Origin of the sequence: Nocardia sp. MDA0666 (genome assembly GCF_003023875.1) — a bacterium.
GTDB lineage: Bacteria > Actinomycetota > Actinomycetes > Mycobacteriales > Mycobacteriaceae > Nocardia > Nocardia aobensis.
Map to the genome: position 1 here is coordinate 280,670 of NZ_PYHT01000005.1, position 57,671 is coordinate 338,340.

At 68.7% G+C, this 57,671-nt stretch carries 46 protein-coding genes (2 of these 46 running past the window's edge); 22 read left to right on the top strand and 24 right to left on the bottom strand.

Annotation, left to right across the window (positions count from 1 at the left end; translation table 11 throughout):
- The 3 genes from hisN to C8258_RS11305 all read left to right on the top strand — a co-directional run.
- Positions 1–108: the final stretch of a histidinol-phosphatase gene (gene hisN / locus C8258_RS11295; RefSeq protein WP_233225011.1), read on the top strand. It extends 678 nt beyond the left edge of the window; the window shows 108 of its 786 coding nt (coding positions 679–786); its start codon lies beyond the left edge, outside the window; the stop codon is at positions 106–108.
- Between the two features lie 354 nt (positions 109–462).
- Positions 463–1,848: an acyl-CoA dehydrogenase family protein gene (locus C8258_RS11300; protein WP_039780112.1), complete on the top strand. Its 1,386-nt coding sequence runs from the start codon at positions 463–465 to the stop codon at positions 1,846–1,848.
- A 46-nt stretch (positions 1,849–1,894) separates the two neighbouring features.
- Positions 1,895–3,133: an acyl-CoA dehydrogenase family protein gene (locus C8258_RS11305; RefSeq protein WP_036504265.1), complete on the top strand. Its 1,239-nt coding sequence runs from the start codon at positions 1,895–1,897 to the stop codon at positions 3,131–3,133.
- A 63-nt stretch (positions 3,134–3,196) separates the two neighbouring features.
- Here the strand turns inward: C8258_RS11305 and C8258_RS32575 are convergent, their stop codons facing one another.
- Entirely contained in the window at positions 3,197–5,260 is a 2,064-nt protein-coding gene (locus tag C8258_RS32575; protein ID WP_158271246.1) for a hypothetical protein, read from the bottom strand.
- 2,415 nt (positions 5,261–7,675) lie between these two features.
- Here C8258_RS32575 and C8258_RS32260 point away from each other — a divergent pair.
- Positions 7,676–8,326 (top strand): hypothetical protein, encoded by a 651-nt coding sequence (locus C8258_RS32260; protein WP_146161213.1) that lies wholly within the window; start codon positions 7,676–7,678, stop codon positions 8,324–8,326.
- 68 nt (positions 8,327–8,394) lie between these two features.
- Here C8258_RS32260 and C8258_RS32580 read toward each other — a convergent pair whose 3' ends face one another.
- Complete coding sequence (locus C8258_RS32580) at positions 8,395–10,245, bottom strand: hypothetical protein (RefSeq protein ID WP_158271247.1); 1,851 nt, start codon at positions 10,243–10,245, stop codon at positions 8,395–8,397.
- Here C8258_RS32580 and C8258_RS32585 point away from each other — a divergent pair.
- From C8258_RS32585 to C8258_RS11350, 4 genes are all read left to right on the top strand, one after another.
- The gene (locus C8258_RS32585) at positions 10,236–10,670 is read left to right on the top strand and encodes a YbaB/EbfC family nucleoid-associated protein (RefSeq protein ID WP_158271248.1); all 435 of its coding nucleotides are present in this window, start codon (positions 10,236–10,238) and stop codon (positions 10,668–10,670) included. The two genes, C8258_RS32580 and C8258_RS32585, sit on opposite strands and share 10 nt — an antisense overlap.
- Positions 10,671–10,813: 143 nt before the next feature.
- Positions 10,814–12,484: an acyl-CoA synthetase gene (locus C8258_RS11340; RefSeq protein WP_369974742.1), complete on the top strand. Its 1,671-nt coding sequence runs from the start codon at positions 10,814–10,816 to the stop codon at positions 12,482–12,484.
- Between the two features lie 144 nt (positions 12,485–12,628).
- Positions 12,629–14,287 carry an acyl-CoA synthetase gene (locus C8258_RS11345; protein WP_106955115.1) on the top strand — a complete coding sequence of 553 codons (1,659 nt, stop codon included), beginning with the start codon at positions 12,629–12,631 and terminating at the stop codon, positions 14,285–14,287.
- A gap of 127 nt (positions 14,288–14,414) precedes the next feature.
- Positions 14,415–14,993 (top strand): hypothetical protein, encoded by a 579-nt coding sequence (locus tag C8258_RS11350; protein WP_233225013.1) that lies wholly within the window; start codon positions 14,415–14,417, stop codon positions 14,991–14,993.
- An 81-nt stretch (positions 14,994–15,074) separates the two neighbouring features.
- Here the strand turns inward: C8258_RS11350 and C8258_RS32590 are convergent, their stop codons facing one another.
- Positions 15,075–15,233, bottom strand: a complete 159-nt coding sequence (locus C8258_RS32590; protein WP_158271249.1) for a hypothetical protein — start codon at positions 15,231–15,233, stop codon at positions 15,075–15,077.
- A gap of 210 nt (positions 15,234–15,443) precedes the next feature.
- Here C8258_RS32590 and C8258_RS11355 point away from each other — a divergent pair, with 210 nt between their 5' ends.
- The 4 genes from C8258_RS11355 to lhgO all read left to right on the top strand — a co-directional run bounded on the left by C8258_RS11355 (position 15,444) and on the right by lhgO (position 19,878).
- A complete protein-coding gene (locus C8258_RS11355; RefSeq protein ID WP_106955202.1) occupies positions 15,444–16,799 on the top strand; it encodes a PepSY domain-containing protein in 1,356 nt (451 codons plus the stop codon).
- Positions 16,800–17,084: 285 nt separating this feature from the next.
- Entirely contained in the window at positions 17,085–17,783 is a 699-nt protein-coding gene (locus tag C8258_RS11360) for a hypothetical protein (protein ID WP_106955116.1), read from the top strand.
- A gap of 135 nt (positions 17,784–17,918) precedes the next feature.
- On the top strand, positions 17,919–18,581 hold the full coding sequence (locus C8258_RS11365) for a YcnI family protein (RefSeq protein WP_106955117.1): 663 nt from the start codon (positions 17,919–17,921) through the stop codon (positions 18,579–18,581).
- Positions 18,582–18,675: 94 nt separating this feature from the next.
- Positions 18,676–19,878 (top strand): L-2-hydroxyglutarate oxidase, encoded by a 1,203-nt coding sequence (lhgO, locus tag C8258_RS11370; protein ID WP_106955203.1) that lies wholly within the window; start codon positions 18,676–18,678, stop codon positions 19,876–19,878.
- 10 nt (positions 19,879–19,888) lie between these two features.
- Here lhgO and C8258_RS11375 read toward each other — a convergent pair whose 3' ends face one another.
- Positions 19,889–20,152 (bottom strand): hypothetical protein, encoded by a 264-nt coding sequence (locus C8258_RS11375; protein ID WP_063012152.1) that lies wholly within the window; start codon positions 20,150–20,152, stop codon positions 19,889–19,891.
- A gap of 12 nt (positions 20,153–20,164) precedes the next feature.
- Positions 20,165–21,886 (bottom strand): sodium:solute symporter family protein, encoded by a 1,722-nt coding sequence (locus tag C8258_RS11380; protein ID WP_233225014.1) that lies wholly within the window; start codon positions 21,884–21,886, stop codon positions 20,165–20,167.
- Positions 21,887–22,086: 200 nt separating this feature from the next.
- Here C8258_RS11380 and C8258_RS11385 point away from each other — a divergent pair, with 200 nt between their 5' ends.
- Genes C8258_RS11385 through C8258_RS11395 form a run of 3 tightly spaced genes read left to right on the top strand, consistent with a single transcriptional unit; the run spans position 22,087 to position 24,772 of the window.
- Complete coding sequence (locus C8258_RS11385; RefSeq protein ID WP_106955118.1) at positions 22,087–22,635, top strand: pyruvoyl-dependent arginine decarboxylase; 549 nt, start codon at positions 22,087–22,089, stop codon at positions 22,633–22,635.
- Complete coding sequence (locus C8258_RS11390; RefSeq protein ID WP_233225015.1) at positions 22,632–23,231, top strand: hypothetical protein; 600 nt, start codon at positions 22,632–22,634, stop codon at positions 23,229–23,231. Before C8258_RS11385 ends, C8258_RS11390 begins: the two co-directional genes overlap by 4 nt.
- Positions 23,231–24,772, top strand: a complete 1,542-nt coding sequence (locus C8258_RS11395; RefSeq protein WP_106955119.1) for a GGDEF domain-containing protein — start codon at positions 23,231–23,233, stop codon at positions 24,770–24,772. Before C8258_RS11390 ends, C8258_RS11395 begins: the two co-directional genes overlap by 1 nt.
- A gap of 7 nt (positions 24,773–24,779) precedes the next feature.
- Here the strand turns inward: C8258_RS11395 and C8258_RS11400 are convergent, their stop codons facing one another.
- From C8258_RS11400 to C8258_RS33500, 3 genes are all read right to left on the bottom strand, one after another.
- Positions 24,780–25,676, bottom strand: coding sequence for a TIGR03619 family F420-dependent LLM class oxidoreductase (locus C8258_RS11400; RefSeq protein ID WP_106955120.1), 897 nt, complete (start codon positions 25,674–25,676; stop codon positions 24,780–24,782).
- Positions 25,677–25,692: 16 nt separating this feature from the next.
- Positions 25,693–26,070, bottom strand: coding sequence for a MerR family transcriptional regulator (locus tag C8258_RS11405; RefSeq protein WP_106955121.1), 378 nt, complete (start codon positions 26,068–26,070; stop codon positions 25,693–25,695).
- 112 nt (positions 26,071–26,182) lie between these two features.
- A complete protein-coding gene (locus tag C8258_RS33500; protein WP_106955122.1) occupies positions 26,183–26,953 on the bottom strand; it encodes a DUF6319 family protein in 771 nt (256 codons plus the stop codon).
- Positions 26,954–27,366: 413 nt separating this feature from the next.
- On the opposite strand from C8258_RS33500, the gene C8258_RS11415 reads away from it, so the two are divergent.
- The 3 genes from C8258_RS11415 to C8258_RS11425 all read left to right on the top strand — a co-directional run bounded on the left by C8258_RS11415 (position 27,367) and on the right by C8258_RS11425 (position 30,401).
- Positions 27,367–28,152 carry a maleylpyruvate isomerase N-terminal domain-containing protein gene (locus tag C8258_RS11415; RefSeq protein WP_158271250.1) on the top strand — a complete coding sequence of 262 codons (786 nt, stop codon included), beginning with the start codon at positions 27,367–27,369 and terminating at the stop codon, positions 28,150–28,152.
- A gap of 118 nt (positions 28,153–28,270) precedes the next feature.
- Positions 28,271–29,074, top strand: coding sequence for an SAM-dependent methyltransferase (locus C8258_RS11420; protein WP_106955124.1), 804 nt, complete (start codon positions 28,271–28,273; stop codon positions 29,072–29,074).
- A 31-nt stretch (positions 29,075–29,105) separates the two neighbouring features.
- Positions 29,106–30,401, top strand: a complete 1,296-nt coding sequence (locus C8258_RS11425; RefSeq protein WP_106955125.1) for a sensor domain-containing diguanylate cyclase — start codon at positions 29,106–29,108, stop codon at positions 30,399–30,401.
- On the opposite strand, the gene C8258_RS11430 is transcribed toward C8258_RS11425, so the two are convergent.
- Positions 30,395–30,835 carry a MerR family transcriptional regulator gene (locus C8258_RS11430; RefSeq protein ID WP_106955126.1) on the bottom strand — a complete coding sequence of 147 codons (441 nt, stop codon included), beginning with the start codon at positions 30,833–30,835 and terminating at the stop codon, positions 30,395–30,397. The two genes, C8258_RS11425 and C8258_RS11430, sit on opposite strands and share 7 nt — an antisense overlap.
- Before the next feature lie 156 nt (positions 30,836–30,991).
- Between C8258_RS11430 and C8258_RS11435 the strand changes: the two genes are divergently transcribed.
- Both C8258_RS11435 and C8258_RS11440 read left to right on the top strand, forming a co-directional pair.
- Entirely contained in the window at positions 30,992–31,891 is a 900-nt protein-coding gene (locus tag C8258_RS11435) for an MBL fold metallo-hydrolase (RefSeq protein ID WP_233225016.1), read from the top strand.
- A 117-nt stretch (positions 31,892–32,008) separates the two neighbouring features.
- Positions 32,009–33,082, top strand: coding sequence for an aminotransferase class V-fold PLP-dependent enzyme (locus C8258_RS11440; protein WP_106955128.1), 1,074 nt, complete (start codon positions 32,009–32,011; stop codon positions 33,080–33,082).
- A 12-nt stretch (positions 33,083–33,094) separates the two neighbouring features.
- Here C8258_RS11440 and C8258_RS11445 read toward each other — a convergent pair whose 3' ends face one another.
- The 5 genes from C8258_RS11445 to C8258_RS11465 all read right to left on the bottom strand — a co-directional run bounded on the left by C8258_RS11445 (position 33,095) and on the right by C8258_RS11465 (position 39,115).
- Positions 33,095–35,590: an AAA family ATPase gene (locus C8258_RS11445; protein WP_106955129.1), complete on the bottom strand. Its 2,496-nt coding sequence runs from the start codon at positions 35,588–35,590 to the stop codon at positions 33,095–33,097.
- Positions 35,587–36,960, bottom strand: coding sequence for an AAA family ATPase (locus C8258_RS11450; protein ID WP_106955130.1), 1,374 nt, complete (start codon positions 36,958–36,960; stop codon positions 35,587–35,589). Before C8258_RS11450 ends, C8258_RS11445 begins: the two co-directional genes overlap by 4 nt.
- Positions 36,961–37,024: 64 nt before the next feature.
- Positions 37,025–37,609 carry a dihydrofolate reductase family protein gene (locus C8258_RS11455; protein ID WP_036498827.1) on the bottom strand — a complete coding sequence of 195 codons (585 nt, stop codon included), beginning with the start codon at positions 37,607–37,609 and terminating at the stop codon, positions 37,025–37,027.
- Between the two features lie 120 nt (positions 37,610–37,729).
- The gene (locus C8258_RS11460; RefSeq protein ID WP_106955131.1) at positions 37,730–38,239 is read right to left on the bottom strand and encodes a hypothetical protein; all 510 of its coding nucleotides are present in this window, start codon (positions 38,237–38,239) and stop codon (positions 37,730–37,732) included.
- 141 nt (positions 38,240–38,380) lie between these two features.
- Positions 38,381–39,115 (bottom strand): MerR family transcriptional regulator, encoded by a 735-nt coding sequence (locus C8258_RS11465; RefSeq protein WP_036498832.1) that lies wholly within the window; start codon positions 39,113–39,115, stop codon positions 38,381–38,383.
- Between the two features lie 117 nt (positions 39,116–39,232).
- On the opposite strand from C8258_RS11465, the gene C8258_RS11470 reads away from it, so the two are divergent.
- Entirely contained in the window at positions 39,233–39,598 is a 366-nt protein-coding gene (locus tag C8258_RS11470) for a DUF1707 domain-containing protein (protein WP_036498834.1), read from the top strand.
- Between the two features lie 6 nt (positions 39,599–39,604).
- Here the strand turns inward: C8258_RS11470 and C8258_RS11475 are convergent, their stop codons facing one another.
- Positions 39,605–42,034: a serine/threonine-protein kinase gene (locus tag C8258_RS11475; protein ID WP_106955132.1), complete on the bottom strand. Its 2,430-nt coding sequence runs from the start codon at positions 42,032–42,034 to the stop codon at positions 39,605–39,607.
- Between the two features lie 127 nt (positions 42,035–42,161).
- Complete coding sequence (locus C8258_RS11480; protein ID WP_106955133.1) at positions 42,162–43,712, bottom strand: amino acid permease; 1,551 nt, start codon at positions 43,710–43,712, stop codon at positions 42,162–42,164.
- 183 nt (positions 43,713–43,895) lie between these two features.
- Between C8258_RS11480 and C8258_RS11485 the strand changes: the two genes are divergently transcribed.
- A complete protein-coding gene (locus C8258_RS11485) occupies positions 43,896–45,140 on the top strand; it encodes an SPFH domain-containing protein (protein ID WP_106955134.1) in 1,245 nt (414 codons plus the stop codon).
- A gap of 100 nt (positions 45,141–45,240) precedes the next feature.
- Here the strand turns inward: C8258_RS11485 and C8258_RS11490 are convergent, their stop codons facing one another.
- From C8258_RS11490 to C8258_RS11525, 8 genes are all read right to left on the bottom strand, one after another.
- Positions 45,241–50,157 (bottom strand): NAD-glutamate dehydrogenase, encoded by a 4,917-nt coding sequence (locus C8258_RS11490; protein WP_106955135.1) that lies wholly within the window; start codon positions 50,155–50,157, stop codon positions 45,241–45,243.
- Positions 50,158–50,277: 120 nt separating this feature from the next.
- Entirely contained in the window at positions 50,278–50,967 is a 690-nt protein-coding gene (locus tag C8258_RS11495) for a hypothetical protein (RefSeq protein WP_106955136.1), read from the bottom strand.
- 80 nt (positions 50,968–51,047) lie between these two features.
- Entirely contained in the window at positions 51,048–52,103 is a 1,056-nt protein-coding gene (locus tag C8258_RS11500; RefSeq protein WP_106955137.1) for a hypothetical protein, read from the bottom strand.
- Between the two features lie 75 nt (positions 52,104–52,178).
- Positions 52,179–52,514 (bottom strand): helix-turn-helix transcriptional regulator, encoded by a 336-nt coding sequence (locus tag C8258_RS11505; protein WP_223273873.1) that lies wholly within the window; start codon positions 52,512–52,514, stop codon positions 52,179–52,181.
- A 27-nt stretch (positions 52,515–52,541) separates the two neighbouring features.
- Positions 52,542–54,203, bottom strand: coding sequence for a type VII secretion protein EccE (eccE, locus tag C8258_RS11510; RefSeq protein ID WP_233225017.1), 1,662 nt, complete (start codon positions 54,201–54,203; stop codon positions 52,542–52,544).
- Positions 54,204–54,247: 44 nt separating this feature from the next.
- A complete protein-coding gene (gene mycP, locus C8258_RS11515; protein ID WP_036499273.1) occupies positions 54,248–55,606 on the bottom strand; it encodes a type VII secretion-associated serine protease mycosin in 1,359 nt (452 codons plus the stop codon).
- Positions 55,606–57,132, bottom strand: a complete 1,527-nt coding sequence (gene eccD / locus C8258_RS11520; protein ID WP_106955207.1) for a type VII secretion integral membrane protein EccD — start codon at positions 57,130–57,132, stop codon at positions 55,606–55,608. The genes mycP and eccD overlap by 1 nt, the downstream gene beginning before the upstream one ends.
- Positions 57,129–57,671, bottom strand: the 3' portion of a protein-coding gene (locus C8258_RS11525; RefSeq protein ID WP_084513361.1) for a MinD/ParA family protein. The gene runs 444 nt beyond the window's last position; only the last 543 of its 987 coding nucleotides appear in the window; its start codon lies off the right edge, out of view; it ends in the stop codon at positions 57,129–57,131. The genes eccD and C8258_RS11525 overlap by 4 nt, the downstream gene beginning before the upstream one ends.

A 57,671-nucleotide genomic window follows, 5' to 3' on the forward strand; every position in this document is an offset into this window, starting at 1 on the left:
GGCGGCCGCTTCACCGCGCTGGACGGAACCCCCGGCCCACATCACGGTAGCGCGGTCGCCACCAACGGGTTGCTGCACGACTCGGTACTCGCCGCGCTGCGCCCCTGAGGGCGGCGGCCAGCAGGTCTCGTCCTGCCGACCGCCACCCGGCGAGCGCACCTCTCGAACAACTTCCGGAATCCAACACCCGACGGAACCGAACGCCGCATTGCGCCGAAGACCGGCCGATGCGGCGTTCGGCGTTCGGCCGCGTTCGGCTCGTCCGCACCTGGGTACTCGGTGGCCGTCCTGGTCAATTGCCCTGCTTGTGCGGGGCGGTTGCCGAGGCGGCGATGGGATCGAGATCACGGCGATATGCGCAGCCTCTCGACTGCGTTCTTACTCTGGAGTAAGATAGACTTACTCGAAAGTAAGATCCTGGGACCGATCACCCGACACCCACACCCGAGAAGACTGGTGACTATGAGCACTCGAGACACCGCAACGGAGCGACGTCCGGATTCCGCCGTCGGCCTCAACCCGGTCAAGCGCGACTGGATGGGCGCGGCCATGCGGGTCATGACGACCATTACCGGTTCCGAACTGGCCGAGAAGTACAACCTGCGCAAGCCCATCGAACGGCTGACCTACGAGGGCACCAAGACCGGCTTCCGCACGCTCGGCGCCGCGACCCGCGCCTTCGGCAAGGTATCCGGTGGTGGCAAGCCGAAGCGCTTGCCCGCCAACGAGTCCCGCAGCAAGGACTACTTCGACCTCACCCCGACCGACGAACAGCAGATGATCGTCGAGACGGTGCGCGAATTCGCCGCGGAGATCCTGCGCCCGGCGGCCTACGAGGCCGACGGCGCGGCCCAGGCGCCCAAGGATCTGCTCGAGCGCGCCGCCGAACTGGGCATCACGCTGATCAACGTGCCCGAGGAACTCGAGGGTGCGGCCACCGAGCGTGGCGCCGTCACCAACTCGCTGGTCGCCGAGGCGCTGGCGCACGGCGATATGGGCCTGGCGCTGCCGATCCTGGCGCCGTCGGGGGTGGCCGTCGCGCTGTCGCAGTGGGGTTCGGACGCGCAGCAGCAGACCTACCTGGGCGCCTTCACGGGTGAGAACGTGCCGCAGGCCTCGGTCGTGATCAGCGAGCCGCGCGCGCTGTTCGATCCGTTCGCGCTGCAGACCAAGGCCACCCGCTCTCCCAGCGGCTACCGGATCAACGGTGTCAAGAGTCTGGTTCCGGCCGCCGCCGACGCCGAGCTGTTCATCGTCGGCGCCGAAATCGACGGCCGCCCCGCGCTTTTCATCGTCGAATCGGATACGCCGGGTGTGGTGATCGAGGCCGATCCGAGCATGGGCCTGCGCGCCGCCGGCCTCGGCCGGCTGATCCTGGACAACGTCGCGGTTCCGGCCGAGGCCATCCTGGGTGACGGCGACGCCGCGCAGCGCGCCGAGGAGTACGCCGACGCCGTGCGGCTGGCCCGCCTGGGCTGGGCATCGCTCGCGGTCGGCACCGGCCAGGCAGTGTTGGACTACGTCAAGCCGTACGTGAAGGAGCGCGAGGCGTTCGGCGAGCCGATCGCGAACCGGCAGGCGGTGGCGTTCATGGTCGCCAATATCGCCATCGAACTCGACGGCCTGCGGCTCGTGACTCTGCGGGGTGCGTCACGCGCGGAGCAGGGACTGTCCTTCTCCCGGGAGGCGGCGCTGGCCCGCAAGTTCGCCACCGACAAGGGCATGCAGATCGGCCTGGACGGCGTGCAGCTGCTCGGCGGTCACGGCTACACCAAGGAACACCCGGTCGAGCGCTGGTACCGCGATCTGCGGGCGATCGGCGTCGCCGAAGGTGTGGTCCTGATCTGATCCGGGTCTCCTCGACCCCCCGAACCGTATTGATGGAGACATTCCGATGATCAATCTCGAACTCCCCAAGAAGCTGCGGGCCAGCGCCAACCAGGCCCACCAGGTCGCCGCCGAGATCTTCCGCCCCATCTCGCGCAAATACGACCTGGCCGAGCACGAGTACCCGGTGGAGCTCGACACCATGGCCGCCATGGTGGAGGGCCTGGCCGACTCCGGCACCCAGGACATCTCCGGTGCCACCGGCGGCCGCAAGGCGAAGTCGGGCGACGAGGCCGGCGACAGCCACGCCACCGAACTGCTCGGCAACAGCAACGGCGGCAATATGTCGGCACTGCTCAACGCGCTCGAAACCTGCTGGGGCGACGTCGGTTTGATGCTGTCGATCCCCTATCAGGGGCTCGGCAACGCCGCCATCGCCGCGGTCGCCACCGACGAACAGCTCGAGCGCTTCGGCAAGGTGTGGGCGGCGATGGCCATCACCGAACCGTCCTTCGGTTCGGACTCCGCAGCCGTGTCGACCACCGCGGTGCTCGACGGCGACGAATGGGTTCTCAACGGCACCAAGATCTTCGTGACCGCCGGCTCCCGCGCCACCCACATCGTGGTGTGGGCCTCGGTCGACAAGTCCAAGGGCCGCGCGGCCATCAAGTCGTTCGTGGTGCCGCGAGATGCCAAGGGCCTCACCGTCGCTCGCCTCGAGCACAAGCTCGGCATCAAGGCCTCCGACACCGCCGAACTGCGTCTCGAGGACTGCCGCATTCCGGCCGACAACATCCTCGGCAGCCCGGAAGTCAACGTGGAGAAGGGTTTTGCGGGGGTCATGCAGACCTTCGACAACACCCGCCCGCTGGTGGCCGCCATGGCCATCGGTGTCGGCCGCGCCGCCCTCGAGGAACTGCGCACCATCCTCGAGGAGTCCGGCGTGGAGATCTCCTACGACATCCCCGCCAACAACCAGTCCGCCGCCGCCGCGGAATTCCTTCGCATGGAATCGGATTGGGAAGCCGCCTACCTGCTCGCTCTGCGCGCGGCGTGGATGGCCGACAACAAGAAGCCCAACTCCCTCGAAGCCTCCATGTCCAAGGCCAAGGCCGGCCGCATGGGCACCGACGTGACCTTGAAGGCCGTCGAACTCGCCGGTGCGGTGGGCTACTCCCAGCGCACCCTGCTGGAGAAGTGGAGCCGCGACTCGAAGATTCTGGACATCTTCGAGGGCACGCAGCAGATCCAGCAGCTGATCGTGGCGCGGCGCGTGCTGGAGCTGAGCAGTGCGCAGCTGAAGTAGGTTGCAGGACAACGGAAAACCGGTGTGGGTTCACGACCCACACCGGTTTTTTCGTGCGCACGGTCAGGTCTTGGTCGGCGGCGGGTTGGAGCTGTTCGCGGGGCCGGTGGTGGCGAGTCGCTGCCAGGGGTGTGAGCCGGGCGGGGATATGCCGAACTGCCAGCGATCTCCTGGGCGATAGTTCGCCGGGACGGCGGTGGGCTCGGCGACGGGATTCGAATCGGCGCTCGAATTCGCCGAATCAGCACCGGAATTCGCGGTCTCGCCCGAACCGGAGCTGTGCGCCGAGGCCGTGCCCGATCCCTGGCCGGAAGCCGAGGTATTGCCAGAGCCGGAACCCGAAGCGTCACCGGAACCGGAGGCCGAACCGTCACCGGAGCCGGAGCCCGAGGCATCGCCGGAACCCGAACCGTGGCCTGAGCCCGAACCCGAACCCGAACCGTCACCGGAACCGGAGCCCGAACCCGAGCCCTCACCGGAACCCGAACCGTGGCCTGACCCGGAACCCGAACCGTCACCGGAACCGGAGCCTGAACCCTCACCGGAGCCAGAGCCTGAACCCTCACCAGAGCCAGAGCCTGAACCCTCACCAGAGCCAGAGCCTGAACCCTCACCAGAGCCAGAGCCTGAACCCTCACCAGAGCCAGAACCTGAACCCTCACCAGAGCCCGAGCCCGAGCCCTCACCGGTGTCGGCGGCGGGTGCGGGGGCCGGCGCGGGTTGCGGCGCTTGCGCGACGGCGCCGTCGTCGTAGTAATACGGGTCCTCGCCGCTGTCGTCCGGTCCCGCACCGGATCCCATGGACATCATGGTGATGGCGGCCATCGCGGCACCCAGCAGGTTTCCCATACCGCCCATCGGATCGGCACTCATGCCGCCACCGCCGAAAACGCCGCTGCCGAGACCGGTCCCCGGGGACAGTTGGCTGGGATCTTGGGCGAGGCTGCCGGAACCATCGGAGGAGGAACCGTCGCCCGGGAGCGAACCGGGTGTGGTCGGCTGGGAACCCGGCGTGGTCGGATCCAGCGAAGTCGGGTCGTTCGACCACGCACCGTCGTTCGGTGCCGACCCCGACGAGGACGGGCCCAGCTGTGTCGGCGTCAGAGCAGAGGGCGAAGTCGGCGTATACGAGTAACCGGAGGGCGCGGTCGGCCTCAGCAGAGTCGGCTCGGTAGCCGTACTCGGAACGGTCGGGGTGATCGGCGCCGGAGACCCCGAACCGGATCCTGATCCCGAACCGGAGCCGCTGCCCGATCCATCGCCCGACCCCCCGTCGTCGCCCTGGTGCCCCCACGGCGACCAGTGGTTCGAGGCGAAATAGCCGACGGCACCGATGGCAGCGGCTCCCAGAAGAAGCTTCTTGCCCTTGCCCATCTTCTTCTTGTCGGGATCGTCGTCATCGTCGTCGGACTTCTTCTTGTTCTTGTCGTCCTTGTTGTCCTTGTCCTTGTCATCGGTGCCTTCGGACTTGTTCGCGCTTTCCGCGTCGCCGGAGTCCTTCTTGCCCGAGCCGTCCCCACCGTCCTTGCCCGAGCCGTCCCCACCGTCCTTCGCCGAACCATCGACATCGTCCTTGTGCCGTCCAGCCGCGTTGTAGCCGTTTTTGTCGTAGCCCTCCCGGTTGAACCCCGCCCGGTTGTATCCGTCCTTGTCGAAGCCGTTCGGGTCGTAGCCTTGGGCGTCGTACCCGTCCCGATGGGCGCCGGCTCGGTTGTATCCGTCTTTGTCGTAACCGCCCCGGTCGTACCCGTCCTTGTCGAAACCGCCCCGGTTGTAGCCGTTCTTGTCATACCCGTCCCGGCTGTACCCGCCACGGTCGAATCCGGCCCGGTCGTACCCGTTCGGGTCGTATCCGTTCTCGTCGTAGCCGTCTTTATGGGCACCGGAGCGGTCATACCCGTCTTTGTCGTACCCGCCTCGGCTGTAGCCGTCTTTGTCGTACCCCGCTCGGTTGTACCCGTCCTTGTTGTACCCCTCCCGGCTGTACCCGTCCCGATCGAATCCGTCCTTGTCGAAGCCGTTCTTGTCGTACCCGTCCTTGTCGTAGTCGCCCGGTTTGCCCGCCTCGCCATCACCCTTGCCCGAGCCGCCGGTATCAGCTCCGCCGGAGCTGTCGTCGCCCTTCACGGGAGCGCCGCTACCACCTGCGCCCTCCCCGTCACCATCCGGACGAGCCGCGGGGTCCTCAGGCGGTCGTCCCAATGGCGGCGATGTCGACCTCGGCGTGCCATCGGGATCCTGCTGAAGTGGCGGCTCATCCGCATTTCGTGGCCCGGGTGGAGCCGGGGTGGGCGGGCCCCCAGCTGCCTCACCCGAACCGGGCGAACCGTTGGCGGGATCGCCTGGCACCGGGCCCCCTCGCGGCTCGCCCGGGGTCTGCTCACCCGGCGGCCGCTGCGGCGCACCCGGCGGCTCCTCCAGGCTGATCTTGTATGCCTTCAGCCGCGTGTCGACATTTTTGACGAAATCGCCGAAGTCGCCGCCGCTCTGCCGGGTGACTCGCAGCGCGTCATTGATCGCGATGTGCACCCTGTTCTGAGGAACGCCCTCAGGAAAGTCGTATCCGGCCACCAAGCGAGCTACGTCGTCAGCGCTCGCGATCCCCGCCCGGCCGCTCCACACCTCTTGTAACAGCGGCACACCACCATCGGTCCCCGCCTTGGCCCTCGGAGACGAACCGTCCGCCCCGCCATTCGGCTTGTTGCCCTCGGGCCCCGCAGGATCTCTTCTGCCGACGCCGGCGTTCGGATCGTTCGGCTGATTGTCAGCGCCTCGCCTACCTGCCTGTGAGGAGCTCGCCTCACTGCCTGCCTCACCGGGCGCAACAGCTCTCTCGGGGTGCAGGGTTCCCTCTCTGTCGTACCCGGCCCTGTTGTATCCCCGCTCGTTGTACCCGTCCCTGCCGTATCCCTCCGCGTCATACCCGAGCCTGTTGAAGCCGTGGTCGTCGTAGCCGTCCTCTTTGCAGCCCCACTTGTCGTAACCGTTCTCGTCGTACCCGTTCCGGTCGTATCCCTGCTCGTCGTACCCGCGGCTGTTGTACCCGTCCTCGTCGTACGGGCCCCTGTTGGTGCCGGGGCCGGACGTGTCCTCGGACGCCCTCGGCACTGTCCCGGACTCCGCAGTTTCCCCCGCCCTGGCCTCACCAGGCGATGGAACCGCCTGGGACTCACCCGCCTGATTCCCGGGCACCTCCTGCACGGGCGGCGATCCACCCGACGACGAAGGCTCCGCAGGCTCTGCCGGCGGCGTAAACGGCGGTGCCTCAGGTGCTTTCGGAGACGAGGGGGTGCCGAGCCCATCACCCGAACCCTCGTTCGGTTCCGCTGCCTTCGCGGGCCCCGTCGATGGCTCTCCCTCCCCCGGGTTCCCCGCCCGCGAAGGCCCATCGGATTCACCCCACGGCGACGGCTCAGGCTCACCCCACGGCGACGGCTCAGGCTCACCCCACGGGGATGGTTCGGCCTCGCCCCACGGCGCCCCTTCGTCTGTTCTGTTCGAGGCAGGACCTGCCACAGGTTCACCCGCCACCGGACCTCCTGGCGGCTCGACCGGAGGTTGCGCACCTTCCGGCATGCCTGGTGCCTGACCTGCACCCGTCTCACCGCGCGCCGGGCCAGCAGGCGGCACCGACGGCGGCTGCTCCCCCGTTCGAGGACCGGCGGCGGTGGCACTGCCGCCGGTCCCACTGCCTCGCGACGCTGCCGGCGACCCACCCGGTGCTGCAGTCTCCGCAGCTCCCCGCGGCGGCGCGGCGGACGGTGCTTCGGCTCTTGATGGCGGCGGCTGCACACCCTGTTCCGACGGCGGCCTCAGCCCGTGACCGCCCGGATCAGGAAGCGACGCAGGCACACCAGCCGGATCCGCACTCCCCTGACCCATCGAAATCCGCAATGGCGACGCCGGCTCATTCCCCGGCGACGGAGCGTGGCCCTGTCCCGCATTCCCCTCGCCGAGTCCGGATCCCGTCGATGACGGCTCACTCGGCGGGCCCTCGGGCTTCCCTCTCGGGCCGCCCGCGTTGAATGCGTTGGGCCCCGATGGATTGTGGGGGTCCGCTGCGGCCACGAGACCGAATTGATCCCCGCGACGGCCGGACGGCGGGGCGATGGCGGAGTCGAGTGGCTGTAGCTCGCCTCGCGACGCGGGCGGGCGACTACTGAAGGGGCGGCCGGCCGGAGCTCCGCCCCCGGTGCTCGGTGCAGAAACCGACGGCGTTTCCGACAACCTCGACGCCCGAGCCCCACCTGCCGCGCGGCCGGCCGGAATAACCGAACCGACGAATCCGCCACCGAATCCCGCGACCGCTGCGTCGAAAAGCTCGTCCCCCGAAATTTTCCCGCCGCTGATCAACGCGTTGGCTCCGACGCCCACCACGCTGCCCACCAGACCGCCACCGACACCGACTATCAGGGTGGGCACAACTCTGCTGGCGGTCGCGCCGGCTCCGCCGGCGAATCGCTGAAACAATCGGCCCGCCCGTGGCGCGGCGTATATACCGAATGCCGCACCGGCGAGGCCGGTTACGCCGCCGAGCAGTGCTTGTTTACCGACACTGCCGAAGTCGATTTCGTCTCGGCGGTGATCGATGTATTTCTGCGACATCTGCGCGGCGAGATCGACACCGCCACCGAAGACCGCACCTATCCCGGCGATTTTCATGAAAGGAGCAGACAGCCTGGCTACCCGCGCCATGGGGATGAGAGCCCGCTTGGCCGCGGACTCGGCTCCTATTCGTTCCACCCAGGCCAGCAGCCGGTTCCGGGCAGCCACGATTATCGCTTCGCTGCGGGCCCGGTCCGCCGCGGCTTTCAGCGGGCCGCCGACGAAGATGTCCGTCGCCACCATCGCCACCATCGCGGCGAGGGTCCAGATTATTCTCCATTTCGTGTATTGATAATTTCCGCTGGCGGACGACGTGAAAGCGGCCAAATTTTGCCCGTATTCATGCGTATTGCTGATATCCGCGAGCATCGGGCGATTCCGGAGATCGCCTTTCTCGGATTCGGTCATGCCCGAGAGGGCCAGACTTTCCATAGCGGCGAGGCGGTCCAAACGGGGCCCCAGGTTCTTCCAGCGTTCCATGCAATCGGATATGCACTCCGACGTCGCGTATCCGATATCTTCGTCGAACTTGGGAAAGCTCTCGCCGGCGACCCCCTTGACCGCCCAGTCCGGAAGTTCGGGCGGTAACCGCAGGGTCACCGAATTCGTCCGTTCACGTTGACAGCCGCTCGCTGCCGGTCCCTACGCATGACGGGCTACACCTGATCAGGGGGAAAGGTCTTCGTGCTGTGACGTTTCGCGGTAGTCACGAGCAGCCGATGCAGGACGCGCGCAGGGGCAACAGCCTTTCCCGCTTCGAGCTGCACCTCGGCAAACGCGTCGGCCAGCGCCCTTCCCGGTTCGAATCTGCCGTGCGGGAAGCCGTATCCGCTCAACCGGCCGCGCCACCGCCGGTAATCGGTGACGACGACGCCGAGCGGGGTATCGAACCGGCTGTCGCCGCACTCCGAGAGGTACTCGGAAATCAATGTCCGTTGCGATATGGAATGGGCGCGAAGACCACCTGTCACATCGAGGGCATGACCGAGTTCCCGCACGATCATGGAATACAACGGCCGACCGGCGGAACCACGAGAAATACCGCCACGTTCGGTGTCCGCGGACACCTTCCGAGCGAGCGAGTCGGTATTTTTGGCAGTCGCCACGTTCAGAATCAGACGCTTCACCCTCGGGATGTTTTCGCCTTCGTCCGAACTGCGAACCCAGTCGAGCCGCGTGACGGCGTCACCACATTCGGCGATCGCGAATTCGGGCAGGTCGAGGTAGGGGTGGGCGGTGAGTACGTCGTCGAGGGCCTGCGCGATTTCGCGCAGCGTATCCAGAGCGATTCCGGGGGTGTCGAACCCGGTCACCTGGAGACCGTGGCGTCTCATGAGCGCCTCGGCGAGTTCCCGCCCTTCGTCCGACGACGCATGCCGTGCCTCGACCCGCTTGTCCTCGCGCCGAACACGTTTCGGAGTTCCCGGAGCGCCCTTCGCCGGGGCCTTCGGCGCCCCGGGCGTACTCGGCCGCCCTCCTCGCGTCGAGGGAGCCGAGACTTTGCGTGCCGGGTCCGGCCTCGGGCCGGCACCGTCCGAACGGCCCGACCAGGGTGTGTTCGACCGTTGCGATTCCGCGGAGCCCGGGCCGTCGACCTTCTTCGATGGTGCGGTTTCCGGAACCGCCCGCGACGACGGGTTTTTGGCGTCCGGTGGGGGAAGCACCCCCGACGCCGGTGGCGCGTTGCCCGCCGACGGCGCCGACGCACCTGTGAGGCCGCTGCCTCCGCCGGACGTCGCCGACGGAGAATCCGGCGCAGCGTCCGACGAAGCCGGCACCGGCTGATTCTGCACACTCCGGCCGGCTGGATCGGTCACCGAAACCGGCTCGGCCGCAGCACCTCCCGCCCGCTGGGCCGCCGATGACATGGGGGCTCGGGAAAGCGGAGCGGCGGAGTTCGGCGTACCGACCACACCCGGGGTCGCCGATTCAGGCCCACCGGTCGTGAATTTCCCTGCACCCGTGGGGGTTTCGCGATCATCCCCCGTACCCAGGATAGATGTCCTGCCGTCCAGGTCCGCTTCCTCGAAACGACCCGCGATGCCCGACAGCAGTTTCCCTTCCTCGGTCAGCGCTCCGAGTGTGCGATTCATGTTGTCGAGCAGGGTCCGGGAGTCGGGCTCGAACGTCTTCGCAAAGGTGTGGCCGGGTTCGTCGTCGCCCCAGAATTTGCCGACCCTCGCGAAGTGGTCGCGAAGCTCGTTGTAGATCTGGCGAGCCTCGCTCGCGATCGACTCGTACTCCTGGACGACAGCGCGGAGCCGAGCCTCGTCGATCGACAGCTCCTGCCCCACTTCGACCACCTCGCTCCTGTTGCCGACGCCGACGATTCTCCGTCCCTTCTCCCCGTTTCCCACATCTGGGAAAGCCGGCGGTGTGCTGCTTGGATGGACAGCACACTGTCGACACAGGCCCGTTCGGCACGGCGAACGGCGGAAACGGAGTGCAACCGCATGGGTGGGGCAAGCCGGCCGGAATCCGAGGGCGGGAGCCGGTAGTGGATCCACTGTCCGCCGCCGGCGACGATTTCCGATACCTGGCCCGCACGGAAGTCAATCAACTCCTGGACAATTACGAGGAGCAGATGGCGGGTCTGGCCGAGATTCGCCGGCGACTCGATTCCCTCCGGATCCAGGCACGTTCGACGGACGGCACGATCGAAGTGAGCGTCGACTCCGCCGGGGTGGTCACCGAGATAAAACTGGAGCCGGCGGCCATGCGGAACAAGCCGGAAGATCTCGCCCGGAAACTCACCGAAGTCATCCGTGAGGCCGCGATGCATGCCGAGAAACACACCGCCGAGGCCGTGGCCCCGGTGGCCGACATCGTCGACCCTCTACCCGACCTGCCCGAACTGCTCCCCGGCGCCCCCAGCCTGCGTAATCCGATTCCGCCCGAGGACGATCCGGAGGATGCCGCGCCGACTCGGTGACCCGCAGCGCGGATCCGAGTGCACGTTCCTCGGCTCCGCACGGTGTTCCACCCACAATCGAGGCCAAGCTGTTGACCGGAAGTGTGTACCAAGTCACACTTGCGGCTGCTACCGTCCCCAGCACGCGGTCGGGTCGTGTGGAGGTGGTTGACGTGGGCGTCGGTATCGGGTCGGTTCTGCACGGGGCTCAGCGCAAGGCGGTCGAGGTGACCGAGGCGGTGCGGGCGTTGAATGTGCTGCGGGAGCGCGGGTTCATCGATCCGCGCAATCTCGGGGAGACGGTGTTGTCGGCGAAGGAGGGGCGCCGGCTCGGGCCGCAGGCGACGATGGTGCGGCATGCCGCGCGGATGTGGCCGCAGCGGACGGCGCTGGTCGACGAGCACGGCAGTATGACCTTCCGCGAACTCGACGACAATTCCACGCGGCTGGCGCGCGGGCTGCAGTCGCTCGGCGTCGAACCGGGAACGGTGATCGGCATTCTCGCGCGCGATCATCGCGGACTGCTGCTGGCGATGGCGGCCGCCGGGAAGGCCGGTGCGCGGCTGGCGCTGATGAACACCGGCTTCGCGAAACCGCAGTTCGCGCAGGTCTGCGAACGCGAGCACGTGAAGGTGGTGCTGCACGACAGCGAATTCGTCGGCCTGCTCGACGCGCTGCCGCCGGAGCTGCCGCGGGTGATCACCTGGGTCGACGACGGTGCCGAATTGCCCACGGGCGCAATAACGATCGAGGAACTGATCGCCGCCCACCCGCCGAACGAGCTGCCGTTGCCGGCCAAGCCGGGCGGCTTCGTGATCCTCACCAGCGGCACCACCGGCCTGCCGAAAGGCGCTCCCCGGGAGGCGGTTTCGCCGATCTCCTCGGCCCAGATCGCGGATCGGATCCCGTTCCCGCCGCAGGGCACCATGCTCATCGTCTCGCCGATCTTCCACAGCACCGGCCAGGCCACCTGGCTGGTCGCCACCGCCCTCGGCGCGACGACGGTGATGATGCGACGCTTCGACGCCGAGCGCACCCTGGCCCTGATCGCCGAACACGATGTCGACCTGCTGGTCGCGGTGCCGACGATGCTGCATCGCATGGTCGAACTCGATCCGGCGGTGCGCGCGCGTTACGACCTGTCCTCGCTGAAGTCCATCGTGCTGGCCGGATCGGCGCTGTCTCCGGAACTGTCGGTGCGTGCCGCCGAGGCGTTCGGCCCGGTGCTCTACAACCTCTACGGCTCCACCGAATGCGCGGTGGCGACGGTGGCCCAGCCGGCGGATCTGGCCATCGCCCCCGGCACCGCCGGACGCGCACCCATCACCTGCGAAGTGGTGCTGTTCGACGAGAACGACCAGCGCGTCCACGGCCCGAATGTCAAGGGCCGCATCTTCATTCGCTCCGGTGCGCCGTTCGGCGGGTATACCGACGGACGGCACAAGCAGATCATCGACGGCTATATGTCCTCCGGCGACGTCGGTCACTTCGACGAACACGGACTGCTGTTCGTCGACGGCCGCGACGACGACATGATCGTCTCCGGCGGCGAGAACGTCTTCCCGCAGGAGGTCGAGAACCTGCTGCTGGAGCGGGCGGACATCTTCGACGCGGCGGTGGTCGGCGTGGACGACGTGGAATTCGGCAAGCGCCTGCGCGCCTTCGTCGTGCCCGAGCCGGGCGCCACCCTGGATCCGGACGAGATCAAGGCGTACGTGAAGGGCACGCTCGCCCGCTACAAAGTGCCGCGGGACGTGGTGTTCCTCGACGATCTGCCGCGCAACGCCACCGGCAAGCTGTTGCGCCGGGCCCTGGTGGAATACCAGATCACATAACCGGTCACCCGACCAGTTGCGCGGTACTGTCGGTTACAGAGACGCGAACCACATCTTCGCGCCCCTGCTTGCTAGGGTTAGCAGGCACTGGATCTCGATGTTGCGGTCCCGCCTGCCTGGCGGAATCCGCGGAAGGTTGTACCTATGTCAGCTGTCCTTCCGTCAGCAAGCACTGCCCTCCGAAAGGCCGGAGATCTGGCTCTGGGGGTCAACGTCATGCGCAAACGCGGGCTGTTCAGCCCGCTGCGACCGGATCATGCGGTCAGCTCGGCGCTCAACGTCACCAAGTTCGGACCCTTCGCGGGCGTGATCATGCACGCGGCGAAGACCAATCCGAAGTCCGCGGCGCTGCTGGACGAGCGGGGCGAGCTGACCTTCGCCGAGGTCAACGAACAGTCCAACCAGCTGGCGCGCGGCCTGGCGGCGCACGGCCTGCGCGAGGGTGATGTGGTGGCGCTGCTGGCGCGCGACCACCGCGGCATGGTGCTGAGCCTGGCCGCCACCGGCAAGCTGGGTGTGCGCGCGGTGTTGATGAACACCGGCTTCGCGAAGCCGCAGTTCGCCGACGTCGCCACGCGCGAGCAGGTGAAACTGGTGCTGCACGACAGCGAGTTCTTCGACCTGATGAGCGCCATCCCCGACGAGATCCCCCGCATCCTGACCTGGGTGGACGAGTCCGACAACGTCGATCCCGCGATCCCGACCGTGGATTCGCTGCGCGAGGGCCACTCCCCCGACGCGGTGGCCGCGCCGGCGAAGCCGGGCGGCATGGTCATTCTGACCTCCGGCACCACCGGGACCCCGAAGGGCGCGCCGCGCGACAAGGTCAGCCCGTTCATCTCCGCGCAGTTCCTGGATCGAATTCCGTTGCCGCGCAACGGTTCCATGGTCGTCGCGGCGCCGGTCTTCCACGCCACAGGACTGTCGCAGTTCACCCTCGGGCTCTCGCTGGGCAACCGGATGATCTTCCAGCAGCGGCGTTTCGATCCCGAGCAGACGCTCGCCAACATCGACAAGTACAAGGCGGAGTCGCTGGTGGTGGTGCCCACCATGCTGCAGCGCATGCTGGACCTGCCGCCCGAGACACTCGCCAAATACGACATGTCCTCGCTGCGAATGATCTTCGCCGCCGGCTCGGCGATCCCGCCGGACGTCGTGACGCGCAGCCTGGACTACTTCGGTGACGTGCTCTACAACGTGTACGGCTCCACCGAATGCGCGCTGATCACCGTGGCGAGCCCGGAGGATCTGCGCAAGTCGCCGAGCACCGCGGGCCGTCCGCCGCTCGGCATCCGGCTGGCGCTGTTCGACGAGAACCGCAAGCGCATCACCGAACCGAACGTCACCGGCACGATCTTCATCGAGAACGCGCATTCGTTCAAGGCCTACACCGACGGCCGCACCAAGGAAACCATCGACGGCATGATGTCCAGCGGCGACGTCGGGCACTTCGACGAGGACGGGCTGCTGTTCATCGACGGCCGCGACGACGACATGATCGTCTCCGGCGGCGAGAACGTCTTCCCGCAGGAGGTCGAGCACCTCATCGCCGACCGCGCCGACGTACAGGAGGCCGCGGTCGTCGGCGTCGACGACAAGCAGTTCGGAAAGCGCCTGCGCGCCTTCGTCGTTCCCGGTCCCGATTCCCAGCGCGACGCCCAGGAGATCAAGGACTACGTCAAGGCGAACCTGGCGCGCTACAAGGTGCCGCGCGAGGTGATCTTCCTCGATGAGCTGCCCCGCAACGCGACCGGCAAGCTGCTGCGCAAACCGCTGACCGAGATGGACGTCACCGGCGACTGAGTCGTCCGGCACGCATCGGCCCGGGAGTGCGACTCCCGGGCCGATGGCGTTTCCGCGGCGCTTCCACGCGGAATGAGTTCGACGTATCTGTGAGTTGGCTTCGAAGCGGTCGGCTATCATTCAGCTCGTGTTTTCCCCGTCCGGCCGGGTATCGGCCCGCGCCCAGGTGTCGACGCGTACGCGTCGGGCCGCGGTGGCGCGGTTGCGGGGCGCGTCGGCCGGATCCGTGTCGGGAGCCCTGTCGATCGCCGCGCACGGTTGGGCGGCGGGCGGGATGCCGGTGCAGTCCAGCACTCTGATGCTGCTGGTGGCCGCCTCCACGGCGGTCGGCGCGCTCGTCGCGGGGCTGGCACCGCTGCGGACCACCGCCGTCGGACTGGTCGCGGCGCTGTGGGGCGGACAGCTGATCGGCCATCTGGTGATGTCGGCCGATATGGCGCAGATGCACGATATGCCGCTGTGGACGCCGGCCATGCTGGGCGCCCACCTGGTCGGCGCGGTCTGCGCCGCCGTCGTCATTCTCGGCGCCGAGGCCGCCTACCGGATCGGTACCGCGGTCGCGCGCGTCCTGCCGGTCCCGGTGAGCCTCCCGGCGATCGACGAATCGATTCTTCCCCGCAGCGTTCACCGCGACCGGGTGATCCTGCGGATCTTCCCCACCGAAACCTTCCGGACCCGAGGTCCGCCGCTCCCTGTGTACTGCTGAGACATCTCAACACCCACATTCGCGAATCATCCTCGCCGACAGTGCGTTTCGTAGTACCGCCACAGTCCCGTTGCGGCGGTACTACGAGGCCACCTCTCGGCCGGATTCGGTCGCACCGCACGGCACGCCGCCGTGCGGTGTCCTCGGCCGCACCGTCCGGCCGCGCAACGACTCCGCACCGAACTCCGCGTCGGTGACGATCGAGGCGATCCGAGCCACGGCGACGCGATTCTCGCGCACAACGATGTGGGTGCCCTCGAAACAGGAGCACTACCAGTGAGCATCACCGATATTCCGGCTGCCGGCACCGAACCGCCGCAGCCGGACAAGTCGCCGCCCGTCGCGGCGCAGCAGTCACCACCCGGTTCGGCCGACCAGTCGCCCACGGACGCGGCCGAACAGTCGCGACCGTCTCGGTCCGGCACCGGACGAGCGGTGCAGGCGCTGGCCATGCGGCTGCACTTCTACGCCGGCGTCTTCGTCGCGCCGTTCATCCTGATCGCGGCGGTGACCGGGGCACTGTACGCGGTCGCGCCCAGCATCGAGTCGATCGTGAATCGCGATCTGCTGCACGTCGATTCGACCGGCCCGGCGCGGCCGCTGTCGGAGCAGATCGCGGCCGGTGTGGCCGCCGAACCGACGCTGGCGCTGGTCGCGGTCGACCCGGCACAGCACGCGGGCGACACCACGCGCGTGATCTTCACCGATCCGAGCCTCGGGGAATCCGAGCGGCGCGCGGTCTTCGTCGATCCGGTGACCGCGACCTCCGTGGGCGACAGCGTCGTCTACGGCAGCACGGGTGCACTGCCCCTGCGCACCTGGATCGATGTTCTGCACCGGAATCTGCATCTCGGCGATGCCGGCCGGCTCTACAGCGAGATGGCCGCGTCGTGGATGTGGATCATCGCGCTCGCCGGTGTGGTGATGTGGCTGCGCCGCTCGCGCGGTTCCGCGCGGCGGCTGCTGTGGCCGGATCGGTCGAAGGCCGGTCGCCCGCGTAGCGTCACCTGGCATGCCGCGGTCGGGATGTGGATCGTGCTGCCGCTGCTGTTCCTCTCGGCGACCGGTATGACCTGGTCGCAGTATGCGGGGCAGCACATCACGTCGCTGCGGCAGCAGTTGGACTGGACCACTCCGGTCGTCGACACGGCACTGCCGGGTGCGCCGATGCCGGCGATGCCGGCCGGCGGTGAACATGCCGAACACACCGGCGGACACGGCATGTCGATGCCAGTTCCCGCCGACCGCGCCGCTCGGGTGGACAAGGTCCTCGCGGTGGCCCGCGGGCACGGTATCGACGGTCCGGTCGAGATCACGATCCCGGCGAAGGACACCACCGCCTTCACCGTCAAGGAACGCCGCCTGTCCGGGGTCTACACCCAGGACGCGATCGCGGTGGACGGTAGGACCGGCGATGTCACCGACATCCTGCGGTACGCGGACTGGCCGCTGATGGCCGAACTCGCCAACTGGGGCATCGCGCTGCATATGGGCATGCTGTTCGGCCTCGCCAATCAGCTGTTGCTGCTGGCCACGATGATCGCGCTGATCACCGTGATCGGACGCGGCTATCTGATGTGGTGGCGGCGGCGTCCGACCCGCGAGAACAGCCCGTTCACCTTCGGACGGGCACCGGCACGCGGAGTACTGCGACGGGCGCCGCTGTGGATCAGCATCCCGCTGGTCGCGGTCACCGTGGGAATCGGATGGTTCGCACCGGTGCTCGGCGTGAGTCTGCTCGCCTTCCTGATCGTCGATATCGTCCTCGGCCTGATCGCCGGACGACGCCGGGAAGTAGTCGCCTGAAGTCCTGAATCGCATTCGGTCCCGACACCTGCCGACGTAATCCGGCTGCGCCGGAACATCTTTCCCACTCGCACGAGCGACGCCGAGTCGCCCGTGCGGTGAACGCGCGCTCGGCCGGGCCGGGACAGCCGCCGACACAGCGATCGGCCGGCATCACCGATTGCGCCGTCATCCGTCGGACACACCGTTTTCGGTCGTCCGGGGCTGCTTCATGCCCGCATTCGGCGCCCTCGGCATACCTACAGCAACTTTCGTTTACCTGATACCGCAAAGGGATTCATCACCATGGGAATCAAGAACATCGCCGCCACCGCCGCCCTCGTCGCCGCCGCCCTGGGCCTGAGCACGGCCACCGCGGGCGCCGACCCCGCCGACGCCGGTGCCGTCGGCTTCCAGGCGACCACCACGCCGACCGGCACCGTCATCTCCACCGACGCCGGATCGCTGTCGGCCGACGACGGCGTATTCACCGTCAAGGCGGCCGACGGCACCGTGCTGGCCGGAACGCAGCTGTCCTTCCGGGTCGACGATTTCGTCTTCCCGATCGAGGCGCAGATCCACGACCGCACCGCGACCCTGACCCCGAAGTTCGACCTCGCGCACGCGGCGTACCAGCCGGTCGCGATGCCGTTCGAGGACAGCGCGCCGTGGAAGACCCCGTACGACCGGGAGCAGGCCGCGTGGAGCCGGATGACCAGCACCCTCGGCGCCGGCGCCTCGATCGGCACCCTGGTCGGCGGCATCGGGGGCGCCGGAATCGGCTGTGTCCTGGGCGGAATCGCGGGCGCGACCATCGCGGCGGCCACCATCGTCGGCATGTTCGGCCCGTTCGTTCCGGCCGCGGTGGTGGGCTGCCTCGGCGGCATCGTGGCCATCGGCGCGCTGGGCACTCTCGCGGGTCAGTTGCTGGTCACCGCCCCGGTCGCGGTCCTGGCCGCGGCGCAGTACTTCACCACGGTGAACTCCCCGTTCCCCGCGAAGTGAGGTAGGTGAGGCCACCCGGCGGAGGCGCCCAGCGCAATCCGCCGGGATCGGCGCCGGCACGGCCGTTCCGGGATATCGTGCACACGATCAGCACAGGTTGTCTCCGTTTTCCCTTCGCGAAGGAGTCACCGCGTTATGAACGAATCCTGGTTCCGCCGCGCCGCGTTCGCCGGTATCGCCACCGCGGCGGCCACCGTCCTCGCCGCCGCCCCGGCCTCCGCCCATGTCACGGTCTCCGGTCCCGACGCGGCCCGCGGCGGCTCGGCGGTGCTGACCTTCCGGGTGCCCAACGAATCGGCCACCGGTAGCGCCACCACACAACTGAGCGTGCAGCTTCCGGCCCTCCCGGAAGCCGAAACCGAACCCGTGCCGGGCTGGAAGACGAAGGTCACCCGCGACGACAACCACCGGGTCGTCGCCGTCACGTGGATGGCGGATCCGGGCGGCGGCATCGGGGCCGGGCAATTCGAACAGTTCTCGGTGCTGGCCGACGGACTGCCGGACGCCGACACCGTCACGCTGCCCGCCGCCCAGACCTACGCCGACGGACGGGTCGTGAAGTGGGACCAACCCGCCTCGGGGGACACCGAACCCGAATTCCCCGCGCCGACACTGGCATTGGCGCCGGCGCACGAGGGCGGGGCGCAGAACCACGGCGACATCCACGCCGCCGCCGCGGCCGAGGAACACGAGACCGACACCACGGCGCGATGGCTGGGCAGTATCGGCATCGTGCTCGGCGCCCTGGGTGTGCTCGCGGCCGCCACGATGTTCACGCGGAACCGGTCCCGGCCATAGCCGCCGCTCGGCACCCGGGAGCGTGATCGACGGAGACCGCCCGTACATTGACGACGACCGCAATGGCTGATCACGGGCGAGAGTGGGAGTGAGCGTGCCGGAGCAGACCGTCGGCATCATCGGCGCCGGCATCATCGGACTGGCGATCGGCCGGGAAATCACCCGCCGGCGGCCCGGCACCCGAGTCGTCGTCGTGGACAAGGAGGATCGGGTCGCGGCCCACCAGACCGGCCACAACTCCGGAGTCGTCCATGCCGGAATCTATTACGAGCCCGGGTCGCTGAAGGCCACCCTGTGCGCCCGCGGACGGCACCTGCTGCGCGACTACTGCGCCGAGAAGCGGCTGCCCTACGACGAGGTCGGCAAACTGGTCGTCGCGGTCACCCCGGACGACGTGGTGCGGATGGACGCGCTGGCCGAACGGGCGGGCAGCAATCGCGTACCGGGACTGCGGCGTATCGATGCCGATGAGCTCCGGGAGATCGAACCGCATGCGACGGGCCTGGCCGCGCTGCATTCGCCGCATACCGCCATCACCGACTTTCCCCGGATCGCCGCCGCCTTCGCCGACGACATCACGGCCGCGGGCGGGCAGATCCGGTTGTCCGTTCCGGTCACCGCCGTCACGCGCGCCCCGGACGGCATCCACCTCGGTACGGACGCCGCGGACATCGTGGTGGATCGGCTCGTCGTATGCGCGGGCCTGCACAGCGATGCCGTGGCCGGGCTGGCCGGAGACGAGCCGGGGCCCAGAATCATTCCGTTCCGGGGCGAGTACATGCTGGTCCGGCCGGAGAAGAAGGATCTGGTGCGCGGACTGATCTACCCGGTGCCCGATCCGCGGTACCCCTTTCTCGGCGTGCATTTCACCCGCCGGGTGAACGGGGAGGTGGAGGTGGGGCCGAACGCGGTGCTCGCCCTCGCCCGCGAGGGATACCGACGGTCCGCGGTCTCGGCGCGAGACCTGCGTGACCTCGCGGCCTGGCCCGGGTCCTGGCGGATGGCGCGCCGGCACTGGCGTACCGGGGTGCGGGAAATCTACGGCTCACTGTCGGCGCGCGCGTATATGCGGGCGGCGAGGCGGTATGTCCCGGATATCGGCGTGCGCGATGTGTTCCGGGCCGGTTCGGGGGTGCGGGCGCAGGCCGTCGACGCCGGCGGGGAGCTCGTCGACGATTTCCGCATCCACCGCCTCGGCCCGATCACCGCAGTCCGCAACGCGCCCTCCCCCGCGGCCACCTCGAGTATGGCCATCGCCGAGTATGTGGTCGACGTACTCGAGCAAGACGACCGATAGCGTTGGGCCGCTAAGGTTCCGCCGGGCCGCCGGGCGTCTCGGTCTCGGACTGCTCCGGTTCGGATTCGGTGAGTTCGCGGACCGGGCGTAGCACCACCCACAGCAGGAAGGCCGCCGCCGCGACGAGCATCCCGATCCCGGCCCAGAGGTTGATATTCCACCCACCCGTGCGCACCCGCTCGGCGGCGGTGTCGTGGACGAGCGAGGTGACGACGAGAATCAGGCCGTAGCACCCGAGCAGGGCACCGACGATGGTGCGAATATCGAAAAGCATGGCGTCACTTCCTCATCCGACGAAGATGTTCAGCGCGATCACGATGACCAGGGCGATCCCGGCGAGCAGCACCGGTCGCTGATACCACGGCAGCGTCGCGGCATCGGGATCGGTGAGCTGGTCCTTCGGCGTCTCCGAATACACCAGCCCGACCAGTTCGGCGTCGGGTTTGGGCGTGGTCCACATACTCACCGCGATACTGAGCGCCATATCGACCACGAAGGCCACACCGGCGGCGACGAAACTCGACCCCTGGCCGGACAGATGGAACACCTCGGCCTTGTTCAGAATGAAAATCACCACCGCGCTGAGGGTTCCGCACACCAGGCCGACCCAACCGGCGGTCGGGGTCATCCGCTTCCAGAACATGCCGAGGATGAAGGTCGCGAACAACGGCGCGTTGAAGAACGAGAACAGCGTCTGCAGGTAGTCCATCATGTTCGAGAAGCTGCCCGCGATGAACGCGGTACCGATCGCGATGGCCGTGGCGCCGATCGTGGCGAGGCGGCCGACGGTGAGGTAGTAGCCGTCGGGCTTGTCCTTGACCGCGTACTGCTGCCAGAGGTCGTAGCTGAAGACGGTGTTGAACGCGGAGATGTTGGCCGCCATCCCGGCCATGAACGCCGCCAGCAGACCCGCTAGGCCGACGCCCAGAAGTCCGTTCGGCAGAACCTCTTTCATCAGGTAGAGCAGCGCCTGATTGTAGGTCGCGTCGCCCTGCCCGGTGTTCTTCAACTCGGCGATCTGTGGGATCAGCAGTGCGGCGACCATACCGGGGATGACGACGATGAACGGGATGAACATCTTGGGGTAGGCGCCGATGATCGGGGTGCGCCGCGCGGCCGAGATCGAATGCGTCGCCAGCGCGCGCTGCACCTCGACGAAATTCGTTGTCCAGTAACCGAACGACAGCACGAAGCCGAGACCGAGCACGATGCCCGTCACCGACAGAACGTTGTTCGAGAAACCGCTCAGCTCGTGGCCCGGCCAGGAATGCCACTGTTCGGAGCCGTCGGGCCGGGCGGTCACCTGGTCCTTCAGACCGCTCACACCGCCGATGCGATGCAGGCCGACCAGGGTGAGCGGCAGCAGCGCCGCGACGATGACGAAGAACTGCAGCACCTCGTTGTAGATCGCCGCCGACAGACCGCCGAGGGTGATGTAGGACAACACGATCAACGCCGCGACGATCACCGACACCCAGAGCGGCCAGCCCAGCAGCACGTTGACGATCGAACCCAGCAGGTAGAGATTGACCCCGGCGATCAGCACCTGGGCGAGCGCGAAACTGATCGCGTTCACCAGATGCGCGCCGGTGCCGAAGCGGCGCCGCATGAACTCCGGGACGCTGCGGACCTTGGAGCCGTAGTAGAACGGCATCATCACCACGCCGAGGAACAGCATGGCCGGCACCGCGCCGATCCAGAAGTAGTGCATGGTCGGCATGCCGTATTCGGCGCCGTTGGCCGACATGCCCATGATCTCGACCGCACCGAGGTTCGCGGAGATGAAGGCCAGGCCGGTGACCCAGGCGGGCAGCGACCGACCCGACAGGAAGAAATCGATACTCGAGGAGACCCGTGCGCGGGCCATCAGTCCGATACCGAGTACGAACACGAAATACACGGCGACCAAGGCGTAATCGACGGGCGCGGCATCGAGCCGGAGCTGATCCGCACCCAGCACCGCCGCCGCTGAGTCGAACCGGTGCGGTAGCTGAGCTAGAGGCTGCATACGGATCTCCTGTCGGAAAGACCAGCGGTCGACCGGGTCGCGATGTGCCCGGATCGTAGCGCGCCCCAGTACATCTCCGGGGCCAGTCCGCGTCCCGCGCGGCGCGCGCCGGGTCGATCTGCCACTCTTCGAAGAAGGAATTTAGAGAAACGTCGCCCTGCAAAATGCAACACTGGTGAGCCCGGGAAGGATCGAACACGATGCTCACAACTCATACTTCACTCGACCCCCTCGGCCGCCGTGATCGCGATCGCGAAGGATCCGCGACGCTGACGATCGAGATCGGCACGGCGACGGGAACGGGCGCTACCGAGGTGGCCGCCTTCGACGCCGCCCTGTGCGAACTCGGTGTGGGAGAAGCGAATCTGATCCGATTGTCGTCGGTGATCCCACCGCGGGCACAGCTGCGGCGCACCGCGCGGGTGCGCCAGCGGATCGGCTGGGGCGACCGTCTCTACTGCGTCTACGCCCTCGGGCACGCGCGGGCGCGGGGCGCCACGGCGGCCGCCGGGATCGGCTGGACCCTGTGTGCGGACGGTTCCGGCGCGGGCCTGTTCGTCGAACACGCCGCCGAAACGACCGAGCAGGTCGACGATCTCATCAACGCCAGCCTCGCCGATATGACCGCCGCGCGGCCGGGACGCTTCGGCCCGATCCACACCGCCACCGTCGTGGCGCGCGCCGACGGCCGCGACACGTGTGCGCTGGTGCTGGCCGCGTACCGGGCCAGCGGCTGGGATCGTCCGTGAACGATGCGCTCGGCCCCGGAGTGTTGTGGCCGGGCGTCGAGATCACCCTCGAGGCGACGATCGCGGACGCCGAGATCGAACTCTTCCACGACCTCTACGAGCAGGCCTTCGGACCGCTGCGAGCGCAGGCGGTCGCCCGGCAGGTGCTGCATCGCAACGAATTCCGCGCGGAGATGACCGACACCCGGGTCGACAAGATCGTGGCCCGCACGCCGGCCGGCGAACCGATCGGACTCACCACCCTGACCCGGCATCTGGACACCGTGCCGTGGATCAGTCCGGAGTACTTTGCGACACGGTTTCCGCAACACGCCGAGCGCAATGCGATTTACTATGCAGGTTTCACCCTTGTTACCCCAACTGCGCGACACGGGGTGGCTTTTCATGCCATGATCAGTACAGTTGTCCAGATCCTGGCGGCAGATGGCGGGGTCGTCGGCTGGGACATCTGCTCGTACAACAATTCTCAATTCTCGTTCGCCGACGCACTGCGCAGTGTGATCGGTGAACAGGCGAACGTGGAAGTCGCGATCGAGGATTCACAAACCTACTACGCGGCTCGGTTCATCGACGACGACGCGGACGAGGGGGGCTGATGACATCCGGCACACAGCACCACCACACCACCCGCATCCGGCCGCTACGCACCTGGCCGCTGGAAAAGCTCTGGCGCACAGCACTATCGGCCGCCGTCGTCCTGATCGTCGTGGTCCTGGCGACCGCCGAATCACCGGCTCTGTCGCTGACGGCGGTCCTGGGCGTCGTCGTGGCGACGCTGACCATGATCGGGACGGGAGTGCGGCGGCATCGGCCGCCCGCACCGGCGGCCTGGTATCTGCTCGCCCTCTCCGGCGTACTGTTCGCCGCCGGTACGCTGCTGCGCGATTTCACCGGCAGCGGTTTCCCGCCCTACGACGATCTGGCGACGCTGGCCGGCTACGGCGGTGTCGGCGTCGCCGCCTTCCTCTGGTTGTGGCCGCGGCGCTCCAGCTGTCAACGCGATCTGGTGCTGGATTCGGGTTTGATCGCGCTCGGCGCCCTGCTCGCCTCATGGACCTTTCTCATCTCCCCCGTCCTGCACAACACCCGGCACTGGGACGCCTCGGGGCTGATCATGCCGATCTATCCGGTGATCGACGCCCTCCTGCTGACGCTGGTCACCCACTCCGTGGTCACGTCGTCGCGCTCGGAGACCTCGTTGCGGCTGGTGCACGTCGGCCTACTGGCGATCCTGGTGGCCGACCTCGGCTACAACCTGCAATCCGCCGGATCGGTGCATCTCGACGCACGCATGCTGTTGACGCCGCTGCTCGTCGCCTACGCGATGGTGGGGCTGGCGGCGCTGCATCCGACCATGGTCACCCTCGGCGGCGCCCGGCGGGTGCATCCGCATCGGTCCCGCCAGCGCGCCAGCGTGATCGCGGTGACGCTGGTGGTCGCCTCACTGGTACCGACGGTCGGCGCGCGGGTCGGCACAGTGGACCGGGTGGTGGTGTCCGCCCTGCTCGCCACGCTGCTGGTGGGTGTGCTGGTGCGCAGCGAGCGGGCGATCGTGCGCAGTGCGCGCAGCGAACGCCGGGCCCAGTACCAGGCCGACCACGATATGCTCACCGGCCTGCTCAACCGGTCCGCGTTGCTGCGCGCACCGGCCCGCAATCGCGAACTGTGGACCGGCCGCCCGATCTGCCTGCTGTTCCTCGATCTGGACGGCTTCAAGACCATCAACGACAGCTACGGTCACGCGGTCGGCGACGAACTCATCGCCAATGCCGCCGCCCGTATCCGCCGCGTCATCCACCGCGACGACGTCGCGGCCCGCTACGGCGGCGACGAATTCGTGGTGCTGGCCGGCGCCAACCGCGCCGAGGCGGCCGTCCTCGCGGAGAAACTGCTGGCCGCCTTCGGCAAACCCTTCGAACTGTCGGTGACCGAGGTGACCATCGGCGCGAGCATCGGCATCGCCTGCAGCGGGCCGCGCAGCACCGACGCCACCATCTACGACCTACTGCGCGAAGCGGATTCGGCCATGTACCACGCCAAGGACTATTCGCTCGGCTGCGCATTCCACGACGACCTGCGCCACCTGCCCCCAGCCGAAAGCCGGCGGCGGGTGCGCCGGCACGAACCGGCGGTATGAGCGGCGGTCACACCGCGGGCAGCTGGTCGGTACCGCTGCCCGCGCCCTCGGGTGCGAGCGCGAAACGTTCGGCGAATTCCGACATCTGATCGTGTTGCTGTGCGGGTTCGGCTCCGGCGAATCCGACGACGAGGCGATGCACACCGTGTTCGCCGAGTTGTCCGGCACGGTCGGCGGAGATATCGGCCGACCCCCATCGCGTGTACTCGAGAGCCGCGGGATCGCGGCCCGCCTCGACGGCGGCTTCGCGGGCCAGCGCGAACTGCCGGTCGCGTTCGGTTTCGGTCAGCATGCCACCGGCGAAATAGCCGTTGCCGCGCCGCCCGGCACGCCGCGCGGCCGCCGCGCTGGAACCCCCGACGTGGATCGGAAGTTCGCTCCCCCCAAGCGGTTTGGGGTAGCTGCACAGATCGTCGAAAGCGAAGAATTCGCCCCGGTGGCTGACCCCCTCCGCACCACCCGACCACAGCAGCCGCAGCACGTCGATCGCCTCGTCGGTGCGGCGGCCGCGGGTGCGGTAGTCGACCCCGAGCGCCCGGGCCTCCCCCGGCAGGCTGCCGAGGCCGACGGTGAGCAGCCGCATCCGCCCGCGAGACAGCACATCGATCGTCGCCAGCCGCTTGGCCAGCACGACCGGATGGCGATAGGGCAGTAACAACACTCCCGTGCCGAGCAGAATCCGCTGGGTGGCCGCCGCGACGAAGCTCAGGCAGTCGAGCGGATCGAAATACGGCAGGCTGGGCGGCAATTCGCCCGCGCCGTAGTCCGCCCCGGGATAGAGCGCGATGTGATCCTGGACGTAGAGCCCTTCGAATCCACAGTTTTCGGCATGCCGGGCAAAGGCGACGAGCCGATCGGGATCGGTGCCGTTGAACGCCGTGCTGTAGCTGACCGCGAAACGCATCCGGAAAACCTCCGAGTTAGCAGGTGAACGCGCACTTCGGCGGCGGCCCGGTGACAGCGTCGATCCGGTCCGTGAGATGCCGGCGTGCGGCGCCGAGTCGGGCGATCGCATCGTCGATCTCGGCCAATTTGCGACGCAGTGACTCGACCGACTCCGGGCATTCGTCACCCGACTCGTTGCCGCCGCGCAGACAGGTGACGAACGGCTGCGTATCGGCCAGATCGAATCCCAGCTCCAGCAGATCCCGGATCTTGCGTACGACGTCCACCTCGTGTTCGTCGTAGACGCGGTAGCCGTTCGCCGACCGCCGGGACCGGACCAGACCCTGCTGCTCGTAGTACCGCAGCATCCGGGTGCTCGTCCCCGCACGCTCGGCCAGTTCTCCGATCAGCATGAATTCCCTCTCGCCACTGCGGCCGCAACGCTAAACGTTGTCATCGGTGTCAACGCAAGGCCGCGGGCGCGTATTCGCGCCTGTGCGGAGGGCGAGGTGGCGAGCGGCCCGGCTAGCCGGACAGCTCGTCGAGGAGGCGGCGGGCCTGTTCGAGTTCGGCCTGCAGTTGTTCCACCTTGGCACGCTGCGAATCTCGAACGGCGTCCAGGACGGAATCCACGACCTCGGCGACCTCGGGGTGCAGCAGCTTCGCGGCCTGCGCCACCGACGCGCCCGGTACCGACAGCCCCTTGATGGTGCGCTTCTTGCCGTGCACCACATCGACGGTCCATTCACCGTCGGCGGTGCCGGCCAAGGTGACCGTCACCTCGGGCGCCTTGGATTTGCGGGCGGCCGCGGCGGGCTTCTCACGCGGAGTGCGGGCGGGCGTGGCGGCGGGTTTGGCGGCCGGTTTCGGATCCGAAGCAGGTTGCGGCGCGGGCGTTTTCGACGCCGCGGCGGGCACCGCTGCCGGAGTGGGCGGCGCGGGCGGCGTGGTCACGGACGACGACATGCTCACAGCGGTGTCCTTCCTCGTTGCCGGCGGCGTGGCGCCGGTGGTCTCGGATGTGGTGGTGCGCTTGTCCTTGCGGGCGGGCTTGGCCAGTGTCACCTCGGTCGGCGAGAACGACATGACGTCCTTCGAACCGGTCGGCCGGACCTGCAGGAAGTCTCCGTCGGCGGGGTCACCGAGTGCGATCACCTTGCCCGAACGCCCCTCGGATACTCCCACTGCCGCCGGAGTGAACCACACCATGGGTGGCCGGCCGTCGGCGAGCTCGGCCGCTATCTGTCGAATCTCGGTGTCGGACAACGGTTGCGGTTTGGTTCGTGGGGACGACATGGTGTACTCCGGGCGGGCTCGTAGACATCGGCGTGCCAAGAGCATGCCCCATGGCACCGACAAGTCCACATCGCGCGTGGCACCCGGGCCCCGGCCGACACGTCGGCAACAGCCCAGCGAACCGGCCGCGTCAGGAACGGCGAACCCGTCCGGGTGCACACGTGACATGGCGGATCCTCGAGGTCCGCCCTCCGACACGGGAAGGAGTCCGCCGCAATGTTTCGGCGAACCACCGGGCCCGGCCCCTTCTCCGGCATGCGGCGAGCGTTGCCGTCCCGCCGCGGGCGACACCTTCGCCGCTGTGTCTCCACGCCGGTCAGGGGCCGAAATCGGTGCGCGCTCTGGCTCCCGGTGACCACGAACCGGTAGCGTGCGCTGTTCATGAGGAGTTCGGTGGTCGTCGAGGTCTGCCGATGAGTTCGCGATATCTGCCCGGCCTGAGCGAAGAGCGCCGGGCGGTGATCGAATTCTGCGGGGAGTTGACCGAGGAGCAGTGGGCCGAGCCCAGTGCGGCCGCCGGATGGTCGGTGGCCGAGGTCGTCATCCACATGACGACCGGAGTGCGTGCCCTGCTCACCCCGAGTGCCGCCGCCATCGTCGCCACCCGCGATCTGGAGCGCCTCAACGAACAGCTGGTGGACGAAAAGCGCTCCCACACAACGCGTCACGTGCTCCCGGAGTTCGACACCTGGTCGCGGCGCGGCGTGCGGGCGCTGACCCTGTTCACCGCGGCGGGGATACGGCGCATCCAGCTCCCGATCGGCGAACTGGGCTGGTATCGGCTGGATCTGATTCCGGCGATGCTCCTCTTCGACTGGCACACGCATCTGCGCCACGACATCGCACCCGCGCTCGACCTTCCGCCACCGCCCACCGACGCGCTGCGCATGAACGCCATCCTGACCTGGCTCACCGTATTGCTCGAACGTTCCCACCGCGAGGCGCTGAGCTGGCTCGACGCCCCGGTGGCACTGACTTTCACCGGCCCCGGCGGCGGTACCTGGCGGATCGAGCCGCGCGGCGGGCGGCTGCGGGTGCGGCCCGGCCGGGCCGCCGGCGCCGCCGCCCATATCGCCGCCCTGGCGCTGGAGTTTCCGCAGTGGGGCACCCGGCGGCTGCCGTGGCGGGCGGGCGCCGTCGCGATCACCGGCGATGCCGAGCTCGGCGCCCGCGTCCTCGACTCGATCAATCTGGTCTGAGCGGCCGATGTGTGTCCGCCGACAGGCCCGGCGTGGGCGTACAGTTGGGCTTCGACAAGATCGGCCCCGGGCCCTGCGGTCAGGCGGGCCGATTCTCGATCGGCAAGAGGGGATTCGAGTGGACAGGCCAGCGTGGGCGCCCGAGGGCGTGGATATGCAGCGGCCCAGCCCGGCCCGGATGTACGACGCGCTGCTGGGCGGTTCCCACAACTTCGAAGTGGACCGGTGGGCCGCGGCGGAGGGGCGCAAGCTGGTGCCGGATCTGCCGCGGCTGGCACTGAGCAACCGTGCTTTCCTGCGCCGAGCGGTCCGATTCATGATCGACTCCGGAATCCGGCAGTTCCTCGACGTCGGATCGGGTATTCCCACTGCCGGGAACGTGCACGAGGTCGCGCAGGACATCGATCCCTCGATCCGGGTTCTCTACGTCGACATCGACCCCGTCGCGGTCACCCATGCGGCCACCATCCTGCACGGCAACGACCACGCGGGCGCCATCGAGGCGGATCTGCGTAAGCCGGAGGAACTGCTCACCCGCGCCCGTGAGACCGGCCTGATCGACTTCGATCGACCCGTCGGTCTGCTGCTGGTCGCCGTGCTGCATCTGCTGCAGGACGAGGAACGTCCGCGCGAGCAGGTCGCCGCGTTGCGGGCAGCCGTGGCGCCGGGCAGCTATATCGCGATCTCCCATCTGTCCTCAGCACACCGGCCGGAGGCGGCCGCCCGGATTCACGAGGAATCGACCAGCGGCGTCGGGATCCGTTTTCGCGACCGCGCATCCATCGTCGATATGTTCACCGGCTGGGAACCGGTCGAACCGGGCATCGTCGAACTACCGCTGTGGCGCCCGGAATCCGAGCGTGACCTGCACGAAACGCCGGGACGCTCGCTCGGTCTGGGCGGCGTGGGGCACAAGGTGTGACGGGGTCCACGGGATAGGCAGGGGTTGCAGGGTGGGTTCGCAGGAGTTGGCGGCGCGGTGGGCCGACGCACTCGACGGAGTGGTCGCGCCGACGCTGACGCGAACCGAGATCGAGGCCCTGCTCACCGGCCTGTGTGAGGAGCTGCTGGGCGCGCTGCGCGGCACCGTCGGCCTCGACGCGGCCCGGCTGGCCGCCTCGTCGCTGGTCGCCGCGAATTATCGCGACGATGCCGCGGTGAGCCGCTCGGTCGCGGTGATCTGCCGCGATATGGTCGCCGAAATCTGCCCGGACCCCGCCGACCCCGGCTACGAGACCGTGCGCGACCGCGCCGTCACCGTGGCCGGAGAGTTCGCCGCCGGATTCACCGCGGCACTGCGCGGCGCCGCCCTGGCCGAGCAGGAGACCACGCTGAGCGCCGCCCTGGCCGCGGTCCGGGAGGAACAGGCGCGGCGACAGCTGTCGGAGGCCCGGTTCGGCGCCATCTTCGCCGGCGCCTCGGTGGGAATCGGCACCATCGACGCCGAGACCGGCAGGGTCCGCGACGTGAACGCCGCCTTCGCCGAGATGCTGGGTGTGCCGATCGACCTGATCATCGGCCGGTCGGTGGCGGCGGTGCTCGGCGAGGACAACATCAGTGAGGCCTACACCCAGTTCCAGCAGTTGCTGACCGGCGGCCTGGACCGGTTCCGGATGGAGACCTCGCTCACCCGGCCCGACGGCCATCACTCCGATATCGACCTGTCCATGTCGGTGGTGCGGGACGCGCGCGGCAGCGTGCGATTCCTCATCGGGGTGGCCGTCGACATCACCGAACGCAAGGCGCTGGCCGACCGGCTCTGGTACGAGGCCCATCACGACGACCTGACCGGGCTCGCCAACCGGCTGCTGTTCTTCGACCGGCTCACGCGGGCCGAGCCACCCATCGGCCTGTGCTATCTCGACCTGGACGGGTTCAAGGAGATCAACGACGATTACGGCCACACCATCGGTGATCGCGTGCTGCGTACGGTCGCCGAGCGGCTGGGAGCGGCCGCCGAGCCCGACGGTCTGGCCGCCCGGATCGGCGGCGACGAGTTCATCGTGCTGATCGAGCAGTGCACGGGTGAGGCGCGACTGGTCGACATGTCGGCCCGGCTGCTGGCGGCGCTCGGCGAACCGGTGGAGGTGGCCGGCGGGTCGATCACGGTAGGCGCGTCGATCGGAACCGCGCTGGTCACCCGTCAACCCGAGGCGGTCGACGATCTCATGCACGCGGTCGACACCGCGATGTACCGCAACAAGAGTGCGCGACAGCGCCCCGGCAGCCGGTCGCGCCTGCCTCAGTGAGCGGAGAGCGTCGAGGGGGATCGATCCGCGAGTTCCTGCCGCTCTCGCTCATCGCCGTACGCGGCGAGGAAACCGGAGCAGTCGGGGCATTCGGCGAGGATCGGATGCCGGCAGTCGAGGATGTGGGCGAGGAAGCGATCGGTGGCCTCGAACAAGTCGATGCGGCGGCGCAACTGGGCCCGCTCGTCGGCGATCAGGGCCAGCCGCTCGTCGCGCCCGGAGAGGCCGAGTTCCCGGATCCGGCGCAGCGACAACCCGGTGCGCTGCAGGGTGCGGATCAGCCGTGCCCGGTCGAGCGTCTGCTCGTCGTAGGCACGATGCCCGGAGGGGCTACGCGCCGGGTGCAGCAGTCCGACCGATTCCCAGTGGCGCAACACATGCGCCTCGACTCCGACCGCCACAGCGGCGTCGCCGATCTTCAGTCCCTCGTTCATCGCCGGCCTCACCCCTTTACTTCATGTCGACCTTAAGTTTTATCGTGCCACGACACGTGGCGGCGATCCCGTCGTCCGCGACCACCCATAGAAGGGACGGATGACATGCCGGATCAGGTGAAGACACCGAGCGTGCTCGAATGCTGCACTGTCGCAGTGGGTTCCGTACGCGGGCTGATGCTGCCCCGGCGGCTCGACCGGCGCTTGCTGGCCTCGATCTCCGACGCCGGGCTGCCCGAGCCGCAGGGCACCGTCTCGGTGCGCGCGCTGCCGCAGGCACCGCGGTCGGTGCCGACGGCGGCGGTCGTGGAGGGAACGTTCACCCCGCGCCGGATCGACAACGCGCTGACCGCCTTCGTCGTCGAACATCCGCAGGCCCGGTTCGTGGTCGATCCCGGAGTCTGCCTGGATGCCGAACGACGCGCGATCTCGCAGCTCCCGGCGGTCCTGCGAGTCGCGGTGCGGCCGCCGGCCGCCACCGTGGCGACCGTCGACTCGCTGCGTGAGCACGATCCGCGGCCGCTGGATTTCGCCCTGCCCACGCACGCGCATTGGGACCATGTGTGCGGTCTGCTGGATCTGCCCGGACTCCCCGTCCACATGCATCGCGTCGAGCAGCAGTGGATCACGACCGGTGCGGTCGCGCCGGTCGGCGGCGTCCGCGATGCGCTGCGGGAGCGGCCGGTCGTCGAATACGACCTCGACGGACCGCCGGTGCTGACGTTCACCGCGAGCCACGATCTGTTCGGTGACGGGACCGTGGTGCTGGTGGATCTGGCCGGGCACACCCCCGGAAGTGTCGGCGTGCTCGCCCATACCCGGCGCGGCTGGGTGCTGCTCGCCGGCGACGCCGCCTGGCATCATCTGCAGATCGACAAGGTCCGCCAGAAGGCAAGTTACCCAGGCGGTTTCGCCGATGACGATCGCGATCTGACCTTCCGCACCCTGCACCGGCTGCACCTGGCGCGCACGACGGTGACGGTGGTGCCGACCCACGACCACGCGGCCGCCCAGCGGTTGCGGCCCGAGGAGGTGGGCGCGGCGAACGACAGCTGACGTCGCGGCGAGCGGCCTCCGCCGCGTCCGGCCGCGAGAGATTCGGCATCTTCGAGCGGTCCAGCGAGCCCCGGCTGGCTATGGACCGGCGGGCCACTCGCTCGCGACGATGGCCTCATGACCTCCTCGGCGTATGTTCCCGCTCTGGCCGGCCACGAATTCGCGGTCGACACCACCTATCTCGACACCGCCTCGTACGGCATCCCGCCGGCCCGCGCGTTCACCGCGGTGCGTGCGGTCCTCGACGAGTGGGCCAGCGGGCATCGCGCACCCTCGCGCTACGACGATCGGGTGGATCGGTTGCGCGCCGCCTACGCCCGCCTCCTCGACGGCGCGACGGCAGCCGATGTGGCGATCGGCAATTCGGCCGCCGCCCTCATCGGACCGGCCGCGGCGGCACTGGCTCCCGGCTCCGAAGTACTGGTCGCCGCAGGCGATTTCGCGTCCGTACCCAATCCGTTCCGCTACCGCGGGGATCTGCGGGTGCGCACGGTGGAACTGGAGCGACTCGCCGAGGAGGTACGGCCCGACACCGCGCTGGTGGCGTGCAGTCTCGTCCAGTCCGCCGACGGCCGGACGGTCGACGCGGCGCGGTTGCGCGCGGCCACCACGGCGCACGACGCGCTGCTGCTGTTCGACGTCTCGCAGGCCGCGGGCTGGTTGCCGCTGCGATTCGCCGATGCCGACATCTGGGTGTGCGCGAGTTTCAAGTGGCTGCTCGGCGCCCGCAGTGTCGGGCTGCTGGCGATCCGGCCGGAGATCGCCGACCGGGTGCGCCCGCATGCGCCGGGCTGGTACGCGGCCGCCGACCGCTGGGCGGAAATGTATGCGCCGCAACGGCTTGCCGACACCGCGCGGCGCTTCGACGCCACGCCCGATTGGCTCGGTGTGGTGGGTGCGCTGGCCGGAGCGGAACTGCTGGAGGAGTTGACCGTTCCGGCGATCCAGGCCCACGATCTGGCACTGGCCGACCGCTTCCGCGCCGGACTGGACGACCTCGGCTTCGCACCCGTTCCCGGACGAGCGCCGATCGTGTCGATTCCGGGCGCCGCGGCCGCCGCGGACGCCCTCGCCGAGGCCGCGGTGGTGACCACGGCGCGAGCGGGTGCGCTGCGGGTGTCATTCCACGTCCACAACGACTCCGACGATGTCGACCGCGCTCTGAAAGCCTTGGGCGACAGTCGAAGTTGATCGGCTGGCGGCTCAGAAGGTTCGGCGCAGGCGTCCCGGTGGCTGCCGTGATTCGGCACGCACCCGATCGCGCAATCCGCCCGGAATGCGATGGATGATCGCCGAGCGGTCCGCGGCCGCGAGTTTGCGGCGAATGGTCGCGACCTGGGCGTCGACCGTGCGGACCGACGTCCCGCGGCGCACGGCGACCGCACTGTTGGTCCACCCGGCGGCCACCAGGATCGCGATCTCGCGTTCGGCGGGTGAAAGTTCCTGCCACCGTGCGTCGTCCGGACCGTCCTCGCCGTCCTCGACGATCTCCAGCCGTCCGAGGAAATACCGCTGCAGTTCGTTCTCCTGCGGCCGCATCCGCCCACCGCGACGCACCGCGGCGGCGTAGCGCTGGGCGCCCAGCACCGCGGTGGCGGCTGTCCGCGCGGCCAGCGATCCCTCCATCACCAGCGGCACCCGATCCGAGGCGATCCCCATCGAACGATGCAACGCGGCGGTACCACCCTGCAGGTAGGCGATCTCCCGCGCGGCGGCGGCGAGTTCGCCCGGGCGCGCGCCGGATTCGATGCGCCGCGACAGGATCGTGGCCAGCGCGACGGTGCAGAAGTGGATGATCCAGCCCGCGGTCCAGGTATCCCCGCGATCGAAATGCGCGGCCACCGCCGCCCGGCCCCGGCGCACGGCGTCCGCGGGGTCACCGTGGCGGATGGTGGCGACCAGTTCCGCGAACTCGGCCCAGGACACCGCCCACGGCGCATCCGTTTTCGCCGCTTCGTGCAGATGGCGGCGCACCACCCGCCCGGCGACCTCCGGGGTCGCCAGGCTGGCGGCCGCGAGCACGGTGAACAGATCACTGCGCTGGGTGCCGCCGCGATCGCCGACGGCCGCGAACTTCCGGCGGGCGCGCGACAATACCTCGATCGCACGCAGGTCCAGGCGAACCAGGAACAGTTCCAGCCCCCAGGTGAATTCGACCTGGGCGGGCAGGCCGATGTCGTCGGCGGTGTGCTCGCGCCATTCCCCACGCAGCACCGGATCGGTGAGACATTCGGCGGCACATTCGTCGAGGAGCCGGGAGGTGTAGTCGAACCGGCCCTGCCACACCGCGATCCAGCCGATCAGAGCCTTGGCCGAGATCCGCAGCGACGACAACGCCGGATCGTCGCCGATCACCGCGAGGGCGCGCTCCGTGAGCCCGGTGACCGCGCGGTTGGTGCCGGTGAGGAACGGCACCCGCAACGCCATGACCACGGTGGCGATCTCGAGTCCGATCACGGCCTCGCCCGGATCGGCGAGGCTGGTCTCCACCGCGAGCAGCACGTCGTTCCAGGCCGCACGGACCCAGTCGATCCACTCCATCTCGTCCGGGCCGTACCACATCGCCTGTCCGGCAACGACTTTGTCACGGAAGTAGCGGCGATGGCGGGCAGGCACGCCCGACGGTGCGGCCGAACCGTCCGGCCGCTCCTGCAGCCGGGCGCGGGCGAACGCCCGCACGCTCTCGGGCAGGAAATAGCGCACCGAGGTGGCCGTCATGCGGGTCGACACCAGCGACCGTTCCACCAGTCGCTCCAGCGTGGCGGCGATGACCGGCTCCGGCAACGCCTCGTCGGCGCAGACCTGCGCCACCGCGCTGTATTCGATTCCGCCGCTGCGGGTTTCCTCGTCACCGGGGTCGAATCCGGCGGCGAAGACCGACATCCGGTCCAGCAGCAGGCGTTCGGCGTCGGTGCACAGCCCGTAGGACCAGGCGATCACGTCGCCGACGTTGCGATGACGCTCGTCGCCGCCGGCCCGCACGCCCGAAGACCAGCGCATCCACGCGTCGGAGTCGGTGCCGGTGAGATCGCGCAACACCTCGGCGACCGGCCGGTAGCGCAGCCGGGCCGCGGCGAGCCGGATGAACAGCGGATTGTTGTCCACGTGCCGGCAGATCCGGGCGGCCAGTTCCAGAGTGGCGGGCTCCGCGCCGATCGGCCGGCCGGTCAGTTCCGCGCGCCGTCGGAACAGTTCCAGCGCATGGTCGTTGGTGAGTGGCGGCACCGGCACCAACCGCTCGTCGGTCCAGCCGATCGGTTCCCGGCTGGTGGCCACGACGGTGACGTCCGGATTCACACTCAGCAACTCGACGATCAGCCGCGCCACCGGATGCAGGACATGTTCACAGTTGTCGAGAACCAGGATGGTGCGAGCGGGGCCGAGCGAGGCGAAGGCGTCGAGCAGGCAGTCCTCGGCGCTGCGGCCGGTGGGATCGGTCGGTGCGACGGTTCGCACGATCTCTTCGGCGACCGCCTCGACGCCGGCGCCGGTTTCCAGCCGCGCCAGCCGCACCCACAGCACCTGATCGCGACCGGGCCGCTGGGACCGGCGCAACGCCTCGGTGGCCAGCGTCGTCTTACCGATCCCACCCGGCCCGAGCAGAGTGATCAACCGGGGCCCACCGGGGTCGAGCAGTTCGGCGATGCTACGCAGTTCCGCGGTCCGGCCGACGAATTGGGATATCCACGGTGTGGTCACGACCGGGCCGTCTCGCGCCGGGCCCGGGCCTCGGATCGCATCCGCTCCCGGGCCTCGGCGGGCAGATGCCGGGCGATCTGCCCGCGAGAGGTGATCTGCAACTTCTGCCGGACCATCGCGACCTGCGCATCGACCGTGCGCACCGAACTACGGCGGCGCACGGCGATGGCACTGTTGGGCCAGCCCGCGGCCGCCAGCACCGCCACCTCGCGTTCCGCCCGCGACAGGCTCTCCCAGCGATCCGACTCGGGCCGCGGCGCCGCCACCGCGGCGACCGGCGGTTGTGCCGTGGCGACACACGGCTGCTGCGGCAGCGCCGCCCCCTCGGCGCGGCGCACCTCGAGCCGGCGCAGCTGCAGATGCCGGGCGGCGAGCCGATTGGCCTCGACCGGATCACGCCGATGCAGTTCGGCGCGCGCGACGAGGCGCACACATTCGGTGAGATACCACCGCGCCGAGGTGGCCGTCAGTCGCACGATCACCAGCGAACGTTCCACCAGCCGATCCAGTGCCGCTTCGATCGACGCCGCCGGCAACGCGTCGTCGGCGCAGAGCGCCACGATCGCCTCCCGATCGGCTCCGCCGCCCGCGGAACCGCCCGGAAAGACCGACAGGCGTTGCAGCAGAAGAGATTCCGACGGTGTACAGCGACTCGTGGACCACGCGATGTTGGCGCCGATATCGCGGTGGCGCGCTTCAACCCCCACCCGGGCACTGTCGGACCACTGCAGACGGCGGTCGTAGGCATCGCCGCTCACCTCGTGCAAGACGGTGGTGGGCGGGTTGTGCCGCAATCTGATCGCGGCGAGCCGCAGGCCGAACGGATTGTGGCTCATATGGGCACAGATCCGCCGGAGAATATCGTCGTCCGCACCGCCGGCGGTGCGGCCGGTGAGCTCCATGCGAATGCGCAACAGCCGCAATGCCTGTGCGGGATCGAGCGATGGCACCTGAACGAGTTGTTCGTCGATCCAGCCGATCGGCTCGCGACTGGTGGCGACGACGGTCAGGGCGGGGTCGGCTTCGAGCAGGTCCGCGAGCTCGGTCGCGAGGGCGGTCACGAGGCGATCGCAGCTGTCGAGGACCAGGACGTGCGGGGCCCCGTCCGGCCGGGGCGCGAGATCGCGGAGTTCGGCAATCGCCGTCTCGGCGTCCAGTTCCGCCAGCGCCAGCCAGCGCGTGGGTAGTTCGACATCGCGGCGCAGCGTTTCGATGGCCAGCCTGGTCTTGCCGATGCCGCCGGGACCCGTCAGGGTGATCAGGCGCGCGCCACGGGCGATCAGCGCCGCTATCCGCTCTCGCTGCGCGGACCTGCCCACGAACTCACTGCTGGTGGCGGGCAGTACACCGATACGCGATCGCTGGAACATAGTAGGAACAAGTTAGCCCACCGTGCCCCCGTCGCGTGTCCGGATTCGATACCGCGATCTGCGGCTACCCCATTCGCGCGACCGGCGTGGCCTGCTGATAATGCATCTGCACGACCGCACTGTCGAAGGTCATGATGTCCACCAGCTGCAGTCCCGCCGTGTCCAGCGGTTTCGGGAACAACGGCACGCCCCCGCCGAGCAGCAGCGGATGCACGAACAGCCGGTATTCGTCGACGAGATCGTGTTCGAGGAAGTACGAGGCGGTCTGGGCGCCGCCGAAGACCACGACGGGTCCGGTGGAGGCCGCCCGCAGCGCGCCGATCTCGGCGATCGGATCGGCACCGACCACCCGGGTGTTCCAGCCCGGATCGCGCAGCGTGTGGGAGAAGACCAGTTTCGGGGTGCGCTTCCAGCAGCGCGCGAATTCGACGTAGAACGGCGAGATGGCCGGATCGGCATCGGCATAGGGCCAGAACGCGGCCATGATCTCGAATGTCTTGCGCCCGTAGACGAAAACCTCCGCCGCCCGCAGTTCGTCCAGGAAGGACTCACACAGCTCTTCGTCCACTACCGGCCAGTGAATTTCCTGGTCGGGCCCCTCCGCGTATCCGTCGAGCGACATCTGCATCCACAGTGTCACGCCTGCCATCGCTCACCCATCTGCCGTTACCTGCCGACGAATGATTGTTCCCCCGGGTGGGGGCGGCGCGCATCGGTAATGTTCGGGCGCACCTACTTAAGTAGGTCGCGCCCGATACCTAGTTGCGGATCAGAGCAGTTCGCCGTCGCGGCACAGGCTCGACGACCGCCAGGTCGGCGCCGGGCCCGCATCCTCGAAACGCCACTGGGAGATCGGCCCGGCGGCGCGCCAGTAGATACCGCCCGAGGCCGGAACCGCCTCGTACACATCCTCGGTTCCCGCGATCAGCTGATCGCCCACGCAGTAGTCGTTGTAGGAGGTGCCCGGCTGGCGCGCGCCGGGACTGAAGCGACCGGCCGGGTTACCGAGCGCGCCCGGATTGGCCACGGTGTCGGCGCGGTGGGACGGACCGTCCGCATTCCACCGGGCGGCGCCGAAAAGGTCACTGCGGCAACTGAATGCCCAGCCGCCGGCATGCACCTGGGCCCCCGGGGCGAAGGCGGCGCCGGCCCACAGACAGTACGGACCGGGCGCCTGCGCCGCGGCCGGACCGGCGGACAGGCCCACGACGGCGGCGCCCGCGACGGTCGCGGCCAGCAGCAGGGCTCGGGTGGTGCGGGCAAAGGTGGCTGCGGTCATCGGTGTGTCTCCGTTCAATCGTGCACTTCCGACGCTGATGGTCAGAAGTATCGGCCACGCCGATAATGTACCGTTGGACAACGGCACGTTATATTGGGAAATCTTCCCAACGTTGGGGGTAAAGATCGTCGCGACGAACGCTCAGGAGTCGGCGAGCGCTTCGTTCAGCGCGCTGTCCTGATCGAGATACCGGGCCACGAAACGGCCGATCAGTTCGGCGCCCGCCTGCGCCGGGACGGTCCGGATCACCTCCGAGCCCGCGGCCAGCCCGGCCACGTCCGCGGGTGTGCCCGCGGAGTCCTGAAAGCCGGTCCACACCGTGCGCTGGAACAGGTCCGCGAAGCGACGCGCGATCCGGTCGCATTCGGTCGCCAGCCGCTCGAACTCGGCGATGATCTCCGGCTCCGGCACGCCCGCGGCGGACAGCCGGTCGGCGGCCTGCAGCAACATCGGATCGGCAGCGCGGTAGGTGCTGGCGTCGACCGGTTCGTAGAGGCCGAGCGCGACCACCCGCGCCAGCCCGTTGGGTACCTCCTGCAACCGCTGCGCCAGATCGGTCGCGGCGATCGTCGCACCGGCCGGCGATTCGGCGCCCGACGACACATCGGGTTCCGCGACGCCGAGGATGTCGCCGAGATCGTCACCGCGATCCCAGGCGTTGAGCAGTTCCTTGATGCCGTTGAGCTTGATGCCGCGGTCGAGCAACCGGCTGATCGTCCGCACCCGGTTGAGGTGTTCGGCGCTGTAGAAACCGGTACGACCCTTGACCTGCGGCGGCGGCAGCACACCGCGCTCGTGGTACACCCGCAGGCTGCGCACGGTGGTCCCCGCCTCACGCGCGAGCTCGTCGATGGTGTACTCGGTCCGGGTCGTCATACATCAAGGAAACCACACCGAAACATGCGCGGATCGAAACCGTGCGGCGGCATGCCGGTTCCCATCTTTGGCGGTTCGATTGCGATCCGCGGGCGTAGCCGACCTATTCTGCTGTGCATGGACGATATGGCGGACGCGCGCCCCAGCGCCGCCGAGCGAGAGCGCGCACTGCAGGAATTGTCACAGCAACTGGGCGCCGGCAGATTGACCCTGCCCGAATTCGACGAGCGCACCGCACTGGCCACCCGGGCAGATACCCGCGTCGAGCTGGCGGCACTGTTCACCGATCTGCCCGTCGTCACCCCCGATCCGCCCGCCGCACCCGCGCCCGCCAATCCGCTCCCCTCCCTGGCCGTTCTGGCCGGTGCCATCACGGTCTTCGCCGTGGTGTCGGCGTGGGCGGCCGGAAACTGGCTGTGGCTGTTGCTGATCGCCGCGGCGCCGGTGGCCGTCGTGCTCTGGCGCGTGCGCGGAGTCGCCTGAGCCGGTTCACCATCGGGTGCGCGGACGCACCTGATTGGCCAGATCGACGAGCCGGTAGCGATGCAGCCGGCCCGGCGCCGTGCGGGCGAGCGCGCGCAGCGAGGTCTCGAGGCCCAGCTGCAAACCGGATTCGGTGAGCGCGAAGCCGAGCAGGGTCGTGTCGGACCGGCGCGGCTGCCCGCCCGCGCGCAGCCATTCCAGTGCCGCGCCCACCACGACGACCTGCAACTGCAGTGCCCGCGGTTCCTCCGGCAGGGCTTCCAGGCGCAGTGCGGCCGCGGCGAGATCCTCCTCGGTCACCTCCGCCACCGGCCGGGACACGAGCAGCAGTCCACCGGTCATATGAGCGAGCGCGTAGTGCCGGGAAGTCACCGGCACCCGGTCGAGTACCGCGACGGCGTCGAGCAGTTCGCCGTCGGCGGCCAGTCGCCGCGCCAGTCCGAACGCGGCGCTGACCACACCGTGGTTGGTGCGCCAGACGGTGCGGTAGAAGTCGATCGCGGCCCGGTGCCAGCGATCCGGATCGGCCGGCAGTTCGAGATGTTGCAGGACCAGTTCGGCGGTGGCCGCCAGCGCGAGAGCCGGGGCGATCTCCCCGGGCAGCATGGCGTGCACGGTGTCGAACTGGGTGTAGGCGTGCTCGAAGGCGCCGTCGAGCAGATCGGCGATACCGCGGTACCAGGTCAGCCGCCAGTCGGTGTCGTAGTCGATCATCAACTCCCGCAACAGGGCTCGTGCCGCCTCCACCTCCCCCAGATCCAGATGGGCGCGCACCGCGGTGAGGGCGCCCTCGAGTTCGAAGGAGCCGGTGTCGGCGAGGATGCCGGAGGCGATCCGATCACGGATGCGCCGCAACGTATCCAGCGCATGCCGCGGATCTCCGTGCAGCAGCGTCGACATCAGTTCGGCACTGGGATCGGTGCTGTCCATCAGGGGAACCGGTAAGGCGGCCACCACCGCCCCCGCATCGAGGGTCGGCATCCGGTGGCGGCCGTCGACGATGCCGTCGGTCTGGCCGATCAGGGTCTCGATGCCGAAATCGCCGCGCATGGAACCGAATTCGACCGAGGCCTGGGGATGTTCCCGATCGGTGTCGGTGGCCAGCACCATCCGGAGCACGCCGGTGAGCTGGCAGTACATCGAATAGGTGGAGGGGAACCGGCGGGCCGGGTCGGGATCGGTGGCGCGGCACAGCAGCCGATACAGCGACGGATAGCGAACCAGCAGCGGATGCGCCTGCGGCTCCGGCATTTCCGGTAGCTGATGGCCGCGCTCGTCGCGGGGCAACTGCATCACCAGTGCCGCCAGGGTGCGGCCGACGGTGTAGATGTCGGAGGCGACGGTGGGCCCGGTCTCGGTGATCTCGGGTGCCTGGAATCCCGGTGTGCCGTAGATACTTCCGAACGACTCCATGGCCGCCACCGCGCCGAGGTCGATCAGTTTGACCTCGTCCTCGCTGACCATGATGTTGTCGGGTTTGAGATCGTTGTAGGACAACCCGAACGAATGCAGGTAGTCCAGTGCCGGCAGCACCTCCATCACGTACGCGATCGCCTCCGCCACCGGAATACGCTGCGGCGCACGCTGATCGAGTACGCGCTTGAGCGACTGGCCGCCGACGTACTCCATCACGATGTAGCCGTCGGCGACATCACGGCCCGGGCCGCGGTGCTTGACGAAGTTGTAGATCTTCACGATGCCGGGATAGGCGACCTCCGACAGGAACTGCCGCTCCGCCAGCGCGACCACGTGCGCCTCGAAATCCTGCGGATTCTGCAAACCCTTCAGTACCACCCAGCGATCGCTGACATTGCGGTCGACGGCGAGGTAGATCCAGCCCAGACCACCGTGCGCCAGGCAGCCCTGCACCTCGTACTGTCCGGCGACGACCTCACCCGGTTGCAGAATCGGCCGGAAGCTGTAGGGGGAACCGCATTTTCCGCAGTCCCCCGCCACCTGCCCGGCGCCCGCGTCGCCCGCGCGCCCGACCGGCGAGTTGCACTTCCAGCAGAATCGCTTCTCCTCGGGCACTTCCGGGTCGTCCAGTACGGCGGCGCGCGGATCCACCGAGACCACCCGCGGCATCTCCACCAGGCCGGCGCCCAACCGGCGTGGACTCGGCCGCGAGCGCGCGCTGCGCCCGGAGCCGGCCTCGGAGCCGAGCGTATCGACCTCGACATCCGCGGTCACCGGGCCGGAGGGCGGCCCCGGCGCGAAACCCGTTGCCACACCACCGTTTCCGACAGGCTCGCCGAGGAGGTGCCGCACGGACGGTTCGCCCGGAGATTCCATCGCGACGCGCAGCCGTTGCGAGGGTTCTCCCCCACCGTTGCGCCGCGTCGCCCACGGATGCGCATCCGGTCCGCGCACCTCACTGCGGCGGATGCGGCGATTCGCCCACGGATGCGGAAGGGGCGTATCGGGTCGCTCCGGCATGAGAAACCTCCCGAGGCCGCTGATGAACCGGGGCCTCATTCTCGTTCCCCGGCCACGGCCCCGCGTCCCCGAGCTTCCCAACGCCGGGAACAGCTCCGCCCCGGTGGTACCGGGGCGGAGGGTGTGGCTACTTCTCGGCCTCGGGCGCTGATCCCGGCTCCCCGGATTCGGCTGCCGCCTCGGCCGCCTCGTTCTGTAGCGGACGTTCGGCCAGCACCGGGAACTGACCGGTGTAGCCGAGTCGTTCGGTGGCCATCGCCAGCACCTTGCGGCGGGCCAGGAACCAGCCCGCGACCAGCGCCGGCAACATGACGCACACCATGGCCAGCACGGCGAAGCGCTGCACGTCGTCGTCACTGGCGGCCATCAGGACCACCACCGCCGCCAGGAACACCAGGGTCGCGATGCTGGTGTACGGGGCGCCGATCAGCCGGAACGACGGCCGCTCCGCCTTGCCGATACGCGACCAGCGCCACAACTGCAACTGGCACAGGATGATCGCCGTCCACGCGAAGATCGTGCCCAGCGCCGACATGTTCAACACGATTTCGAACGCCTTGTCCGGCACCATCGCGTTGAGTCCCACACCGATCAGCGCGATGCAGCCGGTGGCGAGGATTCCGACGTACGGCACACCGGAACTCGACATGCGCGAGGCCAGCTTGGGCGCGCTGCCGTTCATCGCCATCGAGCGCAGAATCCGGCCCGTGGAGTACAACCCGGCGTTCAGGCTGGAGAACGCGGCGGTCAGCACGACCAGGTTCATGATGGACCCGGCGCCGTTCACCCCGAGTTTGGAGAAGAAGGTGACGAACGGGCTCTCGCCGGCGTGGAAGTCGGTGTAGGGCAACAGCAGTCCGAGCAGGACGAGCGAACCGACGTAGAACAGCGCGATCCGGGCGATCACCGAATTGATCGCGCGCGGCATGATCTTCTCCGGGTTCTCGGCCTCACCCGCTGCGGTGCCGATCAATTCGACTGCCGCGTAGGCGAAGACGACGCCCGTGGTGACCGTGACGAGCGGCAGGAGCCCGGTCGGGAACAGACCGCCGTGCGCGGAGAGCAGGCTCGGACCGGTGGTCTGGCCGTCCAGCTCGAAGCGGCCACCGAGGATGACCACACCCACGATCAGGAAGGCGACCAGCGCGATCACCTTGATCAACGCCGCCCAGAACTCGAGCTCACCGAACCAGCGCACCGAGATCAGGTTGATGCTCACCACGATCGCCAGCGCGACCAACGCGATGAGCCACTGCGGAATGCTGCGGGTCCCTCCCCAATAGTGGACATATGTCGCGATCGCGGTGATGTCTACGATCCCGGTCATACACCAGTGGAAGAAGTACATCCAGCCGACGCCGAAAGCCAGTTTCTCACCGTAGAACTCGCGCGCGTAGGAGACGAACGATCCCGAGGAGGGGCGATGCAGCACCAGCTCGCCGAGCGCTCGCAGGATGAAGAATACGAAGATTCCACAGACGGCGTAGACGAGGAACAGGCCCGGTCCCGCGTCGTGCAGGCGGCCGGCCGCGCCGAGGAACAGGCCGGTGCCGATGGCACCGCCGATGGCGATCATCTGCAGCTGGCGGGGGCGCAGCGATTTGTGATAGCCCGCATCCTCGGCATGCAGCGCGTCCGCGGGCGCCGTCGCCTCCGAGGGAGGTCGAACAGTTGTCATGGGGGAGGACCTTTCACGTGACGGCGATCATATCTATGGGCAATGTACCGTCATTCAACGGCACGTTCAATACGTGGGATAGGTTGTAACACAACGGAAATCCCTCCGCCGAGGTCGGCGGTAGACCATACCGATAGGTATCGGTACGCTGGATAACGACAACGGCCGAGAAAGGGCGAGGATATGGCCTGGTTCGAGCGGGAATTCATCGCCGTCCCGGACGGCCGCAAGGACCAGCTGGTCTACAAGTGGCCCGATCTGAACATCCGGCGCTACAGCCGGACGATCGTCAACGCCGATCAGATCGCGCTGTTCGTCAAGTCCGGCCGGGTCGTCGCGACGATGGGACCGGGCCGCCATCGCGTCGACGCCGACGAACTGCCGGTGCTGGGCGCACTGGTGGACTCGGTCACCGGCAACAACTTCTACCGCGCGGAGCTGTATTTCGTCTCCACGCGCGAATTCGCGGGCGTCAGATTCGGCGGCCGGCTCGACGATATCGTGGACCCGGCCAGCGAGCAGATCGTGACGCTGCGGGTCTTCGGCGAATTCGCCCTGGCCGTGCGCGATCCCGCGCAACTGATCACCTCCCTCGTCGGCACCACCGATCTCACCGATCCTGCCGGAATTCAGGCCTGGTGCGCGGATTTGCTGCTCAAGTCGATGAAGATGACCGTTTCGCACGGCATCTCGCAGGGCGACTGGCAGGTTCTCGGCCTCTCGGCGCAACTGCAGTCGATCGAGTCGGCGGTGGTGCGTCAGACCAATCTCACGCTGTACGAGTACGGAATGCGGATCTCGCGCATGGGGAATTTCGACATCACCCTGGCGCCCGAGGACGCCGAGCGACTCAAACGACTCGCCAAGGATGTCACCTACATCCGGCTCGCCGGGGATTTCCAGCGTTACGCCGCCGGGGAGATGGCCCTGGGCGCGGGACAGGGAATGGCGCACGGGCACGGCGGCGGTGAAGGTGGATTCCTCGGCGCCGCACTGGGTCTCAATGCGATTGCGGGCATGGGACAGCAGTCGACGGTGCCGTGGGTCGCGCAGCAGTCCCCGCCCCCGCCCGCGCCGCCGTTCGGTCAGCCCGCGGGCCGACCCGCCCTGCAACAGCCACCGGAGTCGAAGACTTCGGCCTCGCTGCCGCCGACACCTACCGCCGGAGCCGGCGCGTCCGCGACGCCCGGCACCCCCTCGGGCGTCGGATCGGGACCTTCATCCGCGGCGCCACGGCCCGAGGGTGACGAGTCCGCCGCCCCGGAACACGTGACCTGCGCGTCCTGCGCTACCGACAACCCTCGCACCGCGCGATTCTGTATGCACTGCGGCACACGGTTGGCCGCTCCCCCACGCCACTGCACCGAATGCGGTACGGAACTGCCTCCCACAGCCCGCTTCTGCGGCGCCTGCGGAACTCCCGCATGACGACGCCGCCCACCCGGATTCGGGTGGGCGGCGTCGGCGGGGTTCCGGAGCGGGTTCGGGTGTGCCGGTCCCAGGCGGCGCACCCGAACCCACCGGCAGGTCAGCTGGGCACCGTCGCCGTCGTTTCGGCGCTGCCGACCATGCTGCGGACCTGGCGCGCGGCCACCGACAGGGTCGCCAGGTCGTGGGCTTCGGAGGTGAAGATCTCCCCGAGTGCCGCGCGGGCACGGCTGAGGCGGGAACGGTTGGTCGATTCCCAGTAGGCGATCTTCTCCTCGGGGGTGTCGACCGGTTCGGTGGTGGTCAGCACGTCGGCGGTGAGCGAGCGCAGCGAATCGTAGAGATCCTCGCGAACGGCCAAGCGCGCCAAGGTCTGCCAGCGATCGCCACGGTCCAGTCCGGCCACCGCGGACAGCAGCCGCTGGATGTCGAAGTGGGCGTCGAGCGCGTAGTAGAGCGCGGCCACCTCGTCGGCATCGCGTTCGCAGATGTCGGCGATGTCGAGCACGTCCAGCAGCGGGAACCGATGGATCAGCAGGAACACCTCTTCCGCCAATTCCCGCGGGGCGCCGTGACCGATCGGTCCGCCGGAACGCGACATCAGATCGTCGGCGAGCGCACCGGGCCGCCAGGCCGGCACCCGCGCCGCCAGCGCGCGCACGCCGTCGCGGTAGCGCGCGATACCGGCGCCGACCGCGATCGGCTGCGGCCGGTTGGTCAGCAGCCAGCGCGCCGCCCGATCCAGGGTGCGTTTGGTCTCCATCTCCAGCTCGTTGCGCGCCGCCGCCGGCATCGGCGTGGTGCGGATGCGCTCCCACAGTGCCCGCAGATCGAAGATCTCCACGGCCGCGGTGAAGGCGCGCACCGCGTCGTCGGTGGTGGCGCCGGCCTCCTCGGCGAGCCGGAAGGCGTAGGTGATGCCGCCGTAGTCGACCATATCGTTGACCACCATGGTGGCCAGGATCTCCCGGCGCAGCGGATGGCGGCCGATCGCGGCGCCGAAGCGTTCCCGCAGCGGTGTCGGGAAGTAACCGGGCAGCAGCGCCTCGAACGCACTGCTGTCCAGCAGATCACCGCTGAGCAGATCCGACTTGAGCGAAAGCTTCACGTGCGCGAGCAGATTGGCGAGTTCCGGTGAGGTCAGCCCGGCGCCGGCCGCGGCGCGCCGGTCCAGTTCGGCATCCGAGGGCAATGCCTCGAGCTGCCGATCCACGCCGCGCCGCGTCTCCAGTTCCGCGATCAACCGCCGGTGCACCCCCACCATGGCCGCCGCGTTCGACCGCGACAGACCCATCCGGAAGTTCTGGGAGATGTTGTCGCGCAACACCAGTGCCGAGACCTCGTCGGTCATCTCGGCCAGCAGGGCGTTACGGTCCGACTCCGCCAGCTCGCCGGAGGAAATCGCCGCTCCCAGAAGCACTTTGATGTTGACCTCGTGGTCGGAGCAGTCCACGCCGGCGGAATTGTCGAGGGCGTCGGTATTCATCCGGCCGCCGAGTTTGCAGAACTCGATCCGCCCGAGCGCGGTAGCGCCCAGGTTGCCACCTTCACCGATCACCTTGACCCGCAACAGATCCGCGTCGACCCGCACGGGGTCGTTGGATTTGTCGCCCACGTCGGCGTGCGATTCGGTACTGGCCTTGATGTAGGTGCCGATACCGCCGTTCCACAGCAGATCGACCGGCGCCAGCAGGATCGCCCGGATCATTTCCGGCGGCGACAGCGTGCTCACGCCCGGATCCAGATCGAGTGCGGCGCGGATCTGCGGCGTGATCGCGATGGCCTTGGCGGAGCGATCGAATACGCCGCCGCCTTCGCTGATCAGCGAGGTGTCGTAATCCGCCCACGACGACCGCGCCAACCCGAACAACCGCTTCCGCTCCGCGAACGACGACCCCGCCACCGGATCCGGATCGATGAAAATATGCCGATGATCGAACGCCGCCACCAACCGAATATGCTCCGACAACAACATCCCGTTACCGAACACATCCCCCGACATATCCCCCACACCCACCACCGTGAACTCCTCACGCTGGGTATCGACATTCATCTCCGCGAAATGCCGCTTGACACTCTCCCAGGCACCCTTCGCGGTAATCCCCATCGCCTTGTGGTCATACCCCGCCGAACCACCCGACGCGAACGCATCACCGAGCCAGAAGTCGTAGTGCTGCGCAACCTCGTTGGCGATATCGGAGAACGTGGCGGTGCCCTTGTCGGCGGCCACCACGAGATAGGTGTCGTCACCGTCGCGGCGCACCACCCGCTGCGGCGGGATCACCTCACCACCGGCGTGGTCGACATTGTCGGTCAGGTCGAGTAGTCCCGAGATGAAGGTGCGGTAGCAGGCGATGCCCTCGGCCTGCATGGCCTGGCGGTCGGCCGCCGCATCACCGGTCGCGGCCGGCGGGCGCTTCACCACGAATCCGCCCTTCGCGCCCACCGGCACGATCACCGCATTCTTCACCGCCTGCGCCTTCACCAGACCCAGAATCTCGGTCCGGAAATCCTCCAGGCGATCCGACCACCGCAGCCCACCGCGCGCGACCGCACCGAAACGCAGGTGCACACCCTCGACCCGCGGCGAATACACGAAGATCTCGAATTTCGGTCGCGGACGGGGCAATTCGGCGATGGCGTGCGGGTCGAATTTGAACGACAGATGTCCGGGCGGATTTCCGTCCTCGTCGCGGCGGAAGTAGTTGGTGCGCAGGGTCGCCGTGATCAGCCCGAGAATCGCCCGCAGAATCCGGTCGGTGTCGAGGCTCACCACGGCATCGATCTCGTCCTGCAGCCGCGACGAGATGGCCGCCGCCCGCGCGGTCGCGACCGGCCCGAGGTGCTCGGGATCGAAATACGCCTCGAACAATTCGGTGAAGGCGCGCGCGGTGCTCGGCTGCGTCAGCAGCACGCGGGTGATGTTGGCGAAAGTGTAGGCGAATCCCGCCTGCTGCAGATATTTCGCGTAGGCGCGCAGCATCGCGATCTGACGCCAGTGCAATCCGGCTCGCAGGACGAGTTCGTTGAGTCCGTCGACCTCGCCGTCGCCGAACCACATCGCCGACACGGCCTCCGGCAGGCGTTTACGAATACTGGTGTCCGGCAGGGATTCCAGCGCCACGGCGCGGTCCAGATCGGCCTCCGGATCGCCCTCGCCGCTGCCGCGCAGCGTGTTCGGCGCGACCCGCAGGCCGAAGTCGTAGATCCACCGGGTGCTGTCGCCGGGCAGTTCGAGCCGGTAGGGCTTTTCCTCCACGACCTCGATGCCGAGGCTGTGCAGCAGCGGCAGCACCCGGCTCAGCGACACCTCGGTCCCGGCGACGTACAGCGTGAAGCGCCACTCCCCCGAGGGGGCGCCGGCCGTGCGGTAGAGATCGGTATCGATCTGCCCGTCGGCCAGGCGCTGCAGCCGGCACAGGTCGTCGAGCGCCCGCGCGGGCTCGTATTCCTGCTGATAGGTCGCCGGAAACGCGGTCGCGTAGTCCTGGACGACCGGCGCGGCGATCTCGGCGATACCCGCGGCCTCGCTGACCAGCCGGTCGCTCCAGCTGCGGGTGGTCGCGAACAGCAGGTCCTGAATGCGTTCGCGGTTGGATTCGGTGATATCCGCCGGTTCGGCGTCGGCACCGCGGTGCACCGTGAAATAGACGACGGCGAGCTCGGATTCGGTGACACGCGCCGAGTAGGCGATCTGCTCGGCGTCGAATTCGCGGCGCAGGATCTCGTGCATCCGCAACCGCACCTCGGTCGAGTAGCGGTCGCGCGGCAGGTACACGAGGCAGTACACGGCGTTGCTGCCCACATCGCGGCGCAGGAACAGCCGGATCTGGCGCCGCAGCCCGAGATTCATGACGGCCGAGACGGTTTCGAAGAGGCGGCGCGCATCGGTGGAGAACAGTTCGACGCGCGGGAAGGTCTGCAACATCTCCAGCAGCGCCTGGCCGGAGAACGAATTCAGCGCCAGGCCCGCCCATTCGATGACCTGGTGGACGCGGCGGGAGATCACCGGGATGTCGAGGATGTTCTCGTGGAAGCCGCTGACGGTGAAGGTGCCCACGAAAACGTGTTCGCCCACCACCTGACCGGCGACCGAGGGCGTGGTCTCGGCCGCGTAGTCGGCGACGCTGACCACGTACACATCCGGCGAACCCGGCAGCAGCGAGTCCAGGGAACCGTTGGACAGCCGCAGGATCTGCTCGGAACCGGTCGCGGGAGCGCCCACGTCCACACCCGAACCGTTGCGCAGCACGCCGAGTCCGGTGCCCGAAACCTGTTGCGGCTCCGGACCGTCGGCGCCGGGATGAACCCGGTAGTAGCCGTATCCCAGCAAGGTGAAGTGCCCGGAGGTCAGCCAGCGCAGCAGCTGCGCGCATTCGGCCGCCTCGGTCGCGGACGGTTGCGGTACGGAATCCAGCCGGGCGGCCAGGGTTCCCATCGTGCGGGTCATCGCCTCGGTGTCGTGGGCGACCTGGCGGATCTCGCCGAGCAGGGGTGGCAGCGCCCGCTCGATCCGGTCCAGCACCGCGTCGGAATCCCCGGCACCCAGCTGCACATGGATCCACGACTCGGTGACGACGTTGCCGCTGCCCTCCGATCGGCTCGCCGAATTCGCCTGCGCCACATCGAATCCCTCGCTGGGCGCGATCGCCCGCAACCGGCCGCGCCGATCCCGCAGGACGTCGAAGACCGGATGCACCACCTCGGTCACGGTGGCGCCCAGGCGCTGCAGCGCCGCGGTGAGCGAATCCACCAGCAGCGGCATATCGTCGTTGACGATCTGCAGCGCCGGCCCCAGACCGCTACCGTCCCCGGCGCGATACAGCCTGGTCACCGCGGTTCCCGGCCGCCGCCCCGCGGCCAGCTCCAGATGATGCCGGAAGATCTGCTCGGCACGGTCGGTGATCGTCGGCGCCGCGGCTCCCGGCTGAATCCAGCGGAAGTACACCGCCTCCAGATCTGTCGGATCATCACGGAATCGCTTCCATGAAATCGTCTGCTGGGTTGTTGCCACCATCGACCCGTGCCTTCCCGCGATCGGAATCGGTACCGCAGTATTGCGGACTGTCTGTAACGTGCCGTTAAATAACGGCACGTTCTTCAGTGTAACAAGGATTGCGCGCCGTTACCCGGTTTCTCAGCGAACCAAACCGGATCGGAACAGAAATGTCTGCGCGCCTGCACGATTCGCGAACGTCGCCGTCTCGATGCGCAGACCGGTGCGGGTATCTGCATACCACACCGTTGCCGAAGGACCGATGGCGACGAACACCGTGCCGTCGGCGATGACGGTGCCGCCGGCCACGCGCCAGCCGTTGACCACCGCGGTCAGATTCTGCGGTGGATCGGCGCGCACGGTGAAGGTCAGTTGCCGGCCGTCGGTGATGCCGCCGGACAACAACGGGTGATCGGCCGTGATCACACAGTTGTCCACCGCGGGTCCGCTGTCGACATGCCGGCACGAGGAAGCGGCCCGCACCAGATCGGGCAGCGCTTCGACGGGGGTGAGCTGCCCGATCATCGGCGGTGCGTTCACCGCACAGGAACGGATGACCACGACGGCCACCACCAGCAGCGCGGCGATCGCGGCGATCGCGACCTTCCAGCTGACCTCCGGCAGAGCGATTGCGGCAGCGCCCTTTTCAGCCTCCGCGGCCGCTTTGGTCGCGCCCTCACCCGCCTTCGCGACCTCGGCGCCCACCTTCTCCGCCGCACCCGCGGTGCGCGCGATCAGGCGCCCGGCCTCCAATGCGGTGTGCGCGGCATCCGCCAGCAGCGGGTGACCGGCGGCACCGCCGTCGACACGGGCCTCGGGACCGAGCGGCAACGGGGCTCCGCAATGGCCGCAACGAGTTTCGTCTCCGCCATTGCGATGGGAGCAGTACTGGCAGATCGAATGCGGAGGTTTCAATGTCCCGTGATCACAATCGAGGAGATGGCGGTGGTGTTGATCGAGGGCTCGCCCTTGGACTGCTGAATCGTCAAGGTGATCTTCGAGGCGCTGACCGCGGGAGACATCTTGGTGACCACGAGACTGCGCTGATCCAGCGTCTGCTGCGTATATCGCGTCGCGGTCGGATCGTCGAACAGATAAGACACCCGGCTCACCGTGCGGTACTTGTTCCACTGGTCCGCACCGTCGCTGCCGACACTGTCCCAGCCAGGGACGATCCCGATGGAGTCCACCTGGTATTTCTTGCCGAGGTCGATCGTCATGACCTGCCCGTCGATCTTGAACGCCCGCACACAGGACCACGCCTTGCCCGGTTCACCGGAGAAGGCGTCCATCGCGTCCGTACTGCCGGCCGGGCAGTGCGCCTGCGCGGATCGGACCTTGATGGGGGCGCTGTTCGACTCCGAGGGCGCCGATTCCGGGCCCGCGCCCGGCTTCGACGACGGGGGTGCGGCGGCCACCGGAGTGACCACGGCCAACTGATCGGGGTTGCTCTTCTTACCGCCCGTGGTGACCAGCACCAGCACGAGCACGAGGGCCAACGCCGCGGCGACGGCCAAGGCGACCTTCGGTTTGCGCAGCTGGGCCAGCACCACCTGCGGAAATTGCGGTCCGTCGGCCGAGGTGCGGTCGGCCGCCTTCTCCCGGGCTTCGGGCGCGGCGCCGGCCCGCTGTTCGGATTCCTCCGCCGCCGCGCCGAGCCGCGCCGAACGCTCGGAGAAGTCCGAGGTGAATTCGAGTTGGCTGGACCCGGCGGGCGATTCCCCGCTGAGCAGCGCCATGATCCGGTCACTGGCCTTCGGCCCGGAACTCACCTTGCGCACCGACGGTACCGAATCGGAATCCGCTACGGAGTCAACGATATTCGGGCGTTCGGTAGCCGACGGACCGGCCGCCGGGCCATCGTCGGCGGAGAATTCGGGCGATCCGAACGACGGGTCGGAGAGCAGCGTGTCCAGGACCGCGCCGCGATGGCGAAGGAAGAGATCTCCCTGGTCCTCGGCGGGCATATCCCGGATGGTAGCGACAATCACACCCGTGCCTCATCGGCACTATTCCCGCTGGGGAGAACAGTTTTCGCCGATTCAGTCCGGACGTTCGGTGACGAAATACTCCGGGGGCACATCGAAGACCCGGGCCAGCGCGATGATCAGATCCAACCGCGGGATCGCTTCCCCGTGCACCAGCCGGTACAGCCCCGACTGCGACACCGGCACATCCGGGTACGCCAGTTCCAGGTGCTGCGCCAGTGAATACAGCGTCAGCGACCTGGTCGAGCCGTCCTCGGTCGACACCACGGATTCCGCGATCAGCTCCGACAGGCGGCGGGAGAAGATCGCCGCCGCGCTCTGCCGGGGTGTTAGCGAGTCGTCGCCGTCCGGAGGCTGAATATCACCATCGGTCTGGGAGTCCGCCACCACATTGATCAACATTACCGTCCCGATTCGTCAGTCGGCACCAGGACCACCTACCTGCGGGGCCGTGATCGCCGGTCTATCGCCTGCCGCCGCCGGGGGCGCCGGATTGTCGTAATAGCGGGTCTCGCCGCGCGGCTCGATCAGATCCACTCGCACCGTGCGCATCGGAATGCTGACATCCACCGACGTCGCGGTGACCTGGTTGATCGCCAGATCCACGGATCGGCGGCGCGAGGTCCCCGGATCGTTGATGGTCACCGTGGTGTGCGCCGTCGAGGCGCGCGGAGACATCTGGTCGAACACCGCGATGGTGGCCGGGCTGCCGGCGGTCCCGCCCTCCGCGTCGGCGAGTCCGGATTCGGCCGCCAGCCGCAGCGAGGACGGGTCGCCGACCGCGGAAACCAGCTGCGACCAGCGGTGCGGCCGGGCCGAATGCACCTCGACGTCGGCGCCGACCACCATCGCGCGCAGCACGATCTGCTGGGCCACCGGCAGATCCGCGTGCACGTCGATGGTGCGCCGGCGTGGGTTGTAGCGCGCCGGGTCGAACAGCGGCAGGGCGAGCGCGTGCTGGGGCCGGCCACTGATCGATCCCAGGATCTGCCCGTTGGGACCGATGGTGATCGGCAGCTCCGCCAGCAGCTCCGGGGATGCCACGTCGTTGCCGGTGTCGTCGGGCGGCAAGGCGGAGACCGGGGTTCCGGTCGGCAGCGTCGCCAGCAGGGCCGTCGACTGCCGTCCACCGAGCCGCCGCAGATAGTCGACCGGCGCCGAGGTGACCGGCGGGCCCACATAGCGCACGATGCCGCGCGGTCCGAGCGCCCCGCCGGCCAGGCTGACCACGAGAGTGGTCCGGCCGCGATTCCAGTTCCAGCAGTCGTCGAGGCCCGCACCGTGCAACCGGGTCCAGTCGATGGAGAAACTGGTCACACAGCGCCCGGAGGCCGGCGATTCCAGCTGCCCCCAGCGCTCCCGCAACTCCGCCGGTTCGACCCCGGCGTGCAGCAGCCGGGTCGCCTCCCGCAACGCGTCCGCGGGCAGGGCGTGTGCCGAGATGCCCCGCTCGCGCAGCCGGGACGCGATCCGATGTGCCGCGGTGGCAAGGGCTTTCGGGCCGGTGACCTCGGCCGGCCCGCGGCGGGCCAGCGCGGTGAGATTGCGCTGCTGATCCAGGCGCAGCACCAGCCAGGTCATCCGCTCCCCCACCACCGGATGGGTTCCGATCAGCTGGTCGTAGAGCATGCTGTAGCTGGTGGCCGGACGGACCCGCTGGCCGGTGGTCACGATGTCGATGTCGACGGCGATCCCGTACTGGTCCAGCATCGAGACCAGCGTGTCGATCGGTACGACGTCCTCGGTGTAGAGCGTCTCCTCACCGATCACGGTGGGCAGATCGAGGTCGGGCGCCAGCTGGATCATCGCGACCAGCGTCGACTCGTCGGTGTGGATACCGCATACGCCGGCGGCGACCTCCACGTCGTGGATCTCGCGCGGCCGGGCCCGCTCCCGGGCCCGCGCCGCCATACCGGCCCGGTACGCGCACCAGTCCAGGAACCAGCGCACCGCGGTACGCCCGTCGACGCGGACCAGTACCGCGCCCGCCATCGCCACCACCACCAGCGGGCCTACCCACAGCGGTGCGCGACCCCACAAACCGACCAGCACGAAACTGGCGGCGATCGAAGCCGTCACGATCGGCCCGCCCTCCGGACTACCGATTCGGATGTTCGCCACGCTCAACGGCGTCTCCCGATCACCGTGCCGGCGTAGCTCGCTCCCACCCCGGCCACGAGCGCGGCCAGGATGACGATGCCGGCCACGATCGCCGGACGGCGGTCGGCCGCGCGCGCGGGCGGCGGCACAATGAGTTCGGTGGAGCGGAACAGGCCCGCCGGCTGTCGTGGTGCGGTCCGAAGGCTCAGTGCCGCAAGCGGATCGATCATTCCCGCACCGACCGAGTTGTCGATGCCACGAGCGGGTGCGTGCGCACTGGCCTGCAAGCGTGCGGCGATCTCCTGCGGCGTCTCGTTCGGGTAGCGCGAACGCAGCAGCGCCGCCACGCCGCTCACATAGGCCGCCGCGAACGAGGCGCCGCCGACGGCGACCAGTTTGTCGGGCGCGCCGACGCCGTTGATCAGGCCACCGCCGCCCGGGCCGAGCGATTCGATTCCGGTGCCGGGCGCGGCAACCGAAACCCACGGCCCGGCAAGCGAATCCGCCATCGGGGTGCCGGTGGCGGTGGTGAAGCCGACGGTCAGCACATCCGGGCCGAACCATCCGGGTGACGAAATCGTCTGCACCGCACCCCAGTTCCGGGAATCGCGCGGGCGACTCGGATCGATCGGCGGGTTCTGCTGACATCCCGAGCTGCCGGTGTTGCCCGCCCCGGCCACGATGAGCGCGCCGCGCACGTGCACGGCGAATCCGATGGCCGCCGAGAGCATCGACTGGTCGAGTTTCGAATCCGCGGGCACACAGATCGGCAGCGACACCGTGATCACCCCGGCGCCGAGGTTCGCCGCGTGGGTGATGGCGCGGGCCATATTGCGCAACTCGCGGGCCGGCGCCGCGGTGGCCTCGTCCCCCTGCGGCTGTTCCGGACTGAAGGCGCCCGACCGGTAGCGGATCGACACCAGCCTGGCGTCCGGTGCGACACCGCTGAACCCGTCGGCGGAATCCGATGTGGCGCCGATGATTCCGGCGACCAGCGTGCCGTGCGCATCGCAGTCCGACAGCCCGTCGCCCCCGGCGGCCACATAGTCGCCACCACCGGTGAGATTGGGCAGCCGCGGGTTGGGGCCGACGCCGGTATCGACGATCGCGACGGTCACCCCGCCGCCGCGGCTCAGCGCCCGCGCCTGGCGCAGATCCAGCGCCTGTTCGGGCGGCGGCGTCTGCTTCACGTCACTGTTGGGCAGCAGGCCGACGGCCAGGCAGCCCTTGTCCTGTTTGGTCGGCACCTCGGGACCGGGCGGCCCGTCGGGCGGCGCCGCGCCGACCACCACGTCCGGCGGGTCCAACGCGGCGGCCGGACCGGCGCCCAGCAGGAGGAGCACCGCGACCAGCGCCGTGCTCGCGGATCGGATCGGACGCATCAGATCTCTCGCATGGCGGTGTAGATTCCCATGATCCAGAACGCGATCACCGGGACGATCACGATCAGGGCGTACTCGATCAGATCGATGACACGGCGGGTCACCGGCGACAGGCGCGTACCCGGAAGCCGCAGCGCCGCAACGCAGGCCGCCACCGCCGCGGCCACCGCGACGAGCACGACCACCAGCCGGGCGCCCGGGGTGTGGTAGGCACCGACCAGGACGAATCCGAGACCGGTCAGGGTGATGGCGGCGGCCGAGACCAGGGCGAGAGCCTGCACGCGATCCGGGAACCAGCGGGAGCGCAGCACCAGAATCCCGGCGACCGCCACGGCCAGCACGATTTCACGGACCCCGCCCGGACTCGCCGCGGCGGTGACGACCGTCGACACCGACAGCAGTACCGCGACCGCCGCCATCAGTCCCCGCAGGCTGGTCACGGCCAGCCGGGCGCGAGCCTCGATCCCGGAGTGGGCCCGGCGCCGATCGCGTTCGTCCTGTTCCTCGAGTTCGGGATCGGCCTCACGGGCGGCCTCGGCGTCGAAGATGTCGGTCAGGGTCGACGGCGCCACCTCGCTGCCCGGATCGGGCAGATCCGGCGGGCGGATACGCGCGATCACGACCGCCAGCCGGGGCGCGGCCGTCAGCACGATCAGGCCCGCGAAGACGAGACCGGCGGTGACCTGCCGCAGCGCGATATCGAGATAGGTGGCCGGGACCGCGGCCGCGGTGATCACCACGCCCAGCACGGTGACCGACATCAGTGTGGCGATCCCGAAACGGGTCACGCGCATCATGGTCGCGGCCGATACCGCGGCCACCACGGCCCCGGCGGCGATATTGGCGGCGGCGAACGCGCCCGGCTCCCCGTAGGCGGGCGGCACCAGCATCGCCCCACCGGCGGACAGCAGCGGCACGGCCGACAGCGCCAGGCCCAGCGAAATGCCCGGCGCCAGCCGCCGCCCGCGCACGACCAGCGCCGCCACCCAGTACGCCACGCCGAGCAGCAGTGCGGGCAGCCCGCACCACCACACCGAGCCGGTCTCGGTCCACGACCAGGCCAGCATTCCGGCCGCGGCGACCGCACCCACGCCCAGGGCACTGACACCCACGATCGCGATCGTGCCGCGGTCGAATTCGGCGAATTCGCGTTCGTTGATCATCGCCAGGGCGTCGGTGATGTCCTCGACGACCGGGGTGAACATCTCCGCCGACTCCACCGCGGTGAGCATGAGCACGGTGCCGTCGACCACGTCGTGATCGGCGAGACTGCGCCACCGGGGAATCGGGGGCTCGCCCGGCCGGGCCAGACTCCACTGTCCGCTGGGCGGAGTGAAATCCACGTTCTCGTCGTCGATCGCGCGCGACAGGACGCCGAGGAGGTCGTCGATGAAGGTCTCGATGGTGAATTTGGTCGGCACCACCACATCGACCTGGTAGGTGGCGACCATGATCGCGATCCGGGCCCGCGCCACCTCGGCCGTGGGCGCCGCCGCCGCGGGAGCGGTCGCGTAGGCAGCGGTCATCGCCACCCTCCGCGATCGCCGCCGGCCATCGGCGAACCCGGGAAGCCGTCGGCCAGCGCGGCGGCGAGTTCCTCGAACGCCAGGCCAGTGTCCTCGTCGAGCAAGCGGAGGTCGATCTCGCCGCCCTCGGACAGATGCGCGTCGTAGGGCAGTTCGAAGGTGGGCCGCTGGGCGGTGGCGAAGAGCTTCTCGATCTGGTCGACCTCGACGGTCGGCTTCACCGGATGATGGTGGACGATCGCGACGATCGATTTGGCGATCAAATGTTGCATCCCATGCGAATTCAGCCAATTGAGGGTGGCGACCGCGCCCTTCACCCCGCCCACGGTCGCGGGCGTGACGACCAGCACCGCGTCACTGGTGTTCAAAACGCTCCCGGTGGCCGAATCCAGCACTCCGGTACCGCAATCGACGAGCATCAGGTTGTAGTGGCGGCGCAGGATCTCGACGGCGGCGGAGTATTCGCCACCCGACAGCGCCTCGACCGATTCGGTATTCCACGGCGAGGCCACGACGGCCAGATCGGCATCGTTGATCGA

Excerpts from the sequence above, each read along its gene's own strand:
- C8258_RS11300 (WP_039780112.1), top strand. The coding sequence starts at position 463 with ATGAGCACTCGAGACACCGCAACGGAGCGACGTCCGGATTCCGCCGTC.
- C8258_RS11305 (WP_036504265.1), top strand. The coding sequence starts at position 1,895 with ATGATCAATCTCGAACTCCCCAAGAAGCTGCGGGCCAGCGCCAACCAG.
- C8258_RS11345 (WP_106955115.1), top strand. The coding sequence starts at position 12,629 with ATGTCAGCTGTCCTTCCGTCAGCAAGCACTGCCCTCCGAAAGGCCGGA.
- C8258_RS11355 (WP_106955202.1), top strand. The coding sequence starts at position 15,444 with ATGCGGCTGCACTTCTACGCCGGCGTCTTCGTCGCGCCGTTCATCCTG.
- C8258_RS11360 (WP_106955116.1), top strand. The coding sequence starts at position 17,085 with ATGGGAATCAAGAACATCGCCGCCACCGCCGCCCTCGTCGCCGCCGCC.
- C8258_RS11365 (WP_106955117.1), top strand. The coding sequence starts at position 17,919 with ATGAACGAATCCTGGTTCCGCCGCGCCGCGTTCGCCGGTATCGCCACC.
- C8258_RS11375 (WP_063012152.1), bottom strand. The coding sequence starts at position 20,152 with ATGCTTTTCGATATTCGCACCATCGTCGGTGCCCTGCTCGGGTGCTAC.
- C8258_RS11380 (WP_233225014.1), bottom strand. The coding sequence starts at position 21,886 with ATGCAGCCTCTAGCTCAGCTACCGCACCGGTTCGACTCAGCGGCGGCG.
- C8258_RS11385 (WP_106955118.1), top strand. The coding sequence starts at position 22,087 with ATGCTCACAACTCATACTTCACTCGACCCCCTCGGCCGCCGTGATCGC.
- C8258_RS11395 (WP_106955119.1), top strand. The coding sequence starts at position 23,231 with ATGACATCCGGCACACAGCACCACCACACCACCCGCATCCGGCCGCTA.
- C8258_RS11400 (WP_106955120.1), bottom strand. The coding sequence starts at position 25,676 with ATGCGTTTCGCGGTCAGCTACAGCACGGCGTTCAACGGCACCGATCCC.
- C8258_RS11405 (WP_106955121.1), bottom strand. The coding sequence starts at position 26,070 with ATGCTGATCGGAGAACTGGCCGAGCGTGCGGGGACGAGCACCCGGATG.
- C8258_RS33500 (WP_106955122.1), bottom strand. The coding sequence starts at position 26,953 with ATGTCGTCCCCACGAACCAAACCGCAACCGTTGTCCGACACCGAGATT.
- C8258_RS11415 (WP_158271250.1), top strand. The coding sequence starts at position 27,367 with ATGAGTTCGCGATATCTGCCCGGCCTGAGCGAAGAGCGCCGGGCGGTG.
- C8258_RS11430 (WP_106955126.1), bottom strand. The coding sequence starts at position 30,835 with ATGAACGAGGGACTGAAGATCGGCGACGCCGCTGTGGCGGTCGGAGTC.
- C8258_RS11440 (WP_106955128.1), top strand. The coding sequence starts at position 32,009 with ATGACCTCCTCGGCGTATGTTCCCGCTCTGGCCGGCCACGAATTCGCG.
- C8258_RS11450 (WP_106955130.1), bottom strand. The coding sequence starts at position 36,960 with ATGTTCCAGCGATCGCGTATCGGTGTACTGCCCGCCACCAGCAGTGAG.
- C8258_RS11455 (WP_036498827.1), bottom strand. The coding sequence starts at position 37,609 with ATGGCAGGCGTGACACTGTGGATGCAGATGTCGCTCGACGGATACGCG.
- C8258_RS11460 (WP_106955131.1), bottom strand. The coding sequence starts at position 38,239 with ATGACCGCAGCCACCTTTGCCCGCACCACCCGAGCCCTGCTGCTGGCC.
- C8258_RS11465 (WP_036498832.1), bottom strand. The coding sequence starts at position 39,115 with ATGACGACCCGGACCGAGTACACCATCGACGAGCTCGCGCGTGAGGCG.
- C8258_RS11470 (WP_036498834.1), top strand. The coding sequence starts at position 39,233 with ATGGACGATATGGCGGACGCGCGCCCCAGCGCCGCCGAGCGAGAGCGC.
- C8258_RS11475 (WP_106955132.1), bottom strand. The coding sequence starts at position 42,034 with ATGCCGGAGCGACCCGATACGCCCCTTCCGCATCCGTGGGCGAATCGC.
- C8258_RS11480 (WP_106955133.1), bottom strand. The coding sequence starts at position 43,712 with ATGACAACTGTTCGACCTCCCTCGGAGGCGACGGCGCCCGCGGACGCG.
- C8258_RS11485 (WP_106955134.1), top strand. The coding sequence starts at position 43,896 with ATGGCCTGGTTCGAGCGGGAATTCATCGCCGTCCCGGACGGCCGCAAG.
- C8258_RS11490 (WP_106955135.1), bottom strand. The coding sequence starts at position 50,157 with ATGGTGGCAACAACCCAGCAGACGATTTCATGGAAGCGATTCCGTGAT.
- C8258_RS11500 (WP_106955137.1), bottom strand. The coding sequence starts at position 52,103 with ATGCCCGCCGAGGACCAGGGAGATCTCTTCCTTCGCCATCGCGGCGCG.
- mycP (WP_036499273.1), bottom strand. The coding sequence starts at position 55,606 with ATGCGTCCGATCCGATCCGCGAGCACGGCGCTGGTCGCGGTGCTCCTC.
- eccD (WP_106955207.1), bottom strand. The coding sequence starts at position 57,132 with ATGACCGCTGCCTACGCGACCGCTCCCGCGGCGGCGGCGCCCACGGCC.